This window comes from Candidatus Methylomirabilota bacterium (genome assembly GCA_035709005.1).
Lineage (GTDB): Bacteria > Methylomirabilota > Methylomirabilia > Rokubacteriales > CSP1-6 > 40CM-4-69-5.
This window is the reverse complement of record DASTFB010000075.1, coordinates 1-52,245: the sequence shown is the minus strand read 5'-3', so window position 1 is coordinate 52,245 and position 52,245 is coordinate 1. Positions and strand designations below refer to the sequence as shown.

Here is a 52,245-nt window from a genome sequence, read left to right as displayed (position 1 = left end):
GGTGCCAAGAGCTACGCGACACCCCGAGGAGTTGAGATCCCAGCTCCTGCGCTTCTCGCCGTGGGCCGAAAGCCATGAACACGACGCCGAACAACAGGCTCGAGCCGGCCGGCTTGACGCCGGCGGCTCAGCCTGAACGTTCGGCGGCACATTCAAGCGTGATCGAGGGGAGACCATGGATCTCACCGTAGTCGATGAGCTCCTCACGACGACCCGCTCGGTTCGGAGGCGCCTGGACCTCGCTCGGCCGGTCGAGCGTAGCGTGATTCAACATTGTCTGGAACTTGCTGTGCAGGCGCCTACCGGAGGCGACACGGCCCGCTATCATTTCGTGGTTGTCACGGACGCGACAAAGCGTGGTGAACTTGCGAAGCTTTACCGTCGCGGCTTGGCGGAAATCTATCCCCCGCGTCGCGTCGAGCAGGTTCGACAGACGACACCGGCGTTCATGTCGTCGGTGATGCACCTTGCCGACCATCTCCACGAGGTACCCGTCCATGTAATTCCCTGTATCGCGGGGCGCGACGGTTTCGCCGCGCTCGGGCCGGACTGCGGACCGCCAACCTTCTACGGGTCAATTCTTCCGGCCACGTGGTCACTCATGCTCGCCCTCCGATCTCGTGGCCTTGGCTCGGCATGGACAACGTCCCACCTCAAGTACGCGCGTGAGGCCGCGGCCCTGCTCGGCATCCCCGACGACATCACGCAGGTGGCTCTCTTGCCGGTCGCGTACCTTGCAGGAGCAGCACTGCACCCAGCGAAGCGAGTGTCCGCAAGGGAGCGAACGTCTTGGGACACGTGGGGTCAGCGCGCGTGATGGCTGCCCCGGCGCAGGCGTCGTCACTCTGCTGCGATCGTCCGCCGAACACTTATCAGGCCTCCGGTTGTCAAGAGGCAAAGAGCTTCCGTCGCGGACGATGGCGTCCGCTGAGGAAGGCACGACGATCGGCCCCGTGATGTGGCTGACATCATTTCGACGGCGGCGTCAGGCCGCGTGGTCTGCACCAAACACTTATCGAGCCTCGAGCCGAGGCGATGATGCAGTCCTCGCCCCCAGCGCGGAGAGCAGCAACGTCTCCGCGGCCTAGAAACCCAGCTGTGCCCTCGTGCCGGCTGACTCAACGCGACGGCTCTGGCCAACCGACCGCCAGTCCCAGTTAGCACGCAGCTCGGGAGAGGGGCAGCCCCCAGCGCCATCGGAGGCCGACCTAGTGCGATTCAGCGTGTCGAGCGAGCACGGGAGTCCAATCAACGCACGGGACTCCGGGACGTCGCCCCCAGATGCTCGCGCGCGGTCGACGCCGCATAACGAGGCCGAGCATCAGCTGCGTCGGGCTCAGTCCCCCTCAGGGGTCCAGTTAGACGGCCGGCTCTCCCGTGCTCCTCGATGCGCGACGGGGTTCTTCCGCAACGAGAGCACGGCCGCCTCGGAGAACGCCCACTTCAGATGGGCGTTGCCGATCTTCGTGTCCGCAACGTACCCGTAGTGCTTGCCGTCGGACTGCTTGGCGCATTTCACCAGCCGGCAGTACGACACGAAATCCTGCACTCGCGGGAAGCGGCGGATGTCGTGGATCTCGTAGAGCAGCACCAGGGCCAGGATCTTGCCGATCCCCGGCACCGAGCGGAGCCGGTAGAAGGCGTTCACGTCGTGGACCTTGGCCGTCTGGGCCAGGTGCAGTTCGAGCTTGGCGCGCTTGCGGGTGAAGTGACAGCGCCGGCGCAGGAGGTCGCGGGTGGCGCGCATCTCCCGCGGATACACGTAGGCCATGGGCAGCATGCCGCCGCGCAGGAGCACGGCGATCTTATGGGCGTCGATCTTGTCGTTCTTGGCCTTGCTGCCATGGATGGCCTTCATGCACAGGGCGTGGCCGAGGACAAAGGCGAGGCCCTCGTGGGCGCAGAGATCGGCCAGCCAGTACCACTTGAAGATGCATTCGACCGCCACCACGAGGTCCTCACGGTACGGCGCGATCGTGGTGAGGAAGCGCTCGGGGGTGGCGGGGCCGTTGCGATGCACGCGGATCTGGCCGTCCCCGTCCAGCACGCAGATGTACATCCGTCTCGCGTGCAGGTCGATCCCGCAGTAGTATCGGTGCGACGTGGTGTAGAACCTCATCCTTGTCTCTTCCTCCCTCCCGCTGCGGGAGGGTTTTTGCTTGGCCGCACTCACCGTACCCCGTCGGGTGGTGAGGAGGAGGCCTGGATGAGAGTCATCCGGATGCAGGCGACGGCCTTCGGCCGCGCCTGATCCAGAGCGTTGGGCGGCGCGACGACGGATGCGCCGGACGACGTTCGAGAGGTTATAGGAAAGCAGACGTGACGAACTGGTGTCCCGATCCGAACGCGTTGCGTGGTCGCATCGCGATCGTCGCTGGCGCGACGCGAGGGGCTGGCCGTGGTATCGCGGCGGCTCTGGGGGAGGCCGGCGCCACGGTCATTTGTACCGGTCGCAGCAGTCGCGATCGCTCACTGCAGTCCGACTACGCTCGTCCCGAGACGATCGAGGAAACCGCTGAACTCGTGACGTCGTTGGGCGGTCAGGGTATTCCGTTCGTGGTCGACCATCTCGACGCCAACCAGGTCGGGCGGTTGGCTGACCAGATCCGCGATACGCACGATCGCATCGACATCTTGGTGAACGACATCTGGGGTGCAGAACGGCTCAAGGGTGGCCCACCCGACTGGAACAAACCCATCTGGCAGCATGATCTTCCCAAGGGTCTCCGGATTCTTCGCCTCGCCATCGATACCCACTTAATAACCTCACACTACCTCCTGCCCCTTTTGACTGACCGCCCTGGAGGCCTGCTCGTCGAGGTAACCGATGGAGCGTGGGACTACAACGCGTCGCGGTACCGGATCTCCGTGTTCTACGACCTGGCAAAGGTCGCCGTGAATCGCCTGGCGTTCTCGGAGGGACATGAACTCGCGCCGCACCACGCGACGGCAGTGGCGATCACACCTGGATGGCTTCGCTCGGAGATGATGCTGGAGAACTACAAAGTTACTGAGGGTAATTGGCGCACCGCTGCTGCTCCGCCCGGATTCGCGGTGTCAGAGTCGCCCCGCTACGTGGGGCGCGCTGTAGTAGCGCTCGCAAGTGATCCCAGGCGTGAGCGATGGAATCAGCAGTCCGTGACGTCAGCGCAACTGGCGGATGAGTACGGCTTTACGGACATTGACGGTTCACGTCCGAACGTATGGCGATATAGCGAGGTAGTCGAGGCCGGCGATCAGAACGTCAACCCGAGCGACTATCGCTAGTGTCCACGACATTGCTCCCGCCCCGATCACCGCGTGTGCCGCCCAACAACAGCATGGAGCCGACGGCGCTCTGCGCCGCGGCTGATGCTGAACGTTGGGCCGCTCGAGGTGATTCAACGTTGTGCAGGAAAACAACCCATGGAGTCAACCATGTTCAAGCGCCTGGCCATCATTGGCGCGCCAAGTAGCGCAGGAGCATATGCGCCTGGCCAAGAGAAGGCCCCGACTGCTCTCCGCGCTGCTGGTTTGCTGGGGTTTTTAACCGCCCGTGGCATCACGGTTGACGATCATGGAGACGTTTCCGGTTTCCGCTGGCGTGCGGACAAGGTGAACCCGCGTGCCATGAATGTGAACGCAGCCGCGACGGTCGCCAAGGCCACCGCGGAGCGTGTCGCTTCCGCCCTCGCTGCCGACGCGGCAGTGCTCGTCATGGGGGGTGACTGCACGGTCGAACTCGGCACGGTAGCCGGCGCGCTTCGAGAGACGCAAAGTATCGGTGTCGTCTACATCGACCTCGATACCGACTTGAACACGCCCCAAAGCACCCATGACGGCGCCCTGGACTGGATGGGTGTCGCGCACATGCTGGGCGTCACAGGCACTGTGCCGGAGCTCGCCACTCTGGGTCCGTGCGTGCCGATGCTGCGCCCGGAGCAAGTGCTTTTCTTCGCCAACGACAACGTCGAGCCGTTCGAGCGGCAGGTCATCGACGAACTCGGCGTCGCCGAAGTTCGGCTTGCGGACGTCGCCGCCGACCCGTCAAGAGCCGCGGAGGCCGTGGTGGGTGGCTGGGCGCGGCAGTTCGAGCGGTTGCTCGTCCACCTGGATGTCGACGTGCTCGATTACGTCGATATGCCGCTAGCAGAGAACAATCGCCGTAACGTAGGCCTCAGGTTCGATCAGCTTATGGCGTCGCTCCGCCCCTTGCTGCGCGCGCCGAACTGGACGGCGCTTACCGTTTGCGAGCTGAACCCTGACCACGGGGAAATCGATGGCTCGACTCTGCGGACCTTTGCTCGGGCCTTGGCTGATGCTCTGGCCGCATCACCCCGATGGCAGTGCAGCTAATGCATGTCTCGAAGCAATCTTGCTGTAGGCAGGGCACTGGACGCGGCTCAACAATGGCTACAGCGGACAGCGGCTTCGCCGCCGCCGTTGAAGCCGGGCGTTAGACAGAGGACCCGCACACATGCTTCCTCATGCGCTCCAGGAGATCGCGGACGGTCTTGAGCATCGCCGCGCTCAGGTTCTCGCTGAAGTCGAAGGTTTGTCACAGAGCCAAGCCGACTGGAAACCAGCGCCCGACCAATGGTCTCTCGGAGAAGTTCTCCACCACCTCGTACTGGCCGAGGGCATCGCTGGCAAAATGGTGAGCGTGGCAATCAAGCATGCTGCGGAGGCGGGACGATTGCCACGGTATCCTGCCGATGTTCACGCCTTCCCGTGGCAACAGCCGAGCCCGGATGATCGTTGGATAGTGCGGGTCCCAGAGCCAGCGGCGCCAACTCACGGCCAGCCAATCGCCGATCTACGTGAGGCCATGGCAAAGCAGCGTGCGCTGACCGGGAAAGTCATGCAGCGGCTGGCAGCGGTGGATCCTCGTGCGATTACCGCTGTGCATCCGCTCATCGGCGAGATGAACGCGGCTCAATGGATCACCTTTTGCGAGTATCACATGCGTGTTCATCTGCGCCAGTTGAAGGACGTCAAGGCCGCCAGCCGTCCCTCAACATGAATGAGCATACGCCGAGTGAACCCTGAACGGTCTAACAGGCCGTTAGAGCGGGCGGGCATGAGCCCCCGTGCCGGCTTCATCCGCGCAAGCGCCCACCGCCCAGCCGAGCCGTCAGACCGCAACGGCCGAATTGACCAGGAGTCCAGTCTGGCTATATTCTGGCTAGAATGCGGCACGAGGTCGTCTTGGCGCCTGAGGCGGCGAAGGCCTTCAGGTCTCTCAAGGCTTACCATCGGGCCGAAGTCCGGGACGCCCTCGAACGGCACTTGCGGGACCAGCCAACCCGAGTAAGCAAGAGCCGGATCAAGCGCCTTCGTGGCTTGAGTCAACCGCGGTATCGTCTTCGGGTTGGGGAAGTGAGGGTGTCTTATGACGTCACGCGGGAGGCTGTCGAGGTCCTCGCGATCGTCACGAAAGCCGAAGCGGCGCGCTGGCTCGCCGAGCAGGGGACGCCCAGTGCGCCAAGCGGCCCTGGCTGAAGTCAAGGACGATCTGTCGCGATTCCTGCGCCTAGCGGAGTCCGAAGAAATCCTCATCACGCGGCATGGGAAACCGGCTGGCGTCTTGATTGGCTTCGAAAGCGAGGACGACTGGCTCGACTACCGACTGGAGCACCATCCCGAGTTCTTGCGGCGCATAGGAGAGGCGCGCGAGGGGCTCCGGAGTGGACGCGGTGTCCGACTGGAGGATCTGCGGTCCTAACAGGCGGTTTAACACCAGGCTGGAGCGGTCCGGCTCGACGCCGGCCCGCTCAGCCTGAAGGTTAGACGGCGCCGAGGGCATCGCGCTTCCGCTTGTCAATACGGCCGAAGACGCCGCCGATTGCGTGGCTCTCACAAGGTACCCGCCGCAAGGGCGGAGAGGATGGGGCGACTACCAGACAGCGAGGCGCCGCCACCGTCTCCGGGCTGTGGATCGAGAGCCGTAGGGCGATTGAGAAACTACCTGATGATCGCGCCCTTCGACCGTCGATTGACCTCGGCGTCTCCGGCCGCCTTGATGCCCCGGAGTTGTTGGAGGCCGTTACACACGCCTCTAGCCTCGCCTCCGATGTCGAGCCCACGAAGCCGCCGGCAGCTACACTCCCTACGACAACCGCATGCGGCCGCATTCGGGGATCGGCTATTCTTCACCGAGCCCCTTGAGGCACGGGAGACGTGATCCGACGCTCTCGATCACCGCGATGGAGGTCGAGGTATGAGAGCCTACCCGCGAGAACGTTTCTCCTCGGAAGTTGCACTCTCCCCGGCGATGGTCGTTGACGTTGCGAATGCCGTCGGTGATAACAACCCGCTGCATCACGATCCTACCTTTGCCGCCACCACCCGATTCGGAAGGCCGACAGCCAGTGGCCCCCATACAACCGCTCTGTTACTCGCCCTGACCGCGTCCCACTTTTCGACACGAGGCGCAATGTTGGGGCTCGAGTTCTGGGTTCGATTCCGCCGACCAGTTTACGCAGATGAAACCATTCATCTCGAATGGATGGTAGTGAAGGTAACGCCAAATGAGAAGCTCAAAGGCGACATCGTCGAGCTGCGCGGCCGTATCCGAGGCCAGGACGGAAAGACTTCTGTCGGCGCCAAGGGGCGAGTCTTGGTTACCGATCGGTTCTGATTCATGGAGCTGCGCCTTGATTCTAGGACTTCGGGATCTATTGCTCTCCCGGCTCAGCTTTACGGCGCCCATAGCTTTCGCGGTGGCGGCCGATGCCTATCTCATTCCGGTCGTATTCCTGACCCGTCGACGCAACCCAGTCCGACCATGATGCCCAAGCAGAGCAGACCTGCACCTCCGCGATACCTTGGAGTTCCCGGGGTCGATGGTGCTAGTCGCGCACCGTCCGCGGCACGCCTCCGTGGGGCCAGGCGCGGCTATGAAGGCACGTAACGTTCCCGCTCGGCTGGGTCGGGCACAATCCGCGGAACCCGGCCGCCGCAGGTCAGCCGGAGCGCCATCTCGAGCTACGGGGCCTTCCGCGTTCGCCTCGCGCTCCTGTTGCTTGCCTCCGTCTGGCTCTGCCGGTGTCGCCGCCGGAATGCACCATCTCGCGCAGGGCCGCAAGCACTGGCTCATCGTCCCAGTGTCTGTGCTTGCGCTTGGTCTCGCTCTTCTTGCTCGAGCCACACGTGTCACCAGGCGGAAGCGGGCGGCATGTCGAACGACGACGTCTACGCGGCTGGTTTACTGAATCGCGCTCTGGATCCGGCTACGCAGCCGCCCGAGATCCAGGCGTTCTTGCGCGCCGAGCTGGAGCTCCTTGACCGCGTCGTCGCCGAAGGGGCGCGCGTCATCGATCTTGGCTGCGGGACCGGACGCCATCTGCACCTACTCGGGGAGCGCATTCGTCTCGGCGTCGGCGTGGACTACGAGCATAGCTACATCGCCGAGGCCGAGCGCGCTCGTAGCGGTCGCCACCTGTACTTCATCACCGCCGACGCGACCGCCATTCCTACGACCGCCGCGTTCGACCTGGCGATGTGCCTCACCAACACGTGGGGGACTATGAGCGACAAGACCGGCGCCTTGAGGGAGATGCGGCGCCTGGCCCCGCAGCATCACACCCGGCTCCTGTCCGTCTACTCGGAGGCGTCAGTGCCGGCTCGTCGCGAATGGTATCGGCGCCTGGGTCACGTCGTGTCCCAGGAGACCCGCGACCACCTCGAAACAGAAGGGGGCTTTCGGTCAGAGCACTTTTCTGAAGCTCGCCTGCGGAGCCTCGTAGGCGACTCAACGATTCGTCCGCTCACCGATATTGCCTACATCGTCACATTCTGATCCGAAGGTTAAAGACATGAAAGGCCCTGACCGGACAAATACCGCGACCTCCTCGACCGTGCCATCGTGGTGCCGCTGGCCACGCTGATGGGCGATGGGACGCCGCAGGTCCAGCCCGTGTGGTGCAGCTTCGATGGCACGCACATCCTGGTCAACACGGCAAAGGGCCGCCAGAACATCGACGCCCTGGCGCGGCTCTATCTGGGCGTCGACCCGTTCCATCGGCAAGGCGACGTCCGGGTGATCTTCAGGATCGCGCCGCAGCACGTCGCGACCAGATGCCTTCAAGACCGAGTACACACGGTGGACGCTGTCCGGGATGACGGTCAACGAGCGCCTGCACGCCGGCGACAAGCTCGATGCGTTCGACGCTGCCCAACGCTCCCGCGATCGCAGGGCGGTCAGAGAGCTGCTGCTGAGCGTCCATGTCGACGAAGCGTCGATCCAGCGCATCCTGGAGGAGCTTTGAGCGTGCGTCGCGGCGGCTCGCCCGCCGCGCCACTTGCACGATTGCTCGCTTCGTTACAGTAATGGATCGGAGGCGCAGGACATGGAAAGGGGTACGCCCCTGCTCTATCTCACGCAGAGGACGCTTCAGAGCCTGGGTCTCACCACCCGAGAGGTGATCGAGAGTATCGAGCACCTGATACGCGGGCGCAGCCGGGCACGAGTGTGGAGCGCGCCGAAGGCCGTGATTCAACCGCCGGACGGCCGATACATGATGGCGACGCTGTCGGCGGCCGACGATCCGCCGTTTCTGGCCGTAAAGTCACTGATCCTCAATCCGCGCAACCGAGAACGCGGCCTGCCGGACATCAACGCTGTGGTCACCCTTCTGGACAGTGACACAGGCCTTCCGGTGGCCGTGATCGACGGCAACTGGATCACCGCCGTGCGCACGGCGGGGTTGAGCGCCGTCGCGGCCAAGCGACTGGCCAGACCCGCCGCGTCCGTCGCGGCCTTCATCGGCTGCGGGGTCCAAGCCCACAGCCATTTACAGGCGTTCTCGGCGCTGTTTCCCCTCGAGGAGATCCGTGCGTTCGGGCGTGGCACGGTGAATCGCGACGCGTTATGCCGGACGGCGAAGAAGCTCGGGCTCTCGGCCGTCGCCAGCGCAACTGCCCGTGAGACCGTGCGAGACGCCGATCTGGTCATCAGCTCGGTGACGTTCTCGCCGCAACTCGTGCCCTTTCTGGACGCCCGCTGGTTGCGACCAGGTGTCTTTGCCACAGTGACGGACCTGGCGGCGCCGTGGTTGCCCGACACCATGTCCGCGTTCGATCGGATCGTCATCGACGATCTGGAACAGGAAGCGCAGATGCCCAAGCCGCTGGTGGACCCGGCGCTGGTGGCGGGTGATCTGACGGGATTGGTGAATGGCGACGTCGCCGGGCGTCGCTCCGACGAGGAGAAGACGGCGTTCGTCTTTCGCGGACTCGCGCTCGGGGACCTTGCCGTCGCCGCGCTGGCGTACCAACGTGCTCGCCAGTCCGGCAAAGGCTCGCAGATCGATCGCGAATGAGGTGCTGCCTATGCCCAGGTTGATCGACAAGCCCACACGGATTCAGGCCGCCGGCAACAAGCCGAAGACGATCGAAGAGTATGTCGGTCGGGTAAACTCGGGGCACGTGAATGTGAGCGTTGCCCGCATGGTATCCCCTGAGGGCTGGCGCGAGCCCGGTCAACGACCCGAGTTCGAAGAGATTACCGTTGTCCTCCGAGGTCTGCTACGGGTTGAATTCGAAGGTGGTGTTCTCGACGTGCGGCAGGGTCAGGCCGTCGTGGCACGCCCGGGCGAGTGGCTCCGCTACAGCAGTCCTGAACCCGGCGGCGCGGAGTACATCGCCGTGTGCCTTCCCGCGTTCGCCCCTGCCACCGTCCACCGCGACCCGGTGTGAGCTCCACCCGCGTCAGCAGACACGTGAGCGAGCCGCGGCGATGACGCACGGTAAGGACTCGTGATTCCCTTCTTCCGTGAAGCCGGGGCCGGTCCGGGCGTCGTCTGTCTGCACGCGAACGCGAGCACGTCGAGTCAGTGGCGCGCGCTGATGGACCGCCTGGCCCCGAAGTTCCACGTGCTCGCCCCGGATTCATACGGCGCCGGCAACAGTCCCGCGTGGCCGACGGACCGGTCTATCCGCCTCCGCGACGAAGCCGCCCTCCTCGAGCCCGTCTTCGCCCGGGCCGGCGAGCCCTTCGCGCTGGTCGGCCACTCGTATGGCGCCGCCGTGGCGCTCATCGTCGCGCTCGCCCAACCGCGCCGTGTCCGCGCGCTGGCTTTATACGAGCCCACCTTGTTCGCGCTCCTCGACGCGGAGTCCCCTCCCCCCAACGAGGCCGACGGGATTCGGGCGGCCGTGGCCGGAGCGAAGGCCGCGCTCGAGACCGGCGACACGGCCACTGCCGCCCAATACTTCATCGATTACTGGATGGGCCCGGGGACGTGGGCCGATACGCCGGCGTCGCGCCAGAGCTCGATCGCCAGCTCCATGCTCAATGTGCACGGGTGGGAGAGCGCGTTGTTCGGGGAGTCGACACCCCTGGAGGCCTTCGCCGCGCTCACCGTGCCCGTTCTCTACATGATCGGAAAACCCTCCCCTGCCTCGTCTCGCGGCGTCGCCCGGCTCCTGACGAAGACACTGCCTCGAGTCGAAGTCATCGAGCTCGAGAACCTCGGACACATGGGCCCGCTCACCCACCCCGACGTCGTCAATGAGGTGATCTGTCGTTTCCTCGAGCGCGGCTGACCCGCGCATGACGATCATGAGCTCCCGCACCGTCGTGCTGGTTCTGCTTGCCTGGCTGCTCATCGCCATCGCTCTCGGCGCAGCCGGCGTCGTCGGCATGTTGCGGCCGCCCGCCCCCCCGCTGATCCTGTTCGGGCTGACCGCGGCCGTACTCGCCGTCGGATGGTTCTCGGCACGGCTCAGAGCATGGTTGATGCAGGTCGACGAGCGCTGGCTGGTCGCGTTGCACCTGACGCGCTTCGTGGGGATCCACTTCCTCTATCTCTACGGACAAAGCCGGTTACCCTACGCGTTTGCCGTCCCGGGTGGATGGGGAGACATCGCCGTGGCGAGCCTGGCGACAGGATTATTGTTGTGGGGTCCCCCGTACGGCGCGGGTCGGCGCCTCGCCTACATCGCCTGGAACCTGGTGGGGTTGGCCGACATCCTGTTCGTGGTCCTGACCGCGGCGCGGCTCGCCTCGGCGAACCCCGAATCGATGGCCGAGCTCCTGCGATTGCCGCTGAGCCTGCTCCCGACCTTCCTGGTGCCGCTGATCATCGCCAGCCACGTCGTGCTGGCCGTGCGATTGACCCGTTCACGCCCGGCCCGGTGAGCCACGGCTGACGCCGGGAGTAATGCGCGAGCCCGACAGGAACGTGCGCGCTCAGCCGCGGGTCACGTGGGCGGCCACGCAGAGCCAGCGGCCATTCCGGCGGGCCCAGACGTCGGTGTAGCGGCCGGCCGCGGGCTGGCCGTCGAGCTTCCGGTACACGGTCTTGCCGTGAACGATCGCCGTGTCCCCGAGAACTCGGATCGCCACGTCCTCTACGCCGAAATTCGAGAGAGTCATCGGTCGCGTCACTTGCGCCAGAAACCCGGCGCGGTCCACCAACGAGCCGTCGGGATTGCTATTCACGAAGTCCTCGGCCAGGTGTTCCTCGAACCAGCGCGCGTCCGACGTGCGTACTGATCGGATGTAGCTCTCGTTGAGCCGCTGCAAGACGTCCATGTCCCTGGCGCCGGTCGCCGGGTGCACCATCTCCCGCTGCACCGTGCACACTTGCACGCGGAACTCGGCGTAGAAGTCCTGGCGCCCCTTCTTCTGCACCTCCACGTGTTCGGGGTGTGTCGCCCACGCCCGCTGCCCCTCTTCCGAGGCGAATTCCACGATGGTGACTCGCTCACCGTCCTCGGCGACGAATCCCTTGTGGGAGACGTAACCTGGCACTTGCCTGACAAGCTCCTCCATGCGACCAGCCCACCGCGCATATTCCTCTTTCGCTTCCGGCTTCAGGCGGCTACGAAACAGGGTGACAACCATGGAGTCCCTCCGTCACGTAGGGTGCAGGCGCATGGTAGCGTCGCCTCGAGTCCCGTGGAAGAGCCATTCTCGTATACTTGCCGAGCCTGCCCGCGATGGAGGCGAACGACGTCGCCGGCGATTCCAGCGGATCGGCAAGGCTGTGGGACGATGGTTTACGCCATATTGAAGCTGCTCCACGTCATCGGCGTCGTCCTGATCGGGGCCGGGCTGATCGGCGTCTGGGTCAGCGACATGCGCTCACGCCAGTGCCGCGAGCTGGTCCGGTTCTCGGAAGCCGTGCGCAATATCGCGGTCTTTTACGACGGTCTCGTCGTTCCCGGCGCGGTTCTCCTGCTGGTCTCGGGCACGTGGCTGATCGTCGAGTTTTTCGGCGGCTGGAGCTTCGTCGAGACGCCGTGGCTGGCCGGGATGGTCTTCCTGTTCGCGTTCGAATTCATCGAGGGCAACACCGTGACCCGACTCTACTTCGTGCGCCTCCGGCGGCTGACTGAGCAAGCCCTAAGCGGCGGCGGGTTCACGGCTCAGCTCCAGAAGGCGCGCTCCGAAGGCGTCCCCACGTTCACGCATTTCCTGGATCTGCCGATCCTCTTCGTGATCGTCAGTCTCGGCACCCTCAGGCCGAATACCTGGACCCTGTTCGTCGCCGGCCTGGTCGTGGCCATCGCGGTCGCCACCGCGCTGACGATCGTGATACCACGTCTGTATCCGTGGGCGGCTCCCGACCCGTGAACGGCTAGCGCCGGGGCGCCCCCCCGGCGCCTCCGAGGAGGTCGACGAGACCCGCGGCCACGGCGCTGTCCTCTCGGCGTCTCTGGACGGCGATATACTCTCGGCTGGCAGTCGCGCAAGAGACCGTTTCGAGGCCGGCGAGGGCGCTGCATGACGAAGGACGACGTCAGGCTGCTGTACGACTACAACTACTGGGCCAACGCGCGAGTGCTGAGTGCCGCCGCCCGAGTGACGCCGGAGCAGCTGACGGCCCCGGCCCGCCTGAGTCACGGCAGCGTGCGTGGCACGTTGGCACACATCTTGGGCACCGAGGTCGTGTGGCGCTTACGGTGCCAGGAGGGCGTCTCGCCTCAGGCGCTGCCGGCCGAGAGCGAATTCCCGACGCTCGACGCCCTGCAGGGTCGCTGGACCGAAGAAGAGCGCAAGATGCGCGGCTACCTGGCGTCGCTCAGCGATGCTGCCCTCGCGGCGACGGTTCAGTACAAGACGACCAGAGGGGTACCCCAGCAAAACGTCCTCTGGCACCTTCTCGCGCACGTCGCCAACCACGGCACGCAATTCCGCGGTGAAGCCGCGGTGGCACTGACGGAGTACGGCCGATCGCCGGGGGACCTCGACCTGCTCGCCTTCCTGCGCGAAGGCCGCGGCTGAGGCGCCCGTGGACCATGCCCTCGGACAGCTCCTGGAAGAGCTGGCCAGGTTCGGCGAGGACAACGACGCTCGGGAGACCGCCCGGCCCCGGCGCATGCTGAACATCACCCGCGACACGGGCCGTCTGCTGTGGATCCTCGTCCGGGCCACGGGCGCCAGGCGCATTCTGGAGGTGGGAACGTCCAACGCCTTCTCCACGATCTGGCTGGCCGACGCCGCACGCGCGACTGGCGGCCGCGTCACCACCCTCGAGTTCAACCCCGACAAGATCGCCCTCGCCCGAACCAATCTCGCCAGGGCCGGGCTGGAGAGCGTCGTGGAGGTCATCGCGGGGCGCGCCGCGGACACCCTGCCAGGGCTCGCGGGACCCCTCGACCTCGTCTTTCTCGACGCGGACCGGCCGAGCTACCTCGACTACCTGGAGCTGGTCGTGCCGAAGTTGCGCCCGGGCGGCTTGCTCATTGCCGACAACGTGACCTCGCACGCCCAGGAACTTGAAGCTTTCCTGGGCCGCGTGAAGTCTCACCCCCGGTTGTTCGCCGTGACGGTCCCCATCGGCAATGGCGAGGAGATCGCGCTGAAGCTCGATGACGGCTAGAGCCGCCAGTCCTGATACCAGGTCGACTCGGCCCCCACCCCCTCCCTGGCGACCGTGACGTCGATCAGGTATGGCCGGTTGTCGCGGGTCGTCCGTTCCAGGCCCCGACGGAGCGCGGGCTCCAGCTCCTTGAGCGTCGTGACGGATTCACCGTCCACGCCCTGGGCGCGCGCCAGCCCCACGTAGTCCACCGCGGGGGCGCTCAGATAGAGGCCGGGATATCTGGCATCTCGGACCATCTTGCTGTCCGGCATCTCCCGCGCCCAGTTGTGGCGCACGATCTGATAGCTCTCGTTGTTGGAGACGACGGTCAGCACCGCCGTGTTGTAGCGGGCCATCGTCCAGAACCCCGCCGCACTGTAGCCGAGCGCTCCGTCGCCCAGGTGGAGCACGACGGGCCGCTCTCGACCGACTGCGAGCTTGGCGCCGATGGCGGCGCCCACGCCGAATCCGAGAGAGCCGCCGCCGCTCCGCGTCCAGGCCATGCCCTGGTGGCCGAAGGGCAGCAGCGTCGTGCGCGCCGTCGAGCTTTCCTGGACCATGGTGGAGGTCCGGGGCAGCAGCTCGGCGAGCTGCGCTTCCAGAACGCTGGGATGGACCATCGTGTCGTGCTCGTGCTCGCGCACGAGGTCTTCCTCACGGCTGATCAACAGGCTGGCGTAGCTGCGCACCTTGGCCCGCTGGCGGGCCCACGTCGCGACGCGCTCGGCCGGGTGCAGCCGCGTCAGCGTCTCCTTCAGCTCGCGAAGCGTGTCGCGCAGCTCGCACTGCACGGCGACGTCGAGCGGATAGTGACGCCCCATGAGCAGCGGATTGGGGCCGATCTGCATCACCACGGGCTCGGCCACCCCGCCGTGGACGCCCTGACACCCGACGAGGAAGATCAGATCGGGCTTCAGCCCGGTGACCTTCTCGAACTCCCGGGAGACGGGATACATGCCGCAGAAGAGCGGATGGCGGCTGGGAAAGTTCACGAAGATCTGCCGGGTGTTGAACACCGGAGCCTCGAGCGCTTCGGCCAGGGCCACAGCCTCGGCCTGGGCTCCGCCGCGCCACACATCGTCGCCGAACATCAACACGGGACACTGCGCCTCGCCGAGCCGCCGGGCGATCGCCTCGATCGTCTGCCGGCGGGCCGGGCCCGGCCGCTCGATCGTGTAGTTCGCCCCCTCGCCGATCTGGGCTTCCAGCCCCTCGCGAATCAGCAGCTCCGCGCTGATGGACAGGTACACCGGACCGGTCGGGGGCGTCGTGGCTTCGCGCAGGGCCCGGGTCGTGGCCACGGGGATGGCGGCCGGGTTCGTGGCGACCTGGAAGGCGCAGCGCGCCTCTTTGGTCAACGGCCGCATGGATTCGGCCTGGCTCAGGCCGGGAAACGGCGCCAGGCCCCGGTAGTCCTGCAGCTCCGAGGCCCAGTCGCCGGCGATGACCAGCAGCGACGAGCCGGCGACCTGGGCGTTGAAGAGCTGGCCGGCCAGCTGGTACGAGCCGCCCATGACATGGGCGATGACGACCCCGACCTTGCCGCTGAACCGGTGATAGCCGTCGGCCATGGCCGCCACCAGGCCTTCGTGCTTGGCGACGACGAGCCGCTGATCACCGTCCTCGGCGAGCGCCGCGAAGATCCCGGTCTCCGCCGAGCCCGGGTTCGTGAAGAGATATTCCACGCCCGCGTCCTTGAGCGTCTGAAGCAGCAGCATCCCGCCGGTGCCGGTGATGGTCTTGCGCATGGCCTTCCTCGTTGTCAGATCGTTCACGTTCGAGCCAGCCGTCGCACTATACCAGAAGGCCGCGCACGGTGTTGACGGGCCCGCGGCTTCCATCGATAGTGAAGGCGAGTCGTTGACCGACGTGAGCCAGCGCTTTCGTGACAAGGTCGTCGTGGTGACCGGCGGCGCCCGGGGCATCGGGCGGGCGGCCGCCGTGCGCTTCGGCTCCGAGGGCGCGCGGGTCGTCGTCGTCGACTTGCCCGGCGCCGACCTCGCTGGTTGCGTCGCCGCCGTCCAGCAGGCCGGCGGCGAGGCCGCCGCGGTCGAAGCCGACGTGACCCGGTCCGCCGACGTCCAACGCTACGTGGCCGAGGCCACCGAGCGCTTCGGCGGGATCGACTGCTTCTTCAACAACGCCGGCATCCTGGGGGCGGTGAAACCGCTGCTCGAGTATCCGGAAGACATGTTCGACCGGGTGCTCGCCGTGAATGTCAAGAGCGTGTGGCTAGGCTTGAAGCTGGTGGCGCCGGCCATCATCCGGCGGGGCGGCGGCGCCATCGTCAACACCGCCTCCGTCGCCGGGTTGCGAGGGACGCCGGGGCTCGTCGCCTATACGACGAGCAAACATGCCGTCATCGGGCTCACCCGCACCGCCTCGCTCGAGCTCGTGCGGCACGGGGTCCGCGTGAACGCCGTGTGCCCGGGCCCAATCTCCACGCCCATGGCGGGCTTGCTGGATGAAGGCTTCGACCCCAAGGACCCGCAAGCGGCTCACCGCCGGTTCGTGGCGGGTATCCCGATGCGTCGTTACGGGGAGCCGGAGGAGGTCGCGGCTCTCGTCGCCTTCCTCTGCAGCGCGGAGGCATCCTACGTCAATGGCGGCATCTACACCGTCGACGGCGGGATGATGTCCTGAGGCCGCGCGTACCTATCGCCGCGGCCGTCGGGCGTAGTGCTCGATGATGAACCCGGCGATGGAGTGACGGGCAGGCCCCGTGGGCAGTGCGTCGCGCGAGAACCATCGCGCGTCCTCCAGCTCCTCGGGGTCGATGGTGATCTCACCTCCGGCATAGTCGGCCACGAATCCCACCATGAGCTGGCTAGGAAATGGCCAGTTCTGACTGCCGACGTAGCGGATGTTGTCCACGGCGACGCCGACCTCCTCGAGCACCTCGCGGCACACCGTCCCTTCCAGCGACTCACCGTTGTCGACGAATCCGGCGATGAGCGCGTAGCGGCCGGGGGCCCAGATGGCTTTGCGGGCCAGGAGGACGCGGTCGCCGTCCCGGACGAGCACGATCACCGCGGGGTGCAGGTGCGGGTAGTGCTCGTAGCGGCACGCGGGACAGCGCTTGCCCCACTCGTTGGCGATCCGCTCGGTCCGCTGGCCACACCGTGGACAGTGTCCACTGGTCGATTCCCACCACAGGGCCTGCATCGCCATGCCGCCGAGCGACAGCAGCTCGTCGGGCAAGCGGGTGCCTTGCATGGGCACCAGCGTCTCGCGGTGGAAACCAGCCGGAATGCCGGCTCCGCGCGGCAGAGCGCCGACCCAGCAGGGAGTACCCCGCCAGGTTCCGAGCCAGAACGGCTCGCCGATCAGCCCCTCGAGGTCGGGGGGGCACTCGCCCGCCGGCAGCGACAGCTCGTGGGCGTCGGTGCACACTACCAGCCCCTGCTCCTGGACGATGAGCCAGTGCCCGAGGCGCTCCGGCGGCTTGGCGTGCTGCTTGGCGGGCGTGAACGCCTCGCCCAGGCAGCCCCGGTTGAACGGCAGGTATACGGTGTCGGGCGTGGTCGCCATGAGCGGCAGGGCGATGATATCAGGAATGTGCGGAAACGCCGGATGGCGTACCATTGCCACGTGACCTTCGATCTGGGCCAGTTTCTCGACCGGCGGCAGCGCTTCGCCGACGCGATCGGCGACGCCCTGGCCATCCTGCCAGGGGCTCAGGAAACCCCGCGCAACGGCGACGTCGCGTACGAGTTCCGCCAGTACTCCGATTTCTTCTTCCTGACGGGGTTCGACGAGCCCGATGCGGTGGCCGTGGTGAACCCCGGCCACAGCAAGGAGCGTTTCGTCCTGTTCGTTCGCCCCCGTGATCGCGAGATGGAGATCTGGAACGGCCGCCGCGCCGGCGTGGAGGGCGCCATCGCGACCTACGGGGCGGATACGGCCTACCCGATCGCCCAGCTCGACGAGAAGCTCCGCGAGTGGGCTCTGGAGCGACCCGTCCTCTACTACCGGCTCGGCAACCCGGCCCACGACGCGCGGATCACTCGACTGGTCTCCGAGCTGCGGCTGGCCCGGACCCGCGGTTTTCCCACCCCGATCCGCATCGAGGACCCCGGCCCCATCCTGCACGAGATGCGGCTCCGGCGTTCACCGGCCGAGCTGGCCTGGCAACGCCAGGCCTGCGCCATCAGCCGGGAGGCCCATAGCGAGGCAATGCGGGTAGCCGCGCCCGGCCTGTTCGAGTATCAGCTGCAGGCCGCGCTGGAGTTCGTGTTCCGCTCGCACGGCTCGCCGCGCAACGCCTATCCGTCGATCGTGGCCTCGGGCCCGAACGCCTGCATCCTGCACTATCACGAGAACACGCGGCGCCTCGCCGAGGGCGACCTGGTGCTCATCGACGCCGGCTGCGAGTACGGCTATCACGCCTCCGACATCACCCGCACCTTTCCCGCGTCGGGGCGGTTCACCGGGAGCCAGCGCACGATCTACGAGCTCGTGCTGCAAGCCCAGCTCGCCGCGATCGCCGCTGCCCGGCCGGGCCAGACCGTGGAAGGAGTCCACGACGCGGCCCGGCGGGTGCTCACCGAGGGCCTGGTGGGGCTGGGGCTGCTGCCCCGCAGCGTGGAAGAGTCGCTGGCCATGCACCACTATCGGGAATTCTTCATGCACGGCACCGGCCACTGGCTAGGCATGGACGTGCACGACGTGGGTGACTATCGCGCGGAGGGTCGCTCGCGGCGGCTCGAGCCGGGGATGGTGCTCACCGTGGAGCCCGGGCTCTATTTCGATCCCGAGCGGGAGAGCGCCACGTTTTTCCTGCGCGAGTACAGCGAGCAGGAGATGTGGGAGCGCCGTTATCGGCTGGGCACTGCCGCTGCCAGGCGCCTGGAGGAGGAGGAGCGGGCCCGCGCCGAGACGGTGGTCCACCCCGTGCCCCGGGAGTTTCGCGGCATCGGCGTCCGCATCGAGGACGACGTGCTCGTCACCCCCGAGGGCTGCGACCTCCTCACCGCCGGTACGCCCAAGACCGTCGACGAGATCGAGCGCACGTGGGCCGAGACGCCCCGTTACGTCAAGCGTCCCTGACCAGGAAAGGACTCGCCATGCGAGAAGCCGTCGTCGTCGCCAGCTCCCGCACGCCCCTGGCCAAGTCGTTCCGCGGCTCCTTCAACCTCACGCGCCCCGATGAGCTAGCCGCGCACGTCATCCGCGACGTGCTCGGCAAAGCGCCCCAGCTGGACCCGGGCGCCATCGAGGACGTCATCCTCGGCTGCGGGCAGCCCCACGGCCCGCAGGGCCACAATATCGCCCGCGTGGCCGCGCTGCGCGCGGGCCTGCCGGTGACCACGCCGGGCACCACGGTCAACCGCTTCTGCTCGTCGGGCTTGCAGGCCATCGCCATGGCGGCGCACCTCATCATCAACGAAAGCGCCGAGGCCGCCATCGGGGGCGGTGTGGAATCGATCACCATGATGCAGCGGGACAACAATCCGAATCCCTGGGTCAAGGAGCATTATCCCGGGCTGTACATGGTCATGGGAGACACCGCGGAGGTCGTGGCCAAGCGTTACGGGATCAGCCGACGCGCCCAGGACGAGTACGCGCTGCTCTCTCAGCAGCGGACGGCCCGTGCCCAGCAGGAGGGGTTCTTCAAAGAAGAGCTGGCGCCCATGCAGGTGACGCGCGGCATCACTGATAAGAAGAGCGGTGAGATCGTCGGCCAGGAGGAGCACTACGTCGACCGCGACGAATGCAACCGGCCGGATACGACGCTGGAGGGCCTCCTGGCCCTGCCACCGCACTTCGACAAGGCGAGCGGCCAGGGCTCGGTCACCGCGGGCAATTCATCCCAACTGTCCGACGGCGCCTCGGCCACGCTCCTGATGGAGCGCCGGCGGGCCGAAGCCCTCGGCATCCGACCCAAGCTCGTCTTCCGGGGCTTCGCGCTCGCCGCCTGCCAGCCGGACGAGATGGGCATCGGGCCGGTCTTCGCGGTGCCCAAGCTGCTCGGCCGTCACGGGCTCAAGATCGATGACATCGGGGTGTGGGAGCTGAACGAGGCGTTCGCCTCGCAGGTCGTCTACTGCCGCGACCGGTTGGGGCTCGACCCCGACAAGCTCAACGTCAACGGCGGCTCCGTCTCGATCGGCCACCCCTTCGGCATGACCGGCTCACGGATGGTTGGCACCCTCGCCAACGAGATGCTCCGCCGGCGCGCTCGTTACGGGGTGGTAACGATGTGCGTGGGCGGCGGTCAGGGGGCCGCGGGCCTGTTCGAGGCCTGCCTCTGACGGTGAGGTCAGGCGTGGGCGCGGCTACGCCGCTTGAGAAACCGCGCGAAGGTCACCGTCGCGGTGGCGACGATATACACCGACGCGGAGACACCCACGGCGGCCGACAGCCAGATGGCGAGATCGCCTAGCATCGCTCATCGCTCCTTCCGGGGCCATCGCGCGCCCCGGCAGGAAGCAAGAGCAAGAGTCGCACCGACGCTGTAAGTCGCGGATTGTCCGGGCGTTGCCGTCCGCCCGGGTTTCGCGTCTAGTGCGCCCGCCCCAGGAGATTCTGCCGGCCGGCCGACAGCCCGCGTCAGGCCCGCGCGGGCGCCTCGGGGCTCACGACGACGAGGGCGTCCACAGCCACGGCACCCCTCCCCCGCGGCTGCACGACCAGAGGGTTGATATCCAGCTCGCCGACGAGACCCTCGGCATCGGCCCCGAGCCGGGAGACGGCCAGGATGACGTCGATGAGAGCCTCCACGTCGGCAGGCGGCCGACCCCGTACTCCCTCCAGCACGCGCCTGCCGCGCAGGCTCTCGAGCATGTCCCGGGCGTCCTCCCGGCTGAGCGGCGCCGCTCTGAAGGCGACATCGTCCAGGGCTTCGACCAGCACACCGCCCAGGCCGACCATGACGACCGGGCCGAACTGCGCATCGCGGTGCAGGCCGACCACGACTTCGATGCCGCCCGAGGCCATCTCCTGCACCAGCACCCCGCGGATAGCGGCCCGGTCGATGCCGGCGAGCGTTAGCCATGACCTCGTCGAACGCCCGGCAGGCTGCCTCGGGGTCCGTCACGTCGAGTCGGATCGCGTCGGCCTCCGTCTTGTGGACGAGGTCCGCCGACTCCACTTTGAGCGCGACGCGCCCACCAAGCTCCTGGAGCGCGCGCGCCGCTCCGTCCGCCGACGTGACCAGATGGGCCCGGGCCACCGGCACCCCGTAGGCGGCGAGCAGCTCGAACGCTTCCAGAGCGCCCAGCACACGCGCGCCGGCCGCTCGCGCGCCGGCCAGCGCGCGCTGCAGGGCGGCCCGCCCGGATGCCGACGGCGGCTGGTGGGCGGCGCGCGCGCCGCCGAGCCGTCGCCGCCGACGCTCGGCGAACTCGACGAGGCCGTGCACCGCGTCCACCGCTCGGGTCGCGCTCGGCAGCATACAGATCCCGGCCTCGCGGAGCGCCGCGCGGGCAGCCTCGGGCGCGGCGACCCAGGCCACGATCAGCGGTTTGCTGGCCCGCGCGTACGCCTCGCGCAGGTTAGCGACCACCTGGTCGGCGAACCGGGCCATGAGCCCGAGATAGAAAATCGCCGCGTGCACCCCGGGGTCCGCGAGCACCAGGTCCAGGGAGGCCCGCAGCAGTCCGGGGTCGGCGATGAACTGGGCCGTGATGTCCACCGGATTCCGCACGGCGCCGAACGCCGGCACGACCTTGCTCAGGGCGGCCTGGGTCTCGGAGGCGAGCTCGGGAACGGCCAGCCCGAGCTCCTCGGCGCGGTCGGCCATGAGCACGCCGGCGCCGCCGGACTGGGTCACGATGCCCAGCCCGCGGCCAGCCGGCAGTGGGCAGGTGGAGAACGCCGCGGCCAGGTCGAGGAGAGTCTGCTCCTGGGGCGCGCGGAGGATTCCTTTCTGTCGGAAGACGCCGGCGTAGATGCGGTCGCTGCCGGCGAGCGAGCCGGTATGCGACGAGGCGGCGCGGGCTCCGGCTCCAAAGCGGCCGACTTTGGTGATCACGAGCGGCTTGCCGAGATCCAGGGCGCGATCGGCGACGGCGAGCAGGCGCCGTCCGTCACGGAGGCCTTCGATGTAGCCGGCGACGACCTTCACGCGGGGATCTTCCAGGACCCAGGCGAGCAATTCGGCGAAGCCGAGGTCCGCTTCGTTGCCGCTGTTGACGAAGTATCCGAAGGCCACACCCTGCTGGCGTCCGAGCGCGACGATGGCGGTGCCGAAGGCCCCGCTCTGCGTGACGAACGCCACCGGACCGGGCGGCGTGTCGCCTTCGCCGGCCTGGCTGAACGTGGCCAGCACCCGGTCGAAGGTGTTCATGAAGCCGAGCGTGTTGGGGCCGCAGAGCCGGAGCCCGCCCCGCCGTGCCGCCTCGGCCACTTCGGCCTCGAGCCGCCGTCCCTCCTCGCCCATCTCGCCGAAGCCGGAGCTGAACACGACGGCGCTCGGCACGCCCTTGGCCACGCACTCCTGCACCGACGCCGCCACGGCTTTGGCCGGGACGGCGACGATGGCGAGATCGACCGGCCCGGGGATGGCCGTCACGCTCGGGTAGCAAACCAGCCCGGCCAACGTGGAGTACTTGGGATTCACCGGATAGATCTGCCCCGCGTAGCCCTTGTCGAGCAGGAATTTCAGGGGGCGCCCGTTGATCCGGGTGAAGTCCTCCGTGGCCCCGACGATGGCGATCGCACGCGGTCGGAAAAAGCGCTCCAGACGGTCGTCCGGGTCAGGCAACGGACGCCGGCCTCCTGATCAGGCTCACGGCCCGCACGTCAGGCCGGGCCGCCAGTTCCTTGAGGAGCGTGAGGAGCGGCGTGCGATCGACCGGATACTCGGTCCGGATAGGGCGGGCCGCCAGGAGGCTGGTGTACTGCTCCGGGTTGTAGAAGGCCGCCAGCAGCAAATCGTCGTCCGACGCGAACGGCCCCCGCTCGCGGCGCACCCGCTCGACGGCCGGTGGGAGCAGGTCGCCGGGACGCGCCGTGACCGGCGCCTCACCGCGCGTGATCCGGTCCAGCACGTTGGGATCGATGGGCGCGGCCAGCGCGCCGTAGTTACCCAGCGCGTACTTGCGCACCTCGTCGGGCACGGTGGCGTAGCGCTCGCCCTGGACCGTGTTCAGGACCGCCTGCGTGATGACGAACTGCGCGAAGGGGCTGACGACGATGGGGTAGCCGAGCTCCTGGCGGACACGGGCGGCCTCCTCCAGGATCTCGTCCAGGCGGTGGGAGAGGCCGATGTCCCGGAGCTGGGAGTGGAGGTTCGAGATCATGCCGCCAGGCACCTGGTGCTCGTAGTGGAACGGATCGTACTCGGCGATGCGTCCCAGAGGTTTGCCCTCGCGGGCGGCCACGTACCGGAGGTAGTCGGCCACCGGAGCCAGACCGTCGGCGTCGAGCCGCACGTCGAAGCCGATGCGGCGCGCGTTCCGCGCCAGCCACTCCGTCGGCGGCTGCGAGGCGCCGTGGGCCAGCGGCGACGTGGCGGTGTGCACGGTATCCACGCCGTGGGTGATCGCCTCCAGCGCGCAGAGCGGCCCCAGGCCGGTCAGGCAGTGGGTGTGCAGCTGGAGCCTGGTCGCACCGACGGCCTGGCGGAGGGCCGGGATGAGCGTGCGGACCCGCTCGGGCTTCAGCAGCCCGCTAGGGTCCTTGAGGAAGACCGCGTCCACGCCGAGGGTGACGAGCTCCCGGGCCTTGCCGGCATAGTAGGCGTCCGTATGGACGGGGCTCACGGTGTAGACCACGCCCCCCGCCACGGTGAGCCCGGCCGCCTTGGAGGCGCGTACCGGAACGATCATGTTGCGCATGTCGTTGAGCGCGTCGTAGGGCGTGACGTAGCGAATGCCGTTGGCGGCGATCCGACGGGCCGTCAGGGCGACGACGTCGTCGGGAAAGAGCTCGAACGTGAACAGGCTCTGGCCTCGCGTCATCACGATGAGCGGGGTGCGGGTGACGACGCCGCTCATGATCCGCATGCGTTCCCAGGGATCCTCGCGAAGGTAACGGACGCAGACATCGAACACGGCGCCGCCCACCAGGTCGATGGCCTCGAAACCCAGACGATCGAGGATCGGCGCCACGGGCAGCATCATCGCCGTGGTCATCCGCGTCGACCATAAGGACTGGTGGGCGTCGCGGAGCGTGGTGTCGACGAAGCTGACGGTCTTCACGTCGCCCTGGTCGCGGTCGCCCGCGCCAGCTCCTCCTCGACCCAGCGGGTGTGCACGCGGGCAGCCACGAAATCGGGATGGTCGACCAGGCGGCGGTGGAACCCGATCGTGGTGGACACCCCACCGACCTGGAAGGCGACCAGGGCCTCACGCATCCGCGCGATCGCAGCGGGGCGATCAGCGCCATGCGCAACCACCTTAGCCAGCAGCGAATCGTAGAAGGGCGGCACGACCGTCCCGGGTTCGACGTGCGTATCGACCCGCACGCCGGCGCCCCGGGGCGGGACCCAGGCAGTCACGGTCCCCGGGTTGGGCCGGAAGCCTTTGTCGGGTTGCTCCGCATTGATCCGGCACTCGATGGCGTGGCCCACGAACCGGACGTCGGCCTGGGCCAAGGGCAGCGCCTCGCCAGCGGCCAGGCGAAGCTGGAGCGCGACCAGATCCAGCCCGGTGATCAGCTCCGTCACCGGATGCTCGACCTGGATCCGTGTGTTCATCTCGATGAAGTAGAAGCGCCCGGCATCCGGATCGAACACGAACTCGACGGTGCCGGCGCCCTGATAGGCGACGGCCTGGACCAGGCGCAGCGCCGCCTCGGTGAGCTCCCGTCGCAGTGGCGGGCTCAACACCGGCGACGGCGCCTCCTCCAGGATCTTCTGATGACGCCGCTGCAGGGAACAGTCGCGCTCACCGAGATGAACGACACCGCCGCGGGCGTCGGCGAGAACCTGGACCTCGACGTGCCGCACGCGCTCGAGATAGCGCTCGGCGTAGAGCGTGCCGTCCCCGAAGGAGGCACGGGCCTCCCCGGCGCCCCGTTCAATGGCCGAACCGAGCTCGGCCGCCGTGCGTACGACGCGCATGCCGCGTCCGCCGCCGCCCGCCGAGGCCTTGAGCAGCAGCGGGTAACCGATCGCGGCCGCATCCTCCACGGAGCGCACCGGGCCCGGGGAACCAGGCACGACCGGGACCCCGAGCCCCGCGGCCAGGCGCCGGGCCTCCAGCTTGTCCCCCATCAGACGAATGGCCTCGGGGGACGGGCCCACGAAGCGCAGCCCTTGCTCCAGGCAGGCCGCGGCAAAGGCCGCATTCTCGGACAGGAATCCGTATCCGGGGTGCACGGTGTCGCACCCGGTACCCCGGGCCGTGGCCAGGATCGCCGAAACGTTGAGGTAGCTGGCCGCCGCCGGGGGCGGGCCGACACAGACCGCGCGGTCGGCCAGCCGCGTGTGAAGCGCGTCGCGATCGGCTTCCGAATAGATGGCGACCGTCTCGAGGCCCAGGCTACGGCACGCGTGGATGACGCGGACGGCGATCTCCCCCCGGTTGGCGACGAGAACGCGTTTCACAGCCGCCCCCCGGGATCAGTCACGCCAGCGGCTCGATCACCATCAAGGTCTGACCGAACTCCACCAACGCCCCGTCCTCCACGCAGATCTCGCTCACCCGACCGCGGCACCCCGCCCGGATGGAATTCATCAGCTTCATGACCTCGATGATGCACACCGTCGCGTCCTCGGCCACCGCACTGCCCACCTCGACGAACGGGGGCGCCCCCGGAGCCGGCGCCCGGTAGAACGTCCCCACCATCGGCGCCTTGACCTCCACACCGATGGCCTGAGAGCGAGCCGCCCCGGGGACGGCGGCCGGGGCCGTGTCCCGGGAGGCGGCCGCCCGCTGTGCCGGCGCGGGCGTGGGCCGAGCCACCCCAACCGAGCGGACTCCGGTAGCCTCGGCCACCCCGCCCCGTTTGCGGACGACGAGCTTGAAATCTCCGATCTCCAGGTGGAGCTCCTCGATCGCCGAGCCGTCGATGATCTTCAAGATCTCCTGGACATCGTCGTAGCTCAGGTCCATATCGCCGAGTCCGTTCGCGCTCCGTCAACCGAGGGTGCGGCCGCCGTCCACGTAGATGGTCTGTCCCACCATGAAGTCCGAGGCCGACGAGGCGAGGAAGACGGCGGCCCCCACGAGGTCGTCCGCTGTGCCGAAGCGGCCCATCGGGATCTTGCCCAGGGCCGAGGCCCGCCACGTCGCGTCCCCTAAGTATGCCCGGGTCAGCTCGGTCTCCACGATCGCAGGCCCGATGGCGTTCACGTTGACGCCCCGCCGGCACCACTCCACACCGAGCACGCGGGTGAGCTGGGCGACCCCACCCTTGCTGGCAGCGTATGCGGCATAGCCGGGATTGGCGACCACGCTCGACACGGAGGCCAGGTTGACGATCTTGCCCCGTGCCCGCCGGAGCATCAGGGAGCCGATCGCCTGGGTGGTGAGGAAGATCCCGGTCAGGTTCACGTCGAGGACCCGACCCCACGTCTCCAGGGACATCTCTTCGGCCGGCGCGAGAGCCAGGACGCCGGCGGCATTGACGAGGATGTCCGCGCGCCCCTCGGCGCCCGCGATGTCGTCGGCCAGGGCCCGGACCGCAGCCGGCCGCGTCACATCCACCGTCGTGGCGCGAGCCTCGCCGCCGGCGGCAACGATCTGCTGCGCGACCTTCGCGGCGAGCATCCCGTCGAGATCGGCGATGACCAGCCTGGCGCCGAAGGCGGCCAGACCGCGGGCGATCGCGCTCCCTAGTCCGCCACCGCCACCGGTCACCACCGCCACCAGGTCCGTCAGATCGAACAGCGCCCGATAACGGCGCGCGATCTCGGGCGAGACGGTCATGGCCGCGCCTCAGTCGTGGCCATCCCCTCCCCTCAGCGGCGCCGGGAGCAGGCGGCCTTGCGCGGCCGCGGCGTGCCGCCGTCCGGAGAGCGCGAGCCAGACCGCCGTCACCCCGGCCAGCCCCACATAGCCCAACAGGTAGGCGAAATGGGTCTGGACGAGGACGGCCAGCCCGACCGCGGCGAGGAGCGCCGCCGCCCCGCGCTCGAGGCGCGAGAGATGGTGCACGAAGTGTCCGTGCCCGGCCACGGCCAGGGCCCATTGCACGGCAATGACGGCGCCGATCGGTGGCAGCATGGCCAGCGAGAGCTTCGGGAAGGCCAGCAGCTCCCGGTGATAGATGAAGGCGAAGGGGATGATGAAGGTCGGCGCCACGAGCTTGAGCGACTCGATGGCCGTCCTCGGGAACGACGCCCCGGCGATCTTGGCGCCGGCCAGGCAGGCGACGCCGACCGGTGGCGTGATCGTGGAGAAGACGGCGAAGTACTGGATGAAGAAGTGAGCGGCCACGATCTCGATGCCGGCCTGCTGGAGGAAGTGCGCGAGCGTGAGCGCCACCAGGACGTAGGCTGCGGGCGTGGGCAATCCCATGCCGACGAGCAGGGCCAGCACCATGGCGCCCAGCAGAATGACGACCTGGCTGTCGGGGACGACGTTGACCAGCACCGCCGACAGTCGGCCGGCCAGGTTCGTGGTGGTGAACGTCTGGGCCAGCGGACCGATGGCCAGGATCAGCACCGAGAGCTGGATGGCGATCTCCGCGCCCTCCTTGAGGGCAACGCCGAAGTCGCGAAGTGATGGCCGGAAGCGGCCCTGGAAGAGGCACAGGACGACCGCGGCCGCGATCCCGAAGAGCCCGGCGTAGGCCGGGGTGTGGAAGGCGAGCAGGAGGACGATGACGATCACCAGCGGAACCACGAACGTCGGCAGCAAGCGGGCTACCAGGACCCGGTCGAAAGGCTCCCGCAGGTACGGCAAGTCGTCGGCGGCGGAGCGGATGAGGACGCCGATCGCGATGCCGATCATGTAGAGCGCCGAGGGGATCACCGCGATGAGCGCCACGGCGACGTACGAGATATTGAGGAGCGCCGCCATGATGAAGGCCGCGAGCCCCATCACCGGCGGGATGATCTGTCCCGCCGTGGAGGCTGCCACTTCGACGGCGGCGGCGAACTCCCGGCGGAACCCGTAGCGCTTCATCATGGGGATGGTCAGCTTGCCGCTCATGACGACGTTCGTCACGGCGGCCCCCATCACCATCCCTTCCATGGTGCTGCCGATGATCGCGGGGAAGGCGGCGCCGCCGCGGACGTAGCGGCCGACCGTCTTGCCCAGCTCCGTCACCAGGTCCAGCATGCCGCTGCCGATCAGGACGGCGCTGAAGATCACCAGGAAGTAGAGCTTCTCGACCCCATCGCTCACGTAGGCGAAGACGCCTTCGGTCGTGTTCATCCCCATATAGGACAGCACGAACGAAACCTCGTAACCGTTGTGGCGGAGAACCGGGATGGGTAGCAGGTGGCCATAGAAGAAGTAGAGGACGACGACGCCGATGACGGTGGTGAGGACGGTGCCCCAGTGGAACCAGGTGATGAGGAGGAGGCTGGCCAGCCAGATCGCTCCGATGACCACGTCGGTGTCGTTGAGGAACGGCTGATCGATCTGGAGCCGGAGCCCGTTGATCCGGACGTAGCCGGTAGAGAGCAGGGTGCCGAGCAGCGCGACCGCCGCCACGCTCAGCCGAGCCCAGAAGCGGATGCCCCGCCTGACCTGGCCCTCCGCCAGCACGTTGCGAAGGGCCAGGAGCCCCGCGAGCCCGACGATGCCGGCGACCAGCGTGGCGTAGTGGTGGGGCGTCAGCTGGACGAAGACAAAAGTCGTGACCGCCATGTAGACGGACAGGACGCCCACCACCACGACGAACAACCGGTCGGCGGCGCGGCGCGTGGCCTTCACGTGCGGCCTCGCCGAGCTCGGCCCGACCCCCGTGTCACTTCGGATAGGTGACGGCGGGGAACTTGGTGCGATGCTCCCACCAGCCGAGCTCCTTGTAAGCGCGCATGGCGCCCGGGTGGGCATTCTCCTCGGTGAGGCCGTTCACCATGAGCTCGGGGCTCTGCACCTTCCAGAGCGCGTTGAGGGTCGTCATGCGCGGGTAGAGCTTGGCCACCGTCTTGACGATCTCGTAGCCGACCTCCTCGGGGAGCTCGGGGTGCGAGGCGAGGTAGCCGCGGTCCACGCCGACCACCAGCGGCTCCGCGCGCTGGGGCAACGTCCCCGGCGGCACGGTGATCGTCATGTAGGTCGTCCCGTACCTGGCGTTGACCTTCTCGGGCGCGTCCTTGTCCATGCCGATGTAATAGAGCTTCCGCCCCGAAGCCTCCAGCAGGCGCATGGGCGCGGCCAGCAGCCAGTTCTTGCCGAACGGATCGGTCCCCATGCCCATGACCACGGCGTCGACCTTGCCGTCGAGCATGGCCTCGGCGGCGGCCACCGGCCCCAGGTGCTGGATGTTCGTGTTGGCCGGCGTGATGCCGTAGGCGGTGTCCAGGAAGACGCGAGCGTCCATGCCCCAGTCGCTCTGCGTGCGGAGGCCGAGGCCGAGCCGCTTGCCCTTGAGGTCGGCGATGGTCTTGAGCTTCGGGTCGAGCGTCACATACCACATCCCCTGCGTCCACCAGGCCTCGCCGAAAAGCAGCTTCCATTTGATCTTGATCGGGTCGGGCAGGAACTCCTTGAGCTCGGGGCGTCCCCCGTGCGAGCCGAGCTGGATCACCGTGTCCTCGGTGCCGAAGATGGTGTTCGTCCAGCGCTTGTTGTTCTTGGCCATCTCCCGGATGTTGTACATGTACCCGGGTGTCTCTTGCGATTGGTAGACGAGCCACGGGTGCTCCTTGGCGAAGAAGCTGCCGAGGATGGTGTCCCCCTCGGTGACGCCGCACCCGATCGGGCAGCGCAACGAGGTGACCGTCACCGGTTTCCGCTGCTGCGCGTCCGGCGTCCCGGGGGCCAGTGTGAGACCCAGGAGCAGCGTCATCAGCACGAGGCCGACCACTGTCGTCGCGAGCGATCGTGTTCGACTCTGCATAGCCGATCCTCCCCTTGGTTCGCGTCTGCTACTGCATCACTGACAGGCCGTACAGGCGCGCGCAGTTGTCCCACAGGATCCTTCGCTTCGTGTCCTCGTCGACGCTCAGGGCCAGGAATTCCTCCGACGCCTCGGGATAGTCCGAGTCCCAGTGCGGGTAGTCGGTCGACCAGACGATGTTGTCGCCGCCGATCTGGGCCACCACGTGGGGCACTCCTGCTTCGGCTTCCGCGCCGACATAGCAGTGGCGGAGAAAATACTGGCTCGGCTTCATGGTGAGGGCCGGGGCGTCCCACTCGGCCAGGCGCTCGAAGTCGTGGTCCATGCGGTCGAGCCAGAAGGGTACCCAGCCGACGTTGCACTCGAGCAATCCCACGCGCAGCCGCGGGAAGGCCTCCAGCACGCCGCCGGCGATCAGGGACAGGCTGGTCAACATCATGGCGATCGGGTGGGAGGCGACGTGCCGCATCAGCCGGTTGTCGCCGAACTGGTCGCCCGGCTGCCGGATGGGTGTGCCGGTCCCCTCGTGGAAACACACCGGGATGCCCAGCGTCTCCAGCTCGCTCCACAGCGGATCGTAGTAGCGATCGTGCCACTGGCGGCCGTCGACCGGGCTCGGGTGCAGGAAGACGGCGCAAAAGCCCAGCTCCCGCACCGCCCGCCGCGTCTCCTGGAGGGCTTCGGTGATGTCCTGGGGCGGGATCATGGCGGCGCCGCGCAGGCGGTCGGGGTCCCGCTGGCAGAAGTCGTAGAGCCAGTCGTTGTAGGCGCGGGCGACGGCGGCGGCGAAGCGTCCGGGCAGCCCATCGAAGCACATGACGTAGAGTCCGAAGGAGGGGAAGAGCACCGCCCGGTCGAGGCCCTCGCGATCCATCGCCTCGAGCTGGGAGGCCGGGTCGAAGCCGCGCGCCGCCGCGGCCTGATAGTGAGGAGCAACGCGCCGGAACATGCCCCTCCAGCGCTGGCGGTGGGTATCGATGGTCGGCAGGATACGGCCCTCCATGAGGCCGTACATGCCGATCAGATAGTTGCCGACCATCTGCGGAGCCCGGTGCTTGAACTCGCCGTCGATGTACTTCTCCCACATCTCGGGCGGCTCGATGACGTGCATGTCGGAATCGATGATGCGGAAGCCCTTCTTCATCTCTGGCTCCTCTTACCGGCCACGTGGCCTCGCGCGCACATCGCTCGTGCCGCCGGCGCCGTCGCGCTCGCCGGCCAGCTCGCGGCCGAGGTCGGCCGCGGTCCTCACCAGATCATCGAGGTGGGCACGAGCCCGTTCCAGGTTGAAGCGCGCCGACGGCGCCGAGACGGCCAGGCCGGCGATCACCCGGCCACCGGCGTCGCGCACGGGGACGGCCAGACAGCACACACCGGCCAGGAACTCTTCGTCGTCCTCGGAGTAGCCCTGCCGGCGGATCTCGGCCAGTTGCCGCTCCAGGCACGCCCGTTCGGTGATCGTCCGGGCCGTCACCGGCGTGAGGCGCAGCCTCCGGAGCAGCCGTGCCCGGGTGCCGGGCTCGGCATGGGCCAGGAGCAGCTTGCCGTTGGCGGTGGCGTGAATCGGCACCCGGCTGCCCGGCTTGAAATCCATTCGAAGGGGCCAGGACGCCTCCACGCGATCCAGATAGAGCACCTCGTCCCCACTGAGCAGGGCCAAATTGACGGTCTCGCCGAGCTTCTCGGACAGCCGCTCCAGAAGCAGACGGCGGTTGCGCAGGGCGGGTGAGTTGCGCAGGGCGTTGAAGCCCAGCTCCAGCAGGGCCGGGCCCACGACGTAACGCCGGGTCAGCGTGTCCTTGGCCAGCATCCCGGCCTGCTCGAGCAGGCCGGCCAGACGATGGGCCGTGGGCTTGGGCAGCTCCGCGGTCGAGCTCAGCTCCGAAAGGGTCATGGCCCCGGACCCGGCGACACGCGCCAGGATGGTCAGGGCCTTGAGGACCGGGGACGGCTTCGTTCCATTGAATGGAACATCCTGTTCCATCGAGTGCTCCGGCAGGCGGCATTAGGGAGCGGCTGCCCGGTCGCTGTCAAGGGGCATCTGCAGAAGCGTTCAGTCGAAGAGGACGGACGGCAGCCAGAGGGCCAGCTGGGGGAACAGGAGGACGAGGAACAGCCCGACGACCTGAAGGACCATGAACTGCATCATGCCGAGGTAGATGTCCTTGAGGTCCCAGTCGGGGACGACGCCCTTCAGGAAATAGGCCGACAGGGCCACCGGAGGCGAGAGCCAGGCCGTCTGGAGATTCACCGCCACCAGCATGCAGAACCAGACGAGATCGATCTTGAGGTCGCGCAGCACCGGCAGCAGAATCGGCACGATGATCAGCACGATGGGCACCCATTCCAGCGGCCAGGCCAGCAGGAAGATGAGGACCATGATGATGAGCAGTATTCCGAGCGGGGGCAGCTGGAGGGCGGCCACTGTCTCGGTGATCATCTGCGGCGTGCCCAATCTGGAGAACACGGCACCGAAGAAGTTCGACGCCGCCGCCAGGAACAACACCATGGCCGAAACTTCCACTGTCTGCATCACCGCCACGAACAGCTTGCGCCAGCTGAGCCGCCGGTAGGCGAGGGTCAGGACGAGCGCGCCGGCAGCGCCCATGGCGGCGCCCTCGGTCGGTGTCGCGAGACCGCTGAGGATGCTGCCCAGCGATGCTCCAACCAGGACTGCTGGTGGCACAAGGCCGACGGCGAGCTCCCGGACAACCGCTCCGTACGAGGTCGCCCGCTCGGCGGTGGCCAGCGGTGGGCCCAATCGAGGGTTGAGGAAGCTGCGGACCATCGCGTAGGCGGTGAAGAGGCTCGAGAGCACCAGCCCGGGCACGATGGCGGCCGCGAACAGGTCGACGACCGATACCCCGACGACCGGGCCCATGACCACGAGCATGACGCTGGGCGGGATCAGGATGCCGAGCGTGCCCCCGGCGGTGATAATGCCGGCCGACAGCCGAACGTCGTAGCCGCTCCGCTTCATGGCCGGGCTGGCCATGAGCCCGAGCAGGGTGACCGACGCGCCGACGATGCCGGTGGCGGCAGCAAAGATGGTCGCCGTAAACATCACCGCCAGGTACAGCGAGCCTCGTACGGGAGCCAGCATCAGCTGGAACGCTCGGAACAGACGGTCCATCAGCCCGCCCTGCTCGAGGAGCACCCCCATGAGGATGAACAGGGGAACGGCAGCCAGCACGCTCTCCTGCATCACCGAAAAGAACTGGAAGACCATGAGGGAAAACACCTGGAGGCCGACGCCGATATAACCGAAGACCAGCGCCAGCACGATCAGCGTGAACGCGATGGGGAAGCCGATGAAGATCGCGACGAGAAGCGCCAGAAGCAGCAGGATGCCGAGGCTTTCCGGACTCACGGCCACCGGCCTCGGAACGCCGCGTACAGGCTCTTGAGGAACTCGGAGACGCCCTGGAGGAAGAGCAGGGCCGCCGCCACCGGGATGACGGCCTTGAGCAGGTAGATGGGCGCGCGCCAGGGGCTGGTGATCGCTCGCTCTCCCTGCAGCCACGAGGCCCAGGCGAAGTCCCAGCCCAGCCACAGGAAGAGCGCGATGCCGGGAAAGAAGAACACGAGGTAGAGGACGGCGTCGATTACGCCCTGGACCCGGGCCGGCCAGAGACGGTACAGGAAGTCGGTGCGGATGTGGGCGCCGCGCTGAAGCGCGTAGGCCGCGCCCAGCATGAAGAGCGCGCCGTACAGCATGTAGCTCATGTCGGAGGCCCAGGTGGTGGGTCGGTGGAAGAATTTCCGGGAGACGACTTCGTACACCAGGATGAACGTCAGAGGCAGGATCAGCCACCCTGTGAGCCGGGCCGACCACACGCTGATCGCGTCCAGCGTCCGCATAGCCCGCTCCAGGCCTGCCATCGCCCTCCTCCTCGAATCGCCGAGCAGCGGGATGCGCCGGGGGAGGCCGACCAGCCTCCCCCGGCTCGCGCCTACTTGCTCTTGAGCGCCTCCTCGGCCAGGAAGAGGTCGACCTTGTGGGCGTTGATGCGGTACGGCAGGACGAGCTGGGCGAACCGCCGCTGGGACTCCAGCACCTTGCGGAACAGCGGGTCGCGGGCGGCGTACTTGTCGAGGACCCTCTTGGTGGCCTTGGGGAACTCCGTGAAGTACTCGCGCGGGGTCTCCTGGAGCTTGACGCCGTGCTTGTCGACGAGCTCCTTGAGGGCCACGCCGTTCTTGTGGATCAGCATGGCGTAGTGCTCGAGGTTCGTCGCCATGGCTGCCGTCTCGATCATGGCCTGGATGTCCGGTGGCAGCTTCTTCCAGAAGGCGCCGTTGATGATGAGGTCGGCCACCACGGTGACCTGGTGCAGACCCTGCAGGTAATAGTTCTTCCACACCCGGTGGAATCCGAAGGCCAGATCGTCGGACGGAAAGCCCCACTCGGCGGCGTCGATGACGCCGCGCTGGGCGGCGGGAAGGATCTCGGGACCAGGCAGGCTCACGGCCGTGATGCCGGACTCGAGATAGATCTCACCAGGCAGGCCGGGCGGGACGCGAAACCGCAGCTTGCGGAAGTCCTCCAGGCTGGTGATCGGCTGTCGGAACCAGCCGAGGGCCTCGGGACCCACCGCCATCACCGGGAACGGCACCACGTTCGTCTTGAGGCCGTCGCGGTAGACCTCGCGCAGGAGCGGCCCACCTTCGCCGGAGAGCAGCCAGGACAGATGCGTAGTCTGATCCAGTCCGGTCCCGGCGCCGGCCGGCGGCGAGCCGAACAGGCCGGCGGCCGGGTGCTTGCCCGACCACACGTGAGTCCACGCGAAGCCGGCCTCCACCACGTTCTTGTCCACCGCCTCCAAAATCTCGGACAACCCCACCACGGCGCCGATGGGCAGGACGTCGATCTTCAGCCTCCCCGCCGACATCTTCTGGACACGCTCGGCGAACTTCTGCATCCCCTCGAACTGAGTGGCGGCCGACGGGACGCTGGTTTGAATGCGCATCCGGAACGTCGGCGCCTGGGCGTCGGCTACTCGCGCGGCCGGCCACAGCCCCCACGCCAGCGGCAACAGCGCGAGGCCGAATCCGGCCGCCGTCAACGCGAATCCCCACTTTCTCATCCGATGTCCTCCTCTCGCTGCGGCAGGGAGACCTCCCGCGCACAGCACGTCGCGCCGCGCTCCGCCATTCCGTCGGGTGGAACACCCTGGGCGGCCGTAGCGGTGCCGGCATTAGAGGGGCCGGTCCCCGCACTGTCAAGCGTCTTCTCCCCGTTCGGCCCTCAGCCGCGCACGAGCATCACGAGCCCCGAGGCGAACAGCACGACGAACAGGACCCGACGGAACACGATGGGATCGATGCGGCCGAACAGCGCGACGCCGCCCAGCACGCCGACGAGGGCGGGGATGGCGAAGACGACGACGAGGCGTCCGATCTCCGCGGTGAGCAGTCCGGCCCACCAGTAGCCGAGCAGAATCGCGCCCTGGTTGACGACGAGAAACGCCTGGATGTTGGCTTTCGTGGTCCGGGGGCTCCAGCGCTGGGCCGCGGCGTAGAGGATCACCGGCGGTCCCGGCGTCCCGACGGCCCCGCCGGTGACGCCCGCGAGCGCGCCGGCCCCGAATCCCCACACCCGCCCGGCCAGCCGCTGCGGGTAGAGGCCGAACCACTCGAGGCCCACGGCGATCAGCAGCATCATTCCGATCAGGCGGGTCAGCGCCGGGGCCGGAAGCGCGGCCAGGGCCCACACGCCGAAGGGCATGCCGATCAGCGTCCCGGCCAGCAGCATGGCGATGGCGCCGGGCACGACGTCGCGCCGCAGCTGGATGACGACGCCGGCGGCGAACGCGAAGGCGTAGATCGTGATCAGCACGACGGCGGCCGCCGGCGGCATGAAGTAGGGGAGAAAGGCCAGCGAGACGAGGGCGATCCCGAACCCCGCCAGCCCCATGACGAAGCTCGCGCCGAGGATGATGAGGGCGGCGGCAGTCCAGGCCAGGCTCACGCCGGGCTATTCTACGGGCGATCCATGCTCTTCCCCAGCGGCCTCCGCGCGCTCAACCATGCCGACTTCCGGCGCTTCTGCACGGCCCAGTTCGTCTCGCAGGTCGGCACCTGGATGCACTCGGTGGCCCAGGCCTGGCTCGTGCTCCAGCTCACCGATTCGCCGCTGCTGCTCGGGCTCATCGGTACCCTGCAATTCGGCCCGATGCTGGTCTTCTCGGTGGTCGCCGGAGCCATCGCCGACCGTTTGCGCAAGCGGCGTCTGCTCATGCTCACCCAGTCGGCCCTGGCCGTGCAGGCCTTCACGCTGGCGGCGCTGGTGGCCAGCGGCTACGTGGAGTACTGGCACGTCGGGGTGCTGGCTACCCTCGCCGGCTGCGCCAACACCCTGGACAACCCCGCGCGGCAGTCGTACGTGGTGGAGATGGTCGGCAAGGGCGACGTCGTCAACGCCGTGGCCCTGAACTCCGCGACCTTCAACGCGGCCCGCGTCCTTGGCCCCGCCGCCGGCGGTCTGCTGATCGCGCGCTTCGGCATCGTCCCCGCCTTCCTCATCAACGGCACGACCTTCCTGGTGATGCTGGCCACCCTGGCCCGCGCTCGCGCGGAAGGCCGGCCCGTCCGGGCCGGCGGGACCACGATGCGGCAGGAGATCCTGGAAGGCGTGCGCTACGCCCTCCGCACCCAGGAGATCCGCCTGATCCTCGCCATCCTGCTGGTCGTCAGCCTGTGCGTCTTCAACTTCAGTGTCTTCGTGCCGCTGCTCGCCCGCACGGTGCTCGGTGAGAGCGCCGAGGGATTCGGCTTCCTGATGGCCGCCGTGGGCGTGGGAGCGGTGGCCGGCGCGCTCACGCTGGGAGCGACCGTGCGCCAGGCGCCGTCACCTCCCCTGCTCTTCACCACGGCCGCCCTGGCCTGCGCCGCGCTCCTGAGCGTCTCCACGGTGCGGGAGTTCTGGCTGGCCGCGCTGGCGCTGTTCGCCACCGGCTTCGCCGGCATCATGACCCTGGCCGGCTGCAACACGGCGCTGCAGACGGCGGCCCCCGATCACCTGCGGGGCCGGCTGATGAGCCTGTACGTCCTCGTGTTCGGCGGCTCCTTCCCCGTCGGCTCTCTCGTGGTCGGGGCCGTCTCCGAGCGCTGGGGCGTGAGCACGGCGTTCTTCGTCAACGGGGCGGCGGGCTTGCTGGCGCTCAGCGGCTTGCTGGCCGCCTGGCGGCTGCGGCCGCGCCGAACCTCGGCCTGAAGTCCGATCCCCTGACCGTCGTTACCGCTGAGCAGCCGGCGGCTGAGCCCGTGCCACCGTGTTGGGCGGGACTCGGAGGCCGACGTCGCGCCCCACCGGGCGCGCCTGTGAATCGCCCTCGGCGACGCGCTCGTACCCCCGCGACGTCAGGCAATCGCGATACGCCTGAGCCTGGGCCCCGTTCTCGGCGGCCAGCCGCACGACGTCGAGAAGCCCTCCGAGCAGCAGGTCGGACGTGGCCCCCGCGTCGTATGCCGCCCGCGCGCACTCGGTCTGGTCCAGCGTGATCTGGGAATACGTGGTGTTCGACCTGGTCCACTCGACACCCGCCACGTCGAACGCGGCCGTGCACCCGCTGAGCAGGGTGAGCCCGAGCAAGCCGGGGAGCCAGCGCATACGGTCTCCTCAGTTTCCCTTGGGATAGCCGGCATCCTTGAGGACGTCCGCGATCTCCCCCAGGATGGCGGGGTCGTCGATCGTCGCCGGCACGGTGTACTCGGCGCCTTCGGCGATCCTCTTCATCGTGCCCCGGAGAATCTTGCCCGAGCGGGTCTTGGGCAGGCGCTTGACGATGAGGCTCGTCTTGAACGCGGCCACCGGGCCGATGCGCTCGCGTACGCGCTCGATCAGCTCCTTGATCACCTCGTCGTCGGGACGCTCCACGCCGGCCTTGGTCACGACGAAGCCGACGGGGACCTCGCCTTTGATCTCGTCGGCCACCCCGATCACGGCGCACTCGGCAACGTCCGGGTGGGAGGCGAGGACCTCCTCCATGCCGCCGGTTGACAGGCGGTGCCCGGCGACATTGATGATGTCGTCGACGCGGCTCATGATGTAGATGTATCCGTCGTCGTCCTTGTAGCCGGCGTCACCGGTGAGGTAGTGGCCGGGATGCCTGGTCAGGTACGAAGCCTGATAGCCGGCGTCGTTGTTCCAGAGCGTGGGCAGGCATCCCGCCGGCAGCGGCAGGCGGATGGCGATGGACCCGATCTGTCCCGGCGACACCTCCCGGTTGTCCTCTCCGAGCACCCGCACGTCGTACCCGGGTACGGGCTTGGTCGGCGAGCCCGGCTTCACCGGCAGCATCCCGAGCCCCAGGCAGTTGGCGGCGATGGGCCAGCCCGTCTCCGTCTGCCACCAGTGATCGATGACCGGGACGCCCAGGTGCTCCCGAGCCCACAGCAGCGTGTCGGGATCACACCGCTCGCCGGCCAGGAACAGCGTCCGGAACCGGGAGAGATCGTACTTGACCATGTGAGCGCCCTGGGGATCCTCCTTCTTGATGGCGCGAAATGCCGTCGGCGCCGTGAACAGCGCGTTGACCCCGTGCTCGGAGCAGACGCGCCAGAAGGCGCCGGGATCGGGCGTGCCCACGGGCTTGCCCTCGTAGAGGATCGTCGTGCAACCCTTGAGCAGGGGCGCGTAGACGATGTACGAGTGGCCGACGACCCAGCCGATGTCCGAGGCCGCCCAGTACACTTCGCCCGAGCCGACGCCGTAGATGTTGGCCATCGACCACTTGAGCGCGACCGCGTGACCGCCGTTGTCGCGGACCACGCCCTTGGGCTGACCGGTGGTGCCCGACGTGTAGAGAATGTAGAGGGGGTCGGTGGCCGCCACCGGCACACACTCGGCGGGCGGGGCCCCGGCCAGGAAGTCCCCCCAGTCGACGTCGCGACCGCGGATCAGCGGGGCCCGCTCCTGAGGCCGCTGGAGGATCACGCACCGCTCGGGTTTGTGGCGGGCTGCTTCGATGGCCCCGTCGAGCAGGGGCTTGTACGGGATGACGCGGTTCACCTCGATGCCGCACGAGGCCGAGAGCACGAGCTTGGGCTTGGCGTCGTCCACGCGCTTGGCCAGCTCGTGAGCGGCGAAGCCGCCGAACACGACGGAGTGGATGGCGCCGATGCGGGCGCAGGCCAGCATGGCCATGACCGCCTCGGGCACCATCGGCATGTAGATGATCACCCGATCGCCCTTGCCGATCCCCTGCCGGCGTAGCGCCCCGGCGATCACCGCGACCTCATCCCGCAGCTGCTGGTAGGTGAACTCGACCACCGTGCTCGTGACCGGGCTGTCGTAGATCAGCGCCCGCTGTTTGCCCCGGCCGCGATCGAGGTGCAGATCGAGCGCGTTGTAGCAGGTGTTGAGCATGCCGCCCACGAACCACCGGGAGAAGGGCGCGCGGGAGTCGTCCAGGACCTTGTCCCAGCGCCGATCCCAGTAGATGTCCTCGGCCGCCGCCGCCCAGAAGCCTTCGGGATCCCGCAGCGATCGCGTGTACGTCTCGTCGTAGAGGCTCCTCATCCCGATTCCTCCTGAAGTGCCGCGATAGGCGGCACGTCAAGGCTAGCCGCCCGGCCCCGGCCCACGCAAGCCCCCGGGGGCGTTGACGCCGGCCCGGCGTTCCGCGATCCTGGATGCACCCTGGCCTGCGCGAGGACGCTATGAGACTCCTGAGGTCGGCGACAGCGGCCCTGGTCATCGCGGCGGCGTTCGGCAGCGCCGCCGCGCGCCCCGGCGAGGAACGAACGGTCGAGGGCACGCTGGTGTGGCCCGAGGCCGTGGCCGGCGAGGCCACGACGGGCGGCGAGCGGCGGATCCTCGTGCACGACGACCGCGGCACCCGGCACGTGATCTTCCTCACCACCACCACCGAGGTCCCCGCCCCCCTGCAGGCCGGCCAGCGCGTGGTGGTCAGGGGCCAGGAGGGCTTCGATCCCGGTCACCTCGTCGCCACCCGCGTGGCCTCGCCGGGCGACGACAGTGTCGAGCAATCCGCCGATGACGCCTCGGCCGAGGGCACGGTGCTCGAGGTGTCGGGAAACAGCCTGGTTCTGAACACGACCGACGACCGCCAGGTGGCCGTGGATCTCTCCGCGATCGGCGTGTCCGTGCGAGCGCTCCTGCAGCCCGGTCGTGAGGTCCGGGTCTTCGGCACCCTGGACGATCAGGAGCGCCTGGTCGCCTCCGGGCTCCAGCTCGACTACGTTCCCGCCGCGCTGCCGCAGACGCGGGCCGCTAACGGCCCGCCAGCCACGGCATCGCCTCCCGCTGGCGCGCCTCGAACGCCGTGATCCGCCCCTCGTAGGCAATGGTGAGCTCCAGCTCGTCCCGGCCGGCGAGCAGCAGCTCCTTGCGGAAGGCGTCGATCTCGAACCGGGCTACGCTGCCATCGGGCGCGGTCACCGTCTGGACGGGCAGGTCCACGGTGAGGCTGGCGCCCGGCCGCTCGTGGAGCTGACGCCGCAGGCCGGCCACGACGCCGTCGGGCAGGATGACGGGAAGCAGGCCGTTCTTGAAGCAGTTCTGGTGGAAGATGTCGCCCAGGCTCGGCGCGATGACGGCGCGGATCCCAAAAGCCTCCAACACCCACACGGCCATCTCCCGAGAAGAGCCGCAGCCGAAGTTCGCGGCCGCCACGAGGATGCGGGCGCCGCGGTAGGCAGGCTGGTTCAAGACGAAGTCCGGCCGCTCGACGCCGGCGGCGTCGAATCTCAGGTCGTGGAACAGGAACCGCGCGCACTCCGGCCCCCGCGGCTTGCGCAGAAAGCGGGCGGGAACGAGGCGATCGGTATCGACGTTCGGCAGGTCGAACGGGACGGCGACGGCGGTGAGCCGGGTGAACGCCTCCACTCAGCCTCCCAGGGTTCGTACGTCGGTCAAGCGTCCCGTCACCGCCGCCGCCGCGGCCATGGCCGGCGACATCAGGTGCGTGCGGGCGCCCTGGCCCTGGCGGCCCTCGAAGTTGCGGTTCGAGGTGGAGGCCACGCGATCTCCCTGGCGCGCCACCTCGCCGTTCATGCCGACGCACATGGAGCACCCGGGTTGTCGCCACTCCAGGCCGGCGTCTCGGAAGATCTGGTCGAGCCCCTCGGCCTCGGCCTGGCGCTTGATGAGCCCCGAGCCCGGGACCACCCAGGCCCGCACCACGGCCCGGCGACCTCGCACGATGCGGGCGGCGAGCCGCAGATCGTCCAGCCGGCTGTTGGTGCAGGAGCCGATGAAGACCCGATCGACGGCAAGCCCCTGCAGAGGCTGGCCCGGGCGGAGCCCCATGTACGCGAGGGCGCGCGTCACGGCCTGGCGGCGGGCCGGATCCTCGATGTGTCCGGGATCGGGGATGTGCGCGGTGATCGGCAGCGCATCCTGCGGGCTGGTCCCCCAGGTGAGGGTCGGGGCGATCTCGCCGGCGTCGAGCCTCACCTCGCGGTCGAACGCCGCGTCCGGGTCCGTCGCCAGGCCGCGCCAGGCCGCGACGGCGCGGGTCCAGCTCTCGCCTCGCGGGGCGAAGGGGCGGCCCGCGAGATAGGCGAAGGTCGTCTCGTCCGGCGCCACCATCCCGGCACGGGCCCCCGCCTCGATGGACATGTTGCAGACGGTCATCCGCTCGTCCATCGTCATCGCGCGAATGGCGGTGCCCGCATACTCGATGACGTGACCGGTGGCGCCGCCGGCCCCGATCCGGCCGATCACCGCCAGGATGACGTCCTTGGCTCCCACCCCGAACCCCGGTCGGCCGTCGACGGTGACCCGCATGACTCGGGGCCTGCGCTGCCACACCGTCTGCGTGGCCAGCACGTGCTCGACCTCGGTCGAGCCGATCCCGAAGGCCAGCGCCCCGAAGGCGCCGTGCGTCGAGGTGTGGGAGTCTCCGCACACGAGCGTGATACCCGGCAGGGTCCACCCCTGCTCGGGTCCCACGACGTGCACGATCCCCCGCCGCTCGTCGCCGACCCCGAAATAGGTAATGCCCTGCTCGGCCGTGTGCCGGGCGAGCGTTTCCACCATGGCGCTGACCTCAGGATCGCCGGCGAAGGCCCCGGGCGACGTCAGCACGTAATGATCCGCGGTGGCCAGCGTGAGATCCGGCCGGCGCACCCGCCGCCCGGCCAGGACCAGCCGCGTCAGCGCTTTCGTCCCGCCCTCGTGGATGAGATGCCGATCGACGTAGAGCAGGACGTGGCCGCCGGGACCTTCCGCGACGACATGACGGACCCAGATTTTTCTCGAACATCGTGATCCCCGACATCGCAGGCGGCAGCGTACTCCGCCCGGCCGGGTGCTTCAACGGGGTCAGGCTTGACATCGCCCGGCGCCCCGGTCCACACACGGGCATGGACATGCTGACGGCCGTCGGGTTCGTCGTCGGTGTGCTGTTCCTCGTCGGGCTGGTGGGCTCCGTGGTCCCGTGGCTGCCGGGACCGCTCTTCATCCTGGCCGGGGCCGTCATCTGGGGCTTCGCCACCGACTTCGCCGAGATCGGAATCGGCCGGCTGATCGTGCTGGCCGTTCTGGCGCTGCTCACCTTCCTGCTCAATTTCGTGGTCGGGGCCATCGGGGCCCGGCGCTACGGAGGCAGCCGCTGGGGGGTCGTGGGAGCCCTGGTGGGCGCCGTGGTCGGTCTGTTCTTCGGGCCGGTGGGGCTACTGATCGGTCCTGTCGTCGGCGCCGTCGTGGGCGAATTGCTCCGGGGGGCCGACCTGGAGCACGGCGTGCGCAGCGGGTTCGGGGCGCTGGTCGGGCTCCTGGCCGGCATCGTCGCCGACTTCACGATCGCCGTGATGATGATCGGGCTGTTCCTCTGGTGGGTCTGGCGCGCCTAGAGCGTCAGCTCTCGATGCGGTAGAGGCGGCGAGCGTTGTCCCAAAGCATCCGGCGCGCGATGCTCTCCGGGACGTCGCGGAACTGCTCCTCGATGGCCTTGCGGGAGAACGGCCAGGTCCCGTCACGGTGCGGGTAGTCCGAGCCCCACATCACGTTGTCGGGAGCGATGGCGGCCATGGCGCGGACCCCGTGGAGGTCCTTCTGGAACGTGGCCCAGATCTGCCGCTTGAAATAGGCGCTGGGCGGCAGGGGCAGCTTCAGGTCGTCGGCCAGCCGTTCCTCGTAGGTGTCGTCCAGCCGCTCCAGCATGTAGGGCAGCCAGCCGATGCCGCTCTCCCCGAGGACCAGGCGAAGCCCGGGATGCCGCTGGCACACGCCGGAGAGGATGACCGAGGCCAGGATCTCGTCCATCTGCATCGGCGCCACGACCGTCCATGCGCCGATGACGTCGGGGCGTCGCAGGCCGTTCACCTCGTACCCGACCGTGGCGCCCCCGCCCTCGAAGACGTGGAAGGAGATCACCAGCCCGGTCTCCTCGGCCGCCGCCCACATGGGCTCCCACATCTCGTGCCACACGGGCATCGTCGAGCCCCAGGGCACGAACACCCCTCCCCGCAAGCCGAGGGCAGCGCACCGGCGCACCTCGGCCGCCGCACCGGCCCCGTCGTGGTTGGGCAGGCAGCCCAGGCCATGGAAGCGTCCGGGCATGGAGCGGCCGAACTCCGCGATGTACTCGTTGTAGGCGCGGTAGACGTCGGCCAGCAGAGCGGGATCGGTGATGCCCTTGCTGCCGAAGAACCCGCGCGAGATGCCGATGATCCCGTAGATCACTTCGGCCTCGACGCCGTCACGATCCTGGTCTTCCCGGCGCTGGGCGGGATCGGAGGGCCGCGTCTGCTTGCCGGAGGCGAAGCCGGCCTCGGCGAGCACCCGACCACGCCGGCCGCCGGTCACGCCCGGCCCGTAGGTCGCGTAGGGCGCCAGCACGTCGTCGCCGGACACCCACATCCGCTTGCCGTCCCGCTCGGCGACCTGCGGGACGCGCGCGCCCCACGCCCGGCCCATCCGCGAGGTGAACGTGTCGGGCGGCAGGTACAGCAGATCCATGTGGCTGTCGGCCGACATCACCCGGACGGTCACAGCCTCAGCGCTCCCCGCCGCCCTTCCGTACGCGGCTGGCCCGGTCGGGACGACATCAGGGGAACTGATCGCCGCCCGCCTGGATCCATTCGAACGCGAAGACGCTCACCCGGTAGGTGGGGGCCTTCCAGGGCACCGGCACCTCGAAGTAGCCGCGCATGCCGGGCGTCAGCGTGGTGCCCAGCCAGGCGACCTTCTGCCCCACCAGAGAGCCCGAGCTGTCAAAGCCTTCCACGAGGAGCTGGATTTGGCCAGCCGCATCGCCCCAGTCGTTGAGCAGGTGACCCCACACGAGCGGCTGCTGGCCGCGTTCAGCCACCTGCCAGTCCAGCTTGAAGAACTGCTCCCAGCCCACGACGAGCGGTGTCAGGCGTTCGACGGCGCCCAGTGGCGCAGCGACGAGCACAGCGAGCACGAGCGAAGCCGCGGCGGTCATCCTTCGCATAGGTGCCTCCCAGGCTTTCAGTGTACCCCGCTCGCCAAGCTTTGCCGTTCCCAGTTACAATCCCGCATCACGGGCTCCGGAGGAGGCGGATGGCGCAGCCGATCAGGGTCGATCGCACCGAGCTCACGCCGGTGAGCTTTCTCACACGCAGCGCCTACGTCTTCCCCGACAAACCCGCGGTGGTCCACGGCGAGCGCCGGTACACGTACCGGGAGCTCGAGGCCCGGGTGCACCGCCTGGCGTCGGCCCTGCGGCGGGCGGGCCTGGGCAAGCACGATCGGGTGGCCTTTCTCTGCCCGAACATTCCGGCCATGCTGGAGGCCCATTTCGGCGTGCCCGCGGCGGGCGGCGTGCTGGTGGCGATCAACATCCGGCTGAGCAGCGATGAGATCGACTACATCCTCAAGCATTCCGGCGCGCGGTTCGTGTTCGTCGACGCCGAGCTGCAGCCGGTGCTCCAGCCACTCGATCTGGACGGCGTCCGGGTGATCCGCGTGGATGACACCGGCGCGGCCAGTGATCCCTACGAGGACTTCCTGGCCGGGGGCTCCCCCGCCCCGGTCGAGTCCTGGCTGGAGAACGAAGACGAGATGCTCGCCATCAACTACACCTCGGGCACCACGGGCCGGCCCAAGGGGGTCATCTACACGCACCGCGGGGCCTACATGAACGCGGTGGGCGAGATCCTCGAGACCGGCATGAGCTGGGACACTCGGTACCTGTGGACGCTGCCGATGTTCCACTGCAACGGCTGGTGCTTTACGTGGGGCGTGACGGCGGTAGCCGGCACCCACTTCTGCCTGCGGCGCGTCGATGCCGGCCGCGTCTGGGAGTTGCTCGACGCCGAAGGGATCACGCACTACAACGGGGCCCCGACGGTGCAGATCGGCATCGTGAACGATCCCCGCGCCCACCGGCTGGCGCGCCCCGTCACCGTCACGGTGGCCGGCGCGCCGCCCTCGCCCACGCTGCTCGCACGGCTCAAAGAGCTCAACCTGCGGCCCGTGCACGTCTACGGCCTGACCGAGACGTACGGGCCGCACACCGTGTGCACCTGGCACACCGAGTGGGACGCCCTGCCGGCGGAGGAGCAGGCGCGGCTGGCCGCCCGCCAGGGCCAGGGGTACGCGGTCTTCGACCTGGTCCGGGTCGTCGACGACAGGATGAACGACGTGTCGCGCGACGGGGAGACGCTGGGCGAGGTGGTCATGCGCGGCAACAACGTGATGGCCGGGTACTTCGAGCAGCCCGACGCCACCGCCGAGGCGTTCCGCGGCGGCTGGTTCCACTCCGGCGACATCGCCGTGTGGCACCCCGACGGCTACATCGAGCTTCGCGACCGCAAGAAGGACATCATCATCTCCGGTGGCGAGAACATCTCGACCATCGAGGTGGAACAGTGCGTGGCCCGCCATCCGGCGGTGATGGAGTGCGCGGTCGTCGCCATCCCCGATCCCAAGTGGGGGGAACGTCCGAAGGCCTTCGTCACCCTCAAGCCCGGCCGCCAGGCCAGCGAGGCGGAGATCATCGACTTCTGCAAGCAGCACATCGCCCACTTCAAGGCCCCGGCGGGGGTGGAGTTCGGCGAGCTGCCCAAAACCTCCACGGGGAAGGTCCAGAAGTTCGTGCTCCGCGACCGCGAGTGGAAGGGTCGCGACAAGAGGATCAACTGATGGCCCGGCTGGCCCTGCACACCTGGACGCTGGACACGACCCCACTGGCCGAGACGCTGCGCGTGGCCCGCGAGACGGGCTGGAACGCCGTCGAGCTGCGCCGGCTGGACTTCACCCGGGCCGGCGAGGCCGGCCGGCCGGCCGAATCGGTCATCGAGCTGGTGCGGGCCAGCGGTCTGCCCGTGGCCTGCGTGGGAGTGGAGCTCGGCTGGATGTGGAGCCGGGGCGAGGAGCGCGCGCGGCTGCTGCGGGTTTTCGTCGAGCAATGCGAGCGCGCGGTCGCCCTGGGAGCGCCGACGGTGATGAGCCCGGTCGACCGGGGCACCGGCGCCCTCGGCGAGGCGGCGGCCAGCGTTCGCGAGGTGGCCGACATCGCCGCCCGCCACGGTCTGCGCCTGGCCCTGGAGGCGAATTCCCAGGCCCAGCAGGTGAACACGCTCGAGCGCCTGCGCGAGCTGATCGCCCGGGCCGGCCATCCGCGCTGCGGGTTGCTCTTCGACACCTATCACTTCCAGCGTAGCGGCGGCCGCCTGTCCGCCCTGGACGACGTCGCCGGTGAGGAGATCGCCTACGTGCAGTTCAGCGACGTGCCGGCCACGGGCCTGGAGCCCGGCAAGGTGCTCGATCGGTTGCCCCCCGGCCATGGCGTTGTGCCGTTCAAGGAGATCTTCCGTGTGCTCGTCGCCAAGGGCTACACGGGCTATTTCAGCTACGAGGCGCCCAACACCGCCGCCTGGTCCCGGAGCCCTGCCGACGTCCTGCGCGAGGCCCTGAACGCCACGCGCGGCGTCCTGCCGTGACGCCGAGCCCGCCGTGGGGCTGCGCCACCTCGCCCTGCTGACCCGTGACCTCCGCGGCACCGAGCGTTTCTACACGGAAGTGCTCGGCCTCGAGGAGGCCTTCGCGCACGAGGGCATGATCTTCCTGCGCACGCCCGGCAGCAGCGACCTGCTGAACTTCGTGGCCACCCGGCGAGCGTTCGACCCCAAGGCCGGCGGCTTCGACCACTTCGGCCTGCACCTCACGCCGGCGCGCTGGAAGCGGGTGCGCGAGCGGCTCAAGCGCGCGGGGGTCCCGATCAACGGCCGCCGCGGCCGGAGCGCGGTCTACATCGAGGATCCGAACGGCTACACCGTCGAGTTGTACGTAGATTGAGAACATGGGGGGCCCCGAATGGCCCCCCGTACCCCCCAAACGCTCGGAGCGCTCCGGCCAAGCCGGGTCGCTCCTCGACTAGCCAGGAGGAGGCCCGTGGGCGCGAAGCCGATGGTGCTCGAGTTCGGGATGGGCGTGGATGTCCACGGCGCGGACGCCACGACGGCGGCGTGCCGGGCGGTTTCGGACGCGATCCGGCACTCCAGCCTGCCCTTCTTCCGCGACGTCCGGGAGCGAGGTGGCCGCATGCTCGTGGACGTCACCGTCGGCGTGCCCGACCCGGCCGCGCTGGATCGCGAGCGGGTGCGCCGGGAGCTGCCTCACGGCGAGGTCTCCGTGCAGGCGGTCCCGGGCGGCCTGCGCGTGCCCGGGAGCGACACGCTGATCGCGTGTGTCGCGATCACGGTCAGCGTGGAGGACCGGTCGTGACGGGGGTGTCGGCGCGTCCGGCCCACTCCGTCCAGGATCCGTCGTAGACGGCGACGTTGCGGCGGCCCAGCCGGTAGAGACCGAACGCCAGGACGGCCGCGCTCACCCCGGAGCCGCAGGTCGTCACCACCGGCTTGTCGATGTCGACGCCGGCACCGGCGAACGCCTGGCGCAGCGCCTCGGGCTCGAGCAGCGTGCCGTCATCCGCGCGGAAGAGCCGGTCGTAGGGAAGGTTGCGACTGCCCGGGATGTGACCGCCGCGCAGCCCCGGCCGGAACTCGGGCTCGGTGCCGGCGAAGCGGCCGGCCGAGCGCGCGTCCACCACCTGTTCGGCTCGGGATGCCAGATTGCTGCGCATGGCGGCGAGGCTACGCACCAGCTCGGGACGGAGCCGCGCGGTGAACTGGCGTGGCGCGAGCGACACCGGGCCGGTCTCCAGCGGGCGCCGCTCGGCCTGCCATCGGGCCAGTCCGCCGTCGAGCACGGCCACGCGATCGTGGCCGAAGACCCGGAACATCCACCACACGCGCGCGGCGGCGATGCCGAAGCGGCCGCCGTAGACGATCACGTGATCGCCGTCCCCGATCCCGAGGGCGCCCACGGCCCGGGCGAAGTCCCGGGCCGCCGGCAGCATGTGAGGAAGCGGGTTGTCGGGATCCTTGATCTCGTCGATATCGAAGAACACCGCGCCGGGAAGGTGCCCCGCCAGATACTCGGCACGGGCATCACGGCCCAGATGCGGCAGGTACCACGTGGCGTCCACCACCCGGAGGTCGGGGTCCCCGAGACGCTCGGCGAGCCACCCGCTGCTGACCAGCGGATCCGGCTCGGTCTTCACGACCGGCGAGGAAGCAGGGCGTGGGGACTGCGGCCGGCGGCGTCGAGAGCTTCCTCCCAGCGCAGGTAGGCCTCCATCCCCTCCCGCCCACGGTCGTAGGCTTTGAGCACCACGTCGTCCGGCTCGTCGAGCAGCCGGGTGGCTCCACGCTCGACGGCCAGGCCGGCGGCGGCCCAGGCGCGCGTGCCGCCCTCGAGAACCCGCGCCCCCGTGTAGCCGAGCCCGCACAGCGTCGCGACGGCCAGGGTCGACTGCACGCCGTCCGCGCACGTCACCAGCAGCGACGCGTGGCGATCGGGTGACGCCTCACCGATGCGCAGCTCCAGCCGGCTGCGGCAGAGCCAGGCGGCCCCGGGCACGTGCTCGCGCGCGTAGACGTCGCTGGTATCGACATTGAGGATGGTTTTCGCATCGAGCCGTCCTGGCTGGACGGCGGGCGCGACGGCGTGCGCCGCCTCCCAACCGGCCGGCACCGATGGCGGATGGCCGGACTCGAGGGCGCCGCCCGCTCGCTGCCACGCTGCGATGCCGCCGGCCAGGGCCATGACCCGGCCGAACCCCATGCGCCGGAGCCACGATGCCGCGAGCACGGAGCGCACCAGCCCATCGCAGGCGAGCACGATGGTGGCGGCGCGGACCGCGACGTATTCGTCGGTGGCCTGCACGACCTGACCACCCGGGGCCCACACGGCCCCGCGAATGTGGCCGGCGGCGTACTCCTCCGAGGTCCGGACGTCGAGCAGGTAGACGTTCTCCTGCGCCCGGCGCTCCCACAGGCCTCCCAGCTCGTCGGGCGCGATGAAGCGGATCCCGTCCTCGGCAGCCACCCGGTTCGCCACCGCCGTCGCCGCGGCGCGGCTTTGCTCGGACACGGGCGGGGCCCAGCGGCTGGCGCCGCGCTCGAGCTCGAGACCGGCGAGGGTCCAGCCCATCGTGCCGTTCTCCAGCGCCACCACGGGATTGGGCAAACCCATGCGCCGCAACGACTCGGCGCCCAGGTACGAGCGCGTCCGCCCGCCACAGTGCACGACGATCGTCGTGTCCGGCCGGGGCGCCAGGTCGCCGATGCGCAGCACCAGCTCACCGCCGGGCACGTTGATCGCCCCCGGCACGCACCCGCGGGCATACTCCTCAGGCGTGCGGGCGTCGACGATGACGAGGTCGGCTCCGGCGCGGATCCGCGCGTCGAGCTCGCGCGGCAGGACCTGCGGCGTCTTGAGGGTGTGCAGCACCTGCTCGCCGAACACCTTGCTGGGCACGTTCACGCCCTGCACGATCGGCCGCCCGGCAGCCTGCCAGTCTGCGAGACCGCCGGCCAGCACCCGAACGTCTCCGTAGCCCATCGACTCCAGGGTCGCCCGGGCCAGGTCGGCGAGCCGGCCGTCGTCGTCATAGACCGCGATCGGCGTCCCCGGGGCGGGGACGAGCGCGGACAGCCGCACCTCCAGCAGGCGGCGAGGCAACGACGTGGCGCGGAAGATGTGCCCCCGCTCGTAGGCGCCGCGCTCGCGAATGTCGAGCACCGCGTGGGGGACCTGCGATTCCATCAGCGCAGCCAGCTCGGTGGACGTCATCACCGGTATTCCTCCTCAGCGCAGCAGGGTCTCCGACGCTTCCATGAGGCTTTCGGACAGCGTGGGGTGCGCGTGGATCGTGACGGCGAGGTCCTCGGCGGTCAGCGCCGCTTCCACCGCCAGCGCGCCCTCGGCGATCAGCTCGCCGGCTCCGGGACCGACGATGCCCACCCCGAGCACCCGGCCCGACTCGGGATCGACCACCAGCTTGGTCAGCCCGTCGGCACGCCCCAGCGTCGCCGCGCGCCCCGACGCGGCCCACGGGAACTTCGCGATCCTCACCGCGCGGCCGGCCCGCTCGGCGTCGGTCTCCGTGAGCCCGCACCACGCGACCTCGGGGTCCGTGAACACCACGGCGGGGATCGCGGTGTTGTCGAAGGCCGCCGGGCGCCCGGCGATCGCTTCGGCCACGACCTTGCCTTGCCGCATCGCCCGGTGGGCGAGCATCGGCTCGCCGGTGACGTCGCCCACCGCCCACAGATGCGGATCGCTCGTCCGCCCCCGCTCGTCCACGACGAGCACGCCGCGCGCGTCGGGACGCACGCGGGTCGTCTCGAGGCCGAGCCCGTCGGTCCGCGCCCGCCGGCCGACGGCGACGAGAACGCGATCGAACGTCGCGGTGCTCTCGGCCAGGCGCACCTCCACCGCCGCGGGCGTCTCGCGGAGCTCCGCCACCGCCGTGCTCGGGCGGATCTCCGCGAAGAGCCGCTCGCACCGACGGGCCAGGGGCTGGACGAGATCGCGGTCGACTCCGGGCAGAAGCCCGGGCGTCTGCTCCGCCAGCGTCACCCGGCTGCCCAGGGCCGCGTACACCTGGCCGAGCTCCAGACCGATGTAGCCGCCGCCGATCACCAGCAGCCGTTCGGGCACGTCCGGGACCTCGAGGGCCGCGGTGGAGTCCATCACCCGCTCGCCGGCGGCGGCGAGCCCGGGCGGCCGGCTCGGCGACGAGCCGGTGGCGATCACCGCATGCTTGAAGCGGATCTTCTGCGGCTCGTCGCCCTCGACGCGAAGCTCTCGGGGGCCTTCGAAGACGGCGGTCCCGCCCACCACCTCGACGTTCTTGCTGCGCGCCACGCCGGCCAGGCCGCGGGCCAGTTTGCCCACGACCCGCTCGGTCTTCCACTTGCGCAGGGCATCCAGCGACAGCCGCGGCTCGCCGAAATCCACGCCGAACTCTTTCGCCCGTTCGGCCTCGGCCAGCACGGCCGCCACGTGCAGCAGCGCTTTGGACGGGATGCAGCCCTCCCACAGGCAGACGCCCCCCAGCCGCTTGTCGGCGTCGACGACCACCGCCTCCAGGCCGAGCTCGCTGCACCGGAAGGCCGCCGAATACCCGCCCGGGCCACCACCGATAACGGCGACGTCCACCTCGCGAACCAGATCGCCCATCACCATGGCGAGCGCTCACCTCGCATGGCCGTCACCATTCCAGCAGGAGCTGTTCCGGGCTCTCGAGCCGGCGCACGATGGCGCTCGCGAACCGTGCGCCGTCGGCGCCATCGGCCACCCGGTGATCGAACGTCAGGGTGAGGGGCAGCAGGAGCCGGGGGACGATGACCTCACCACGCACCACCGGCTCCCGGCGCGCCCGCGCCACGCCGAGGATGGCGACCTCCGGGTAGTTGATGATGGGAATGGCGCCAGTCCCGCCCAGGGCTCCGATGTTGGTGATGGTGAAGGTGCCGCCCCGCAGCTCGTCGAGCGCCGCCTTTCCGTCGCGCGCGCGCTGGGCCAGCGCCGCGAGCTCCCGGGCCAGCTCGAGCACGGGCTTGCGGTCCACGTCGCGGATGACGGGGACGATGAGGCCGCGGTCGGCGGCCACCGCCACGCCCACGTGGCAATAGCGCTTGAGGATGAGCTCGCCGGCGGCCGGGTCGAGGCTGGCGTTGAAGCGGGGGTGCTCGGCCAAGGCCAGGGCCGCCGCTTTGAGCAGGAAGCTCGTGAGGGTGAGCGTGATCCCGCGCTCGCGGGCGGCCTCGACGTTACGGGTGATGAGCGCGTCGAGATCGGTGATGTCGGCGCGATCGAAGTGCGTGACGTGAGGGATCACCGTGGCCGAGAGCGTCATCCGCTCGGCGATCGTGCGCCGCAGGTGCGACAGGGGCTGGCGCTCGACCGGCCCCCACTGCTCGAACCGGGGCAGCGGCGGCGGCTCGACCCCAACGGTGGTCAAGGGCTTCGCCGTTGGGCGCTCGGCCGCTTCCGCCGTGGGCGCCGCCGTCACGCGGGGCCCGGTCGATGCGGCGGCCCGCACGTCGTCGTCGGTGACGCGCCCGCCCGGCCCACTGCCCTGTACGGCGCGCAAGTCGACGCCGAGCTCGCGGGCCAGCCGCCGCGTGGCCGGCGTGGCCGCCACCGGCAAGCCCGGGTCCGGCCTCGCGACGTTTCCAGGCGGCGCAGAGGGGCGAGCGGGGACGGGGGTACCGCCCCGGGCGAATGCTTTATTGAGCTGAGGGGCGGTGCCCC

Annotated in this window: 51 protein-coding genes and 2 pseudogenes; 25 read left to right on the top strand and 28 right to left on the bottom strand. The window is 68.9% G+C overall.

The annotated features are described in order from the left end of the window. Window positions 1-175: 175 nt before the first annotated feature. Complete coding sequence (locus VFR64_12795; protein HET9490618.1) at window positions 176-817, top strand: nitroreductase family protein; 642 nt, start codon at window positions 176-178, stop codon at window positions 815-817. Between the two features lie 573 nt (window positions 818-1,390). Here VFR64_12795 and VFR64_12790 read toward each other — a convergent pair. Beyond that, window positions 1,391-2,119 (bottom strand): annotated as a pseudogene (locus VFR64_12790) (transposase). Between the two features lie 200 nt (window positions 2,120-2,319). On the opposite strand from VFR64_12790, the gene VFR64_12785 reads away from it, so the two are divergent. From VFR64_12785 to VFR64_12735, 11 genes are all read left to right on the top strand, one after another. Continuing rightward, window positions 2,320-3,267 carry an SDR family oxidoreductase gene (locus VFR64_12785; protein HET9490617.1) on the top strand — a complete coding sequence of 316 codons (948 nt, stop codon included), beginning with the start codon at window positions 2,320-2,322 and terminating at the stop codon, window positions 3,265-3,267. A 150-nt stretch (window positions 3,268-3,417) separates the two neighbouring features. Beyond that, a complete protein-coding gene (locus VFR64_12780) occupies window positions 3,418-4,335 on the top strand; it encodes an arginase family protein (protein HET9490616.1) in 918 nt (305 codons plus the stop codon). Between the two features lie 121 nt (window positions 4,336-4,456). After that, window positions 4,457-5,002, top strand: a complete 546-nt coding sequence (locus VFR64_12775; GenBank protein HET9490615.1) for a DinB family protein — start codon at window positions 4,457-4,459, stop codon at window positions 5,000-5,002. Window positions 5,003-5,371: 369 nt separating this feature from the next. Continuing rightward, a complete protein-coding gene (locus VFR64_12770; protein ID HET9490614.1) occupies window positions 5,372-5,704 on the top strand; it encodes a type II toxin-antitoxin system prevent-host-death family antitoxin in 333 nt (110 codons plus the stop codon). 495 nt (window positions 5,705-6,199) lie between these two features. Beyond that, the gene (locus VFR64_12765) at window positions 6,200-6,619 is read left to right on the top strand and encodes a MaoC family dehydratase (GenBank protein HET9490613.1); all 420 of its coding nucleotides are present in this window, start codon (window positions 6,200-6,202) and stop codon (window positions 6,617-6,619) included. Between the two features lie 537 nt (window positions 6,620-7,156). After that, window positions 7,157-7,780: a class I SAM-dependent methyltransferase gene (locus VFR64_12760; GenBank protein ID HET9490612.1), complete on the top strand. Its 624-nt coding sequence runs from the start codon at window positions 7,157-7,159 to the stop codon at window positions 7,778-7,780. 319 nt (window positions 7,781-8,099) lie between these two features. Then, window positions 8,100-8,249, top strand: a complete 150-nt coding sequence (locus tag VFR64_12755) for a hypothetical protein (GenBank protein ID HET9490611.1) — start codon at window positions 8,100-8,102, stop codon at window positions 8,247-8,249. A gap of 81 nt (window positions 8,250-8,330) precedes the next feature. Next, a complete protein-coding gene (locus VFR64_12750; protein ID HET9490610.1) occupies window positions 8,331-9,302 on the top strand; it encodes an ornithine cyclodeaminase family protein in 972 nt (323 codons plus the stop codon). A 10-nt stretch (window positions 9,303-9,312) separates the two neighbouring features. Further along, complete coding sequence (locus VFR64_12745; protein ID HET9490609.1) at window positions 9,313-9,678, top strand: AraC family ligand binding domain-containing protein; 366 nt, start codon at window positions 9,313-9,315, stop codon at window positions 9,676-9,678. 60 nt (window positions 9,679-9,738) lie between these two features. Next, window positions 9,739-10,527: an alpha/beta hydrolase gene (locus VFR64_12740; GenBank protein ID HET9490608.1), complete on the top strand. Its 789-nt coding sequence runs from the start codon at window positions 9,739-9,741 to the stop codon at window positions 10,525-10,527. 16 nt (window positions 10,528-10,543) lie between these two features. Then, a complete protein-coding gene (locus VFR64_12735) occupies window positions 10,544-11,122 on the top strand; it encodes a hypothetical protein (protein ID HET9490607.1) in 579 nt (192 codons plus the stop codon). Window positions 11,123-11,173: 51 nt separating this feature from the next. Here VFR64_12735 and VFR64_12730 read toward each other — a convergent pair whose 3' ends face one another. Continuing rightward, the gene (locus VFR64_12730; protein ID HET9490606.1) at window positions 11,174-11,830 is read right to left on the bottom strand and encodes a DUF4440 domain-containing protein; all 657 of its coding nucleotides are present in this window, start codon (window positions 11,828-11,830) and stop codon (window positions 11,174-11,176) included. Window positions 11,831-11,980: 150 nt separating this feature from the next. Between VFR64_12730 and VFR64_12725 the strand changes: the two genes are divergently transcribed. The 3 genes from VFR64_12725 (at window position 11,981) to VFR64_12715 (ending at window position 13,811) form a co-directional block, all read left to right on the top strand. Beyond that, window positions 11,981-12,562 carry a DUF2269 family protein gene (locus VFR64_12725; GenBank protein ID HET9490605.1) on the top strand — a complete coding sequence of 194 codons (582 nt, stop codon included), beginning with the start codon at window positions 11,981-11,983 and terminating at the stop codon, window positions 12,560-12,562. Window positions 12,563-12,712: 150 nt separating this feature from the next. Further along, window positions 12,713-13,213, top strand: a complete 501-nt coding sequence (locus tag VFR64_12720) for a DinB family protein (protein HET9490604.1) — start codon at window positions 12,713-12,715, stop codon at window positions 13,211-13,213. 7 nt (window positions 13,214-13,220) lie between these two features. Beyond that, entirely contained in the window at window positions 13,221-13,811 is a 591-nt protein-coding gene (locus VFR64_12715; GenBank protein ID HET9490603.1) for an O-methyltransferase, read from the top strand. On the opposite strand, the gene VFR64_12710 is transcribed toward VFR64_12715, so the two are convergent. Next, complete coding sequence (locus VFR64_12710; protein HET9490602.1) at window positions 13,808-15,541, bottom strand: thiamine pyrophosphate-binding protein; 1,734 nt, start codon at window positions 15,539-15,541, stop codon at window positions 13,808-13,810. The two genes, VFR64_12715 and VFR64_12710, sit on opposite strands and share 4 nt — an antisense overlap. 121 nt (window positions 15,542-15,662) lie before the next feature. Here VFR64_12710 and VFR64_12705 point away from each other — a divergent pair, with 121 nt between their 5' ends. Further along, the gene (locus VFR64_12705) at window positions 15,663-16,436 is read left to right on the top strand and encodes an SDR family NAD(P)-dependent oxidoreductase (protein HET9490601.1); all 774 of its coding nucleotides are present in this window, start codon (window positions 15,663-15,665) and stop codon (window positions 16,434-16,436) included. A gap of 12 nt (window positions 16,437-16,448) precedes the next feature. Here VFR64_12705 and nudC read toward each other — a convergent pair whose 3' ends face one another. Beyond that, window positions 16,449-17,378 carry an NAD(+) diphosphatase gene (gene nudC / locus VFR64_12700; protein ID HET9490600.1) on the bottom strand — a complete coding sequence of 310 codons (930 nt, stop codon included), beginning with the start codon at window positions 17,376-17,378 and terminating at the stop codon, window positions 16,449-16,451. Between nudC and VFR64_12695 the strand changes: the two genes are divergently transcribed. Continuing rightward, window positions 17,352-18,842 (top strand): aminopeptidase P N-terminal domain-containing protein, encoded by a 1,491-nt coding sequence (locus VFR64_12695; protein HET9490599.1) that lies wholly within the window; start codon window positions 17,352-17,354, stop codon window positions 18,840-18,842. The two genes, nudC and VFR64_12695, sit on opposite strands and share 27 nt — an antisense overlap. Window positions 18,843-18,859: 17 nt before the next feature. After that, window positions 18,860-20,047, top strand: a complete 1,188-nt coding sequence (locus VFR64_12690) for a thiolase family protein (protein HET9490598.1) — start codon at window positions 18,860-18,862, stop codon at window positions 20,045-20,047. Between the two features lie 8 nt (window positions 20,048-20,055). Here the strand turns inward: VFR64_12690 and VFR64_12685 are convergent, their stop codons facing one another. The 14 genes and pseudogenes from VFR64_12685 to VFR64_12620 form a co-directional block, all read right to left on the bottom strand. Continuing rightward, complete coding sequence (locus VFR64_12685) at window positions 20,056-20,181, bottom strand: hypothetical protein (protein HET9490597.1); 126 nt, start codon at window positions 20,179-20,181, stop codon at window positions 20,056-20,058. A 164-nt stretch (window positions 20,182-20,345) separates the two neighbouring features. After that, window positions 20,346-22,500 (bottom strand): annotated as a pseudogene (locus tag VFR64_12680) (acetate--CoA ligase family protein). Further along, on the bottom strand, window positions 22,493-23,938 hold the full coding sequence (locus VFR64_12675; protein ID HET9490596.1) for a pyruvate carboxylase subunit B: 1,446 nt from the start codon (window positions 23,936-23,938) through the stop codon (window positions 22,493-22,495). Before VFR64_12675 ends, VFR64_12680 begins: the two are co-directional and overlap by 8 nt. Beyond that, window positions 23,935-25,287: an acetyl-CoA carboxylase biotin carboxylase subunit gene (locus tag VFR64_12670; GenBank protein ID HET9490595.1), complete on the bottom strand. Its 1,353-nt coding sequence runs from the start codon at window positions 25,285-25,287 to the stop codon at window positions 23,935-23,937. Before VFR64_12670 ends, VFR64_12675 begins: the two co-directional genes overlap by 4 nt. A gap of 19 nt (window positions 25,288-25,306) precedes the next feature. After that, complete coding sequence (accB, locus tag VFR64_12665; protein ID HET9490594.1) at window positions 25,307-25,795, bottom strand: acetyl-CoA carboxylase biotin carboxyl carrier protein; 489 nt, start codon at window positions 25,793-25,795, stop codon at window positions 25,307-25,309. A 24-nt stretch (window positions 25,796-25,819) separates the two neighbouring features. Then, complete coding sequence (locus VFR64_12660) at window positions 25,820-26,611, bottom strand: SDR family oxidoreductase (GenBank protein HET9490593.1); 792 nt, start codon at window positions 26,609-26,611, stop codon at window positions 25,820-25,822. Window positions 26,612-26,620: 9 nt separating this feature from the next. After that, complete coding sequence (locus tag VFR64_12655) at window positions 26,621-28,567, bottom strand: TRAP transporter fused permease subunit (GenBank protein ID HET9490592.1); 1,947 nt, start codon at window positions 28,565-28,567, stop codon at window positions 26,621-26,623. 34 nt (window positions 28,568-28,601) lie between these two features. Next, window positions 28,602-29,699, bottom strand: coding sequence for a TAXI family TRAP transporter solute-binding subunit (locus tag VFR64_12650; protein HET9490591.1), 1,098 nt, complete (start codon window positions 29,697-29,699; stop codon window positions 28,602-28,604). A gap of 28 nt (window positions 29,700-29,727) precedes the next feature. Then, a complete protein-coding gene (locus VFR64_12645) occupies window positions 29,728-30,843 on the bottom strand; it encodes an amidohydrolase family protein (GenBank protein HET9490590.1) in 1,116 nt (371 codons plus the stop codon). Window positions 30,844-30,855: 12 nt separating this feature from the next. Beyond that, the gene (locus VFR64_12640) at window positions 30,856-31,683 is read right to left on the bottom strand and encodes an IclR family transcriptional regulator (GenBank protein HET9490589.1); all 828 of its coding nucleotides are present in this window, start codon (window positions 31,681-31,683) and stop codon (window positions 30,856-30,858) included. Between the two features lie 69 nt (window positions 31,684-31,752). Beyond that, window positions 31,753-33,069, bottom strand: a complete 1,317-nt coding sequence (locus VFR64_12635) for a TRAP transporter large permease subunit (GenBank protein HET9490588.1) — start codon at window positions 33,067-33,069, stop codon at window positions 31,753-31,755. Beyond that, on the bottom strand, window positions 33,066-33,581 hold the full coding sequence (locus VFR64_12630; GenBank protein ID HET9490587.1) for a TRAP transporter small permease subunit: 516 nt from the start codon (window positions 33,579-33,581) through the stop codon (window positions 33,066-33,068). Before VFR64_12630 ends, VFR64_12635 begins: the two co-directional genes overlap by 4 nt. 71 nt (window positions 33,582-33,652) lie before the next feature. After that, the gene (locus VFR64_12625; protein ID HET9490586.1) at window positions 33,653-34,786 is read right to left on the bottom strand and encodes a TRAP transporter substrate-binding protein; all 1,134 of its coding nucleotides are present in this window, start codon (window positions 34,784-34,786) and stop codon (window positions 33,653-33,655) included. Between the two features lie 161 nt (window positions 34,787-34,947). Further along, on the bottom strand, window positions 34,948-35,670 hold the full coding sequence (locus VFR64_12620; protein HET9490585.1) for a sulfite exporter TauE/SafE family protein: 723 nt from the start codon (window positions 35,668-35,670) through the stop codon (window positions 34,948-34,950). Between the two features lie 24 nt (window positions 35,671-35,694). Here VFR64_12620 and VFR64_12615 point away from each other — a divergent pair, with 24 nt between their 5' ends. Beyond that, a complete protein-coding gene (locus tag VFR64_12615) occupies window positions 35,695-36,915 on the top strand; it encodes an MFS transporter (GenBank protein ID HET9490584.1) in 1,221 nt (406 codons plus the stop codon). A gap of 21 nt (window positions 36,916-36,936) precedes the next feature. On the opposite strand, the gene VFR64_12610 is transcribed toward VFR64_12615, so the two are convergent. Further along, window positions 36,937-37,311 carry a hypothetical protein gene (locus tag VFR64_12610; GenBank protein HET9490583.1) on the bottom strand — a complete coding sequence of 125 codons (375 nt, stop codon included), beginning with the start codon at window positions 37,309-37,311 and terminating at the stop codon, window positions 36,937-36,939. Between the two features lie 9 nt (window positions 37,312-37,320). Beyond that, window positions 37,321-39,222 (bottom strand): propionyl-CoA synthetase, encoded by a 1,902-nt coding sequence (locus tag VFR64_12605; protein HET9490582.1) that lies wholly within the window; start codon window positions 39,220-39,222, stop codon window positions 37,321-37,323. Window positions 39,223-39,362: 140 nt separating this feature from the next. Here VFR64_12605 and VFR64_12600 point away from each other — a divergent pair, with 140 nt between their 5' ends. Next, window positions 39,363-39,992 carry a hypothetical protein gene (locus VFR64_12600; GenBank protein ID HET9490581.1) on the top strand — a complete coding sequence of 210 codons (630 nt, stop codon included), beginning with the start codon at window positions 39,363-39,365 and terminating at the stop codon, window positions 39,990-39,992. Here VFR64_12600 and leuD read toward each other — a convergent pair. Both leuD and leuC read right to left on the bottom strand, forming a co-directional pair. Next, entirely contained in the window at window positions 39,937-40,551 is a 615-nt protein-coding gene (leuD, locus tag VFR64_12595) for a 3-isopropylmalate dehydratase small subunit (GenBank protein HET9490580.1), read from the bottom strand. The genes VFR64_12600 and leuD overlap by 56 nt on opposite strands. Then, window positions 40,552-41,919: a 3-isopropylmalate dehydratase large subunit gene (gene leuC / locus VFR64_12590; GenBank protein ID HET9490579.1), complete on the bottom strand. Its 1,368-nt coding sequence runs from the start codon at window positions 41,917-41,919 to the stop codon at window positions 40,552-40,554. Window positions 41,920-42,038: 119 nt separating this feature from the next. Here leuC and VFR64_12585 point away from each other — a divergent pair, with 119 nt between their 5' ends. Then, window positions 42,039-42,521 carry a DUF456 family protein gene (locus VFR64_12585; protein HET9490578.1) on the top strand — a complete coding sequence of 161 codons (483 nt, stop codon included), beginning with the start codon at window positions 42,039-42,041 and terminating at the stop codon, window positions 42,519-42,521. A gap of 4 nt (window positions 42,522-42,525) precedes the next feature. Here the strand turns inward: VFR64_12585 and VFR64_12580 are convergent, their stop codons facing one another. Both VFR64_12580 and VFR64_12575 read right to left on the bottom strand, forming a co-directional pair. Further along, the gene (locus VFR64_12580; protein ID HET9490577.1) at window positions 42,526-43,662 is read right to left on the bottom strand and encodes an amidohydrolase family protein; all 1,137 of its coding nucleotides are present in this window, start codon (window positions 43,660-43,662) and stop codon (window positions 42,526-42,528) included. 55 nt (window positions 43,663-43,717) lie between these two features. Continuing rightward, window positions 43,718-44,107 (bottom strand): hypothetical protein, encoded by a 390-nt coding sequence (locus VFR64_12575; GenBank protein ID HET9490576.1) that lies wholly within the window; start codon window positions 44,105-44,107, stop codon window positions 43,718-43,720. 89 nt (window positions 44,108-44,196) lie between these two features. On the opposite strand from VFR64_12575, the gene VFR64_12570 reads away from it, so the two are divergent. The 4 genes from VFR64_12570 (at window position 44,197) to VFR64_12555 (ending at window position 47,364) form a co-directional block, all read left to right on the top strand. Further along, entirely contained in the window at window positions 44,197-45,780 is a 1,584-nt protein-coding gene (locus tag VFR64_12570; GenBank protein ID HET9490575.1) for an acyl--CoA ligase family protein, read from the top strand. Beyond that, window positions 45,780-46,580 (top strand): sugar phosphate isomerase/epimerase family protein, encoded by an 801-nt coding sequence (locus tag VFR64_12565; protein ID HET9490574.1) that lies wholly within the window; start codon window positions 45,780-45,782, stop codon window positions 46,578-46,580. The genes VFR64_12570 and VFR64_12565 overlap by 1 nt, the downstream gene beginning before the upstream one ends. Window positions 46,581-46,593: 13 nt before the next feature. Next, on the top strand, window positions 46,594-46,935 hold the full coding sequence (locus VFR64_12560) for a VOC family protein (GenBank protein HET9490573.1): 342 nt from the start codon (window positions 46,594-46,596) through the stop codon (window positions 46,933-46,935). Window positions 46,936-47,046: 111 nt separating this feature from the next. Then, entirely contained in the window at window positions 47,047-47,364 is a 318-nt protein-coding gene (locus VFR64_12555; protein ID HET9490572.1) for a Lin0512 family protein, read from the top strand. Here VFR64_12555 and sseA read toward each other — a convergent pair. Genes sseA through VFR64_12535 form a run of 4 tightly spaced genes read right to left on the bottom strand, consistent with a single transcriptional unit; the run spans window position 47,342 to window position 52,135 of the window. After that, window positions 47,342-48,202 (bottom strand): 3-mercaptopyruvate sulfurtransferase, encoded by an 861-nt coding sequence (gene sseA / locus VFR64_12550; GenBank protein ID HET9490571.1) that lies wholly within the window; start codon window positions 48,200-48,202, stop codon window positions 47,342-47,344. The genes VFR64_12555 and sseA overlap by 23 nt on opposite strands. Next, the gene (locus VFR64_12545) at window positions 48,199-49,776 is read right to left on the bottom strand and encodes a rhodanese-like domain-containing protein (protein HET9490570.1); all 1,578 of its coding nucleotides are present in this window, start codon (window positions 49,774-49,776) and stop codon (window positions 48,199-48,201) included. The genes sseA and VFR64_12545 overlap by 4 nt, the downstream gene beginning before the upstream one ends. Window positions 49,777-49,791: 15 nt before the next feature. Next, on the bottom strand, window positions 49,792-51,174 hold the full coding sequence (gene lpdA / locus VFR64_12540; GenBank protein HET9490569.1) for a dihydrolipoyl dehydrogenase: 1,383 nt from the start codon (window positions 51,172-51,174) through the stop codon (window positions 49,792-49,794). Window positions 51,175-51,199: 25 nt separating this feature from the next. Further along, complete coding sequence (locus VFR64_12535; protein HET9490568.1) at window positions 51,200-52,135, bottom strand: dihydrolipoamide acetyltransferase family protein; 936 nt, start codon at window positions 52,133-52,135, stop codon at window positions 51,200-51,202. Window positions 52,136-52,245 lie beyond the last annotated feature (110 nt).

Excerpts from the sequence above, each read along its gene's own strand:
- VFR64_12640 (HET9490589.1), bottom strand. The coding sequence starts at position 31,683 with ATGGAACAGGATGTTCCATTCAATGGAACGAAGCCGTCCCCGGTCCTC.
- VFR64_12605 (HET9490582.1), bottom strand. The coding sequence starts at position 39,222 with ATGAGGAGCCTCTACGACGAGACGTACACGCGATCGCTGCGGGATCCC.
- lpdA (HET9490569.1), bottom strand. The coding sequence starts at position 51,174 with ATGGTGATGGGCGATCTGGTTCGCGAGGTGGACGTCGCCGTTATCGGT.
- VFR64_12545 (HET9490570.1), bottom strand. The coding sequence starts at position 49,776 with ATGACGTCCACCGAGCTGGCTGCGCTGATGGAATCGCAGGTCCCCCAC.
- VFR64_12760 (HET9490612.1), top strand. The coding sequence starts at position 7,157 with ATGTCGAACGACGACGTCTACGCGGCTGGTTTACTGAATCGCGCTCTG.
- VFR64_12720 (HET9490604.1), top strand. The coding sequence starts at position 12,713 with ATGACGAAGGACGACGTCAGGCTGCTGTACGACTACAACTACTGGGCC.
- VFR64_12765 (HET9490613.1), top strand. The coding sequence starts at position 6,200 with ATGAGAGCCTACCCGCGAGAACGTTTCTCCTCGGAAGTTGCACTCTCC.
- VFR64_12730 (HET9490606.1), bottom strand. The coding sequence starts at position 11,830 with ATGGTTGTCACCCTGTTTCGTAGCCGCCTGAAGCCGGAAGCGAAAGAG.
- VFR64_12710 (HET9490602.1), bottom strand. The coding sequence starts at position 15,541 with ATGCGCAAGACCATCACCGGCACCGGCGGGATGCTGCTGCTTCAGACG.
- VFR64_12645 (HET9490590.1), bottom strand. The coding sequence starts at position 30,843 with ATGAAGAAGGGCTTCCGCATCATCGATTCCGACATGCACGTCATCGAG.
- VFR64_12600 (HET9490581.1), top strand. The coding sequence starts at position 39,363 with ATGAGACTCCTGAGGTCGGCGACAGCGGCCCTGGTCATCGCGGCGGCG.
- VFR64_12690 (HET9490598.1), top strand. The coding sequence starts at position 18,860 with ATGCGAGAAGCCGTCGTCGTCGCCAGCTCCCGCACGCCCCTGGCCAAG.
- VFR64_12585 (HET9490578.1), top strand. The coding sequence starts at position 42,039 with ATGCTGACGGCCGTCGGGTTCGTCGTCGGTGTGCTGTTCCTCGTCGGG.
- VFR64_12725 (HET9490605.1), top strand. The coding sequence starts at position 11,981 with ATGGTTTACGCCATATTGAAGCTGCTCCACGTCATCGGCGTCGTCCTG.
- VFR64_12795 (HET9490618.1), top strand. The coding sequence starts at position 176 with ATGGATCTCACCGTAGTCGATGAGCTCCTCACGACGACCCGCTCGGTT.
- VFR64_12780 (HET9490616.1), top strand. The coding sequence starts at position 3,418 with ATGTTCAAGCGCCTGGCCATCATTGGCGCGCCAAGTAGCGCAGGAGCA.
- accB (HET9490594.1), bottom strand. The coding sequence starts at position 25,795 with ATGGACCTGAGCTACGACGATGTCCAGGAGATCTTGAAGATCATCGAC.
- VFR64_12570 (HET9490575.1), top strand. The coding sequence starts at position 44,197 with ATGGCGCAGCCGATCAGGGTCGATCGCACCGAGCTCACGCCGGTGAGC.
- VFR64_12685 (HET9490597.1), bottom strand. The coding sequence starts at position 20,181 with ATGCTAGGCGATCTCGCCATCTGGCTGTCGGCCGCCGTGGGTGTCTCC.
- VFR64_12575 (HET9490576.1), bottom strand. The coding sequence starts at position 44,107 with ATGCGAAGGATGACCGCCGCGGCTTCGCTCGTGCTCGCTGTGCTCGTC.
- nudC (HET9490600.1), bottom strand. The coding sequence starts at position 17,378 with ATGGTACGCCATCCGGCGTTTCCGCACATTCCTGATATCATCGCCCTG.
- VFR64_12735 (HET9490607.1), top strand. The coding sequence starts at position 10,544 with ATGAGCTCCCGCACCGTCGTGCTGGTTCTGCTTGCCTGGCTGCTCATC.
- VFR64_12770 (HET9490614.1), top strand. The coding sequence starts at position 5,372 with ATGACGTCACGCGGGAGGCTGTCGAGGTCCTCGCGATCGTCACGAAAG.
- VFR64_12625 (HET9490586.1), bottom strand. The coding sequence starts at position 34,786 with ATGAGAAAGTGGGGATTCGCGTTGACGGCGGCCGGATTCGGCCTCGCG.
- VFR64_12745 (HET9490609.1), top strand. The coding sequence starts at position 9,313 with ATGCCCAGGTTGATCGACAAGCCCACACGGATTCAGGCCGCCGGCAAC.
- VFR64_12615 (HET9490584.1), top strand. The coding sequence starts at position 35,695 with ATGCTCTTCCCCAGCGGCCTCCGCGCGCTCAACCATGCCGACTTCCGG.
- VFR64_12775 (HET9490615.1), top strand. The coding sequence starts at position 4,457 with ATGCTTCCTCATGCGCTCCAGGAGATCGCGGACGGTCTTGAGCATCGC.
- VFR64_12630 (HET9490587.1), bottom strand. The coding sequence starts at position 33,581 with ATGGCAGGCCTGGAGCGGGCTATGCGGACGCTGGACGCGATCAGCGTG.
- VFR64_12755 (HET9490611.1), top strand. The coding sequence starts at position 8,100 with ATGACGGTCAACGAGCGCCTGCACGCCGGCGACAAGCTCGATGCGTTC.
- VFR64_12660 (HET9490593.1), bottom strand. The coding sequence starts at position 26,611 with ATGACCGTCTCGCCCGAGATCGCGCGCCGTTATCGGGCGCTGTTCGAT.
- VFR64_12565 (HET9490574.1), top strand. The coding sequence starts at position 45,780 with ATGGCCCGGCTGGCCCTGCACACCTGGACGCTGGACACGACCCCACTG.
- VFR64_12650 (HET9490591.1), bottom strand. The coding sequence starts at position 29,699 with ATGCAGAGTCGAACACGATCGCTCGCGACGACAGTGGTCGGCCTCGTG.
- VFR64_12555 (HET9490572.1), top strand. The coding sequence starts at position 47,047 with ATGGTGCTCGAGTTCGGGATGGGCGTGGATGTCCACGGCGCGGACGCC.
- VFR64_12610 (HET9490583.1), bottom strand. The coding sequence starts at position 37,311 with ATGCGCTGGCTCCCCGGCTTGCTCGGGCTCACCCTGCTCAGCGGGTGC.
- VFR64_12750 (HET9490610.1), top strand. The coding sequence starts at position 8,331 with ATGGAAAGGGGTACGCCCCTGCTCTATCTCACGCAGAGGACGCTTCAG.